Annotated in this window: 48 protein-coding genes and 1 tRNA gene (1 of these 49 running past the window's edge); 20 read left to right on the top strand and 29 right to left on the bottom strand. The window is 54.6% G+C overall.

Translation table 11 applies throughout. The annotated features are described in order from the left end of the window. Positions 1–204: 204 nt before the first annotated feature. Genes M3087_RS11275 through rsfS form a run of 3 tightly spaced genes read right to left on the bottom strand, consistent with a single transcriptional unit; the run spans position 205 to position 3,482 of the window. Positions 205–1,050, bottom strand: coding sequence for a phosphatidate cytidylyltransferase (locus M3087_RS11275; protein WP_249095779.1), 846 nt, complete (start codon positions 1,048–1,050; stop codon positions 205–207). A gap of 16 nt (positions 1,051–1,066) precedes the next feature. After that, entirely contained in the window at positions 1,067–3,124 is a 2,058-nt protein-coding gene (gene ftsH, locus M3087_RS11280) for an ATP-dependent zinc metalloprotease FtsH (protein WP_022384366.1), read from the bottom strand. A 7-nt stretch (positions 3,125–3,131) separates the two neighbouring features. Beyond that, complete coding sequence (rsfS, locus tag M3087_RS11285) at positions 3,132–3,482, bottom strand: ribosome silencing factor (RefSeq protein WP_022384367.1); 351 nt, start codon at positions 3,480–3,482, stop codon at positions 3,132–3,134. A gap of 298 nt (positions 3,483–3,780) precedes the next feature. Here rsfS and M3087_RS11290 point away from each other — a divergent pair. Beyond that, positions 3,781–3,851 (top strand) — tRNA-Gln (locus tag M3087_RS11290). Positions 3,852–4,724: 873 nt separating this feature from the next. Here M3087_RS11290 and M3087_RS11295 read toward each other — a convergent pair. The 7 genes from M3087_RS11295 to dnaN all read right to left on the bottom strand — a co-directional run bounded on the left by M3087_RS11295 (position 4,725) and on the right by dnaN (position 12,773). After that, positions 4,725–5,228 carry a GAF domain-containing protein gene (locus M3087_RS11295; protein ID WP_249095782.1) on the bottom strand — a complete coding sequence of 168 codons (504 nt, stop codon included), beginning with the start codon at positions 5,226–5,228 and terminating at the stop codon, positions 4,725–4,727. A gap of 97 nt (positions 5,229–5,325) precedes the next feature. Then, entirely contained in the window at positions 5,326–7,008 is a 1,683-nt protein-coding gene (locus M3087_RS11300; RefSeq protein WP_249095784.1) for a serine protease, read from the bottom strand. A 25-nt stretch (positions 7,009–7,033) separates the two neighbouring features. Beyond that, on the bottom strand, positions 7,034–7,786 hold the full coding sequence (gene rlmB / locus M3087_RS11305) for a 23S rRNA (guanosine(2251)-2'-O)-methyltransferase RlmB (protein WP_022384044.1): 753 nt from the start codon (positions 7,784–7,786) through the stop codon (positions 7,034–7,036). Between the two features lie 44 nt (positions 7,787–7,830). After that, entirely contained in the window at positions 7,831–9,489 is a 1,659-nt protein-coding gene (gene recN, locus M3087_RS11310) for a DNA repair protein RecN (RefSeq protein WP_249095786.1), read from the bottom strand. A gap of 11 nt (positions 9,490–9,500) precedes the next feature. After that, positions 9,501–10,700 (bottom strand): bifunctional phosphopantothenoylcysteine decarboxylase/phosphopantothenate--cysteine ligase CoaBC, encoded by a 1,200-nt coding sequence (gene coaBC / locus M3087_RS11315; protein ID WP_262918964.1) that lies wholly within the window; start codon positions 10,698–10,700, stop codon positions 9,501–9,503. A gap of 8 nt (positions 10,701–10,708) precedes the next feature. Then, complete coding sequence (locus tag M3087_RS11320; RefSeq protein WP_022384041.1) at positions 10,709–11,479, bottom strand: 3'-5' exonuclease; 771 nt, start codon at positions 11,477–11,479, stop codon at positions 10,709–10,711. 169 nt (positions 11,480–11,648) lie between these two features. Continuing rightward, positions 11,649–12,773 (bottom strand): DNA polymerase III subunit beta, encoded by a 1,125-nt coding sequence (gene dnaN, locus M3087_RS11325; RefSeq protein ID WP_022384040.1) that lies wholly within the window; start codon positions 12,771–12,773, stop codon positions 11,649–11,651. 144 nt (positions 12,774–12,917) lie between these two features. Here dnaN and M3087_RS11330 point away from each other — a divergent pair, with 144 nt between their 5' ends. Further along, positions 12,918–13,301 carry a DUF3127 domain-containing protein gene (locus M3087_RS11330; RefSeq protein ID WP_022384039.1) on the top strand — a complete coding sequence of 128 codons (384 nt, stop codon included), beginning with the start codon at positions 12,918–12,920 and terminating at the stop codon, positions 13,299–13,301. A gap of 140 nt (positions 13,302–13,441) precedes the next feature. Here the strand turns inward: M3087_RS11330 and M3087_RS11335 are convergent, their stop codons facing one another. The 3 genes from M3087_RS11335 to M3087_RS11345 form a co-directional block, all read right to left on the bottom strand. Beyond that, on the bottom strand, positions 13,442–15,562 hold the full coding sequence (locus M3087_RS11335) for an alpha/beta hydrolase family protein (protein ID WP_022384038.1): 2,121 nt from the start codon (positions 15,560–15,562) through the stop codon (positions 13,442–13,444). 160 nt (positions 15,563–15,722) lie between these two features. Continuing rightward, positions 15,723–17,114 carry a DUF4270 domain-containing protein gene (locus M3087_RS11340; protein ID WP_249095788.1) on the bottom strand — a complete coding sequence of 464 codons (1,392 nt, stop codon included), beginning with the start codon at positions 17,112–17,114 and terminating at the stop codon, positions 15,723–15,725. 40 nt (positions 17,115–17,154) lie between these two features. Beyond that, positions 17,155–17,979 carry a glycogen/starch synthase gene (locus M3087_RS11345; RefSeq protein WP_022384035.1) on the bottom strand — a complete coding sequence of 275 codons (825 nt, stop codon included), beginning with the start codon at positions 17,977–17,979 and terminating at the stop codon, positions 17,155–17,157. 409 nt (positions 17,980–18,388) lie between these two features. Between M3087_RS11345 and panC the strand changes: the two genes are divergently transcribed. Continuing rightward, positions 18,389–19,243 (top strand): pantoate--beta-alanine ligase, encoded by an 855-nt coding sequence (panC, locus tag M3087_RS11350; RefSeq protein ID WP_249095791.1) that lies wholly within the window; start codon positions 18,389–18,391, stop codon positions 19,241–19,243. Between the two features lie 5 nt (positions 19,244–19,248). After that, positions 19,249–19,599: an aspartate 1-decarboxylase gene (gene panD, locus M3087_RS11355; RefSeq protein ID WP_249095793.1), complete on the top strand. Its 351-nt coding sequence runs from the start codon at positions 19,249–19,251 to the stop codon at positions 19,597–19,599. A 139-nt stretch (positions 19,600–19,738) separates the two neighbouring features. Here panD and M3087_RS11360 read toward each other — a convergent pair whose 3' ends face one another. From M3087_RS11360 to M3087_RS11390, 7 genes are all read right to left on the bottom strand, one after another. After that, entirely contained in the window at positions 19,739–20,902 is a 1,164-nt protein-coding gene (locus tag M3087_RS11360; RefSeq protein WP_022384031.1) for a sodium ion-translocating decarboxylase subunit beta, read from the bottom strand. A 19-nt stretch (positions 20,903–20,921) separates the two neighbouring features. Next, positions 20,922–21,365 carry a biotin/lipoyl-containing protein gene (locus tag M3087_RS11365; RefSeq protein ID WP_022384030.1) on the bottom strand — a complete coding sequence of 148 codons (444 nt, stop codon included), beginning with the start codon at positions 21,363–21,365 and terminating at the stop codon, positions 20,922–20,924. 44 nt (positions 21,366–21,409) lie between these two features. Beyond that, a complete protein-coding gene (locus M3087_RS11370; RefSeq protein ID WP_106625514.1) occupies positions 21,410–22,312 on the bottom strand; it encodes an OadG family transporter subunit in 903 nt (300 codons plus the stop codon). A 38-nt stretch (positions 22,313–22,350) separates the two neighbouring features. Beyond that, the gene (locus M3087_RS11375) at positions 22,351–23,904 is read right to left on the bottom strand and encodes an acyl-CoA carboxylase subunit beta (protein ID WP_106625513.1); all 1,554 of its coding nucleotides are present in this window, start codon (positions 23,902–23,904) and stop codon (positions 22,351–22,353) included. A gap of 118 nt (positions 23,905–24,022) precedes the next feature. Further along, positions 24,023–24,427, bottom strand: coding sequence for a methylmalonyl-CoA epimerase (gene mce / locus M3087_RS11380; protein WP_022384027.1), 405 nt, complete (start codon positions 24,425–24,427; stop codon positions 24,023–24,025). Between the two features lie 984 nt (positions 24,428–25,411). Continuing rightward, a complete protein-coding gene (locus M3087_RS11385; protein WP_249095796.1) occupies positions 25,412–26,392 on the bottom strand; it encodes a GNAT family N-acetyltransferase in 981 nt (326 codons plus the stop codon). 79 nt (positions 26,393–26,471) lie between these two features. Beyond that, a complete protein-coding gene (locus M3087_RS11390) occupies positions 26,472–27,191 on the bottom strand; it encodes a hypothetical protein (protein WP_022384025.1) in 720 nt (239 codons plus the stop codon). A 237-nt stretch (positions 27,192–27,428) separates the two neighbouring features. Here M3087_RS11390 and M3087_RS11395 point away from each other — a divergent pair, with 237 nt between their 5' ends. Genes M3087_RS11395 through M3087_RS11425 form a run of 7 tightly spaced genes read left to right on the top strand, consistent with a single transcriptional unit; the run spans position 27,429 to position 30,937 of the window. Then, a complete protein-coding gene (locus M3087_RS11395) occupies positions 27,429–27,866 on the top strand; it encodes an HI0074 family nucleotidyltransferase substrate-binding subunit (RefSeq protein ID WP_022384024.1) in 438 nt (145 codons plus the stop codon). Between the two features lie 3 nt (positions 27,867–27,869). After that, positions 27,870–28,184 (top strand): nucleotidyltransferase domain-containing protein, encoded by a 315-nt coding sequence (locus tag M3087_RS11400; RefSeq protein ID WP_022384023.1) that lies wholly within the window; start codon positions 27,870–27,872, stop codon positions 28,182–28,184. Positions 28,185–28,199: 15 nt separating this feature from the next. Continuing rightward, complete coding sequence (locus M3087_RS11405) at positions 28,200–28,736, top strand: nitroreductase family protein (protein ID WP_022384022.1); 537 nt, start codon at positions 28,200–28,202, stop codon at positions 28,734–28,736. After that, complete coding sequence (locus tag M3087_RS11410; protein WP_199881966.1) at positions 28,733–29,065, top strand: hypothetical protein; 333 nt, start codon at positions 28,733–28,735, stop codon at positions 29,063–29,065. The genes M3087_RS11405 and M3087_RS11410 overlap by 4 nt, the downstream gene beginning before the upstream one ends. After that, positions 29,062–29,847, top strand: coding sequence for a Rossmann-like and DUF2520 domain-containing protein (locus tag M3087_RS11415; RefSeq protein ID WP_022384020.1), 786 nt, complete (start codon positions 29,062–29,064; stop codon positions 29,845–29,847). Before M3087_RS11410 ends, M3087_RS11415 begins: the two co-directional genes overlap by 4 nt. Then, positions 29,819–30,337: a KdsC family phosphatase gene (locus tag M3087_RS11420; RefSeq protein WP_022384019.1), complete on the top strand. Its 519-nt coding sequence runs from the start codon at positions 29,819–29,821 to the stop codon at positions 30,335–30,337. Before M3087_RS11415 ends, M3087_RS11420 begins: the two co-directional genes overlap by 29 nt. 18 nt (positions 30,338–30,355) lie before the next feature. Further along, positions 30,356–30,937 carry a Maf-like protein gene (locus M3087_RS11425; RefSeq protein ID WP_022384018.1) on the top strand — a complete coding sequence of 194 codons (582 nt, stop codon included), beginning with the start codon at positions 30,356–30,358 and terminating at the stop codon, positions 30,935–30,937. Positions 30,938–31,040: 103 nt separating this feature from the next. Here M3087_RS11425 and M3087_RS11430 read toward each other — a convergent pair whose 3' ends face one another. The 5 genes from M3087_RS11430 to M3087_RS11450 form a co-directional block, all read right to left on the bottom strand. Continuing rightward, on the bottom strand, positions 31,041–32,747 hold the full coding sequence (locus M3087_RS11430; protein WP_249095798.1) for an acyl-CoA dehydrogenase family protein: 1,707 nt from the start codon (positions 32,745–32,747) through the stop codon (positions 31,041–31,043). A 34-nt stretch (positions 32,748–32,781) separates the two neighbouring features. Beyond that, a complete protein-coding gene (locus tag M3087_RS11435) occupies positions 32,782–33,801 on the bottom strand; it encodes an electron transfer flavoprotein subunit alpha/FixB family protein (RefSeq protein WP_249095801.1) in 1,020 nt (339 codons plus the stop codon). Between the two features lie 11 nt (positions 33,802–33,812). Then, positions 33,813–34,691, bottom strand: coding sequence for an electron transfer flavoprotein subunit beta/FixA family protein (locus M3087_RS11440; RefSeq protein WP_106625507.1), 879 nt, complete (start codon positions 34,689–34,691; stop codon positions 33,813–33,815). A gap of 194 nt (positions 34,692–34,885) precedes the next feature. Continuing rightward, on the bottom strand, positions 34,886–36,760 hold the full coding sequence (locus tag M3087_RS11445) for an AAA domain-containing protein (RefSeq protein WP_022384014.1): 1,875 nt from the start codon (positions 36,758–36,760) through the stop codon (positions 34,886–34,888). A 47-nt stretch (positions 36,761–36,807) separates the two neighbouring features. Continuing rightward, a complete protein-coding gene (locus tag M3087_RS11450) occupies positions 36,808–37,734 on the bottom strand; it encodes a DMT family transporter (protein ID WP_022384013.1) in 927 nt (308 codons plus the stop codon). Between the two features lie 185 nt (positions 37,735–37,919). Between M3087_RS11450 and M3087_RS11455 the strand changes: the two genes are divergently transcribed. From M3087_RS11455 to M3087_RS11465, 3 genes are read left to right on the top strand one after another with little or no spacing between them, the layout of a single operon-like run. Further along, a complete protein-coding gene (locus tag M3087_RS11455) occupies positions 37,920–38,747 on the top strand; it encodes an AAA family ATPase (RefSeq protein ID WP_022384012.1) in 828 nt (275 codons plus the stop codon). A 33-nt stretch (positions 38,748–38,780) separates the two neighbouring features. Further along, positions 38,781–39,782: a DUF4435 domain-containing protein gene (locus M3087_RS11460; protein WP_022384011.1), complete on the top strand. Its 1,002-nt coding sequence runs from the start codon at positions 38,781–38,783 to the stop codon at positions 39,780–39,782. 30 nt (positions 39,783–39,812) lie between these two features. Then, the gene (locus M3087_RS11465; protein ID WP_249095804.1) at positions 39,813–40,691 is read left to right on the top strand and encodes a helix-turn-helix domain-containing protein; all 879 of its coding nucleotides are present in this window, start codon (positions 39,813–39,815) and stop codon (positions 40,689–40,691) included. A 781-nt stretch (positions 40,692–41,472) separates the two neighbouring features. Here the strand turns inward: M3087_RS11465 and M3087_RS11470 are convergent. Together M3087_RS11470 and M3087_RS11475 are read right to left on the bottom strand one after the other, a co-directional pair. Continuing rightward, a complete protein-coding gene (locus M3087_RS11470; protein WP_106625504.1) occupies positions 41,473–42,657 on the bottom strand; it encodes a FecR family protein in 1,185 nt (394 codons plus the stop codon). A 190-nt stretch (positions 42,658–42,847) separates the two neighbouring features. Continuing rightward, the gene (locus M3087_RS11475) at positions 42,848–43,474 is read right to left on the bottom strand and encodes a DUF4923 family protein (RefSeq protein ID WP_249095805.1); all 627 of its coding nucleotides are present in this window, start codon (positions 43,472–43,474) and stop codon (positions 42,848–42,850) included. 143 nt (positions 43,475–43,617) lie between these two features. Between M3087_RS11475 and M3087_RS11480 the strand changes: the two genes are divergently transcribed. From M3087_RS11480 to M3087_RS11495, 4 genes are all read left to right on the top strand, one after another. Further along, on the top strand, positions 43,618–45,303 hold the full coding sequence (locus M3087_RS11480; protein WP_249095808.1) for a polysaccharide lyase: 1,686 nt from the start codon (positions 43,618–43,620) through the stop codon (positions 45,301–45,303). 46 nt (positions 45,304–45,349) lie between these two features. After that, positions 45,350–48,439, top strand: a complete 3,090-nt coding sequence (locus tag M3087_RS11485) for a DUF6298 domain-containing protein (protein ID WP_249095809.1) — start codon at positions 45,350–45,352, stop codon at positions 48,437–48,439. A 292-nt stretch (positions 48,440–48,731) separates the two neighbouring features. After that, positions 48,732–51,935 (top strand): SusC/RagA family TonB-linked outer membrane protein, encoded by a 3,204-nt coding sequence (locus M3087_RS11490; RefSeq protein ID WP_249095811.1) that lies wholly within the window; start codon positions 48,732–48,734, stop codon positions 51,933–51,935. A 122-nt stretch (positions 51,936–52,057) separates the two neighbouring features. Then, on the top strand, positions 52,058–54,007 hold the full coding sequence (locus M3087_RS11495) for a RagB/SusD family nutrient uptake outer membrane protein (RefSeq protein WP_249095813.1): 1,950 nt from the start codon (positions 52,058–52,060) through the stop codon (positions 54,005–54,007). Positions 54,008–54,184: 177 nt separating this feature from the next. Here M3087_RS11495 and M3087_RS11500 read toward each other — a convergent pair whose 3' ends face one another. Further along, a complete protein-coding gene (locus M3087_RS11500; RefSeq protein ID WP_022384003.1) occupies positions 54,185–55,195 on the bottom strand; it encodes a GGGtGRT protein in 1,011 nt (336 codons plus the stop codon). A gap of 15 nt (positions 55,196–55,210) precedes the next feature. Then, on the bottom strand, positions 55,211–55,912 hold the full coding sequence (locus M3087_RS11505) for an iron-sulfur cluster assembly scaffold protein (RefSeq protein WP_022384002.1): 702 nt from the start codon (positions 55,910–55,912) through the stop codon (positions 55,211–55,213). A 295-nt stretch (positions 55,913–56,207) separates the two neighbouring features. Here M3087_RS11505 and M3087_RS11510 point away from each other — a divergent pair, with 295 nt between their 5' ends. Both M3087_RS11510 and zupT read left to right on the top strand, forming a co-directional pair. After that, positions 56,208–57,170, top strand: a complete 963-nt coding sequence (locus tag M3087_RS11510; protein ID WP_106625498.1) for a bile acid:sodium symporter family protein — start codon at positions 56,208–56,210, stop codon at positions 57,168–57,170. A gap of 132 nt (positions 57,171–57,302) precedes the next feature. Then, positions 57,303–57,671 carry the 5' portion of a zinc transporter ZupT gene (gene zupT / locus M3087_RS11515; protein WP_022384000.1) on the top strand. Its footprint extends 420 nt past the window's final position, so 369 of the gene's 789 nt are visible here — the first part of the coding sequence; it begins with the start codon at positions 57,303–57,305; its stop codon lies off the right edge, out of view.

Genomic DNA, 57,671 nt, shown 5'->3' on the forward strand with positions numbered 1-57,671 from the left:
AACTATGGTTGCCAGACAGTTATGAGATTTGTGTTTTTTGAGTGACGAAGTCAGGAAATAGGAGCGATTGATAAAAGTCTTGACATCTCCTTTCGGAAACAGCGGACGCGGACGATGCAGGTCGCGTTGTCTCTTGTTGCGTCAAGAAAGACGGAGCCTGTATCGTCCGCGTCGGAAAGATGAATCTATGGAGATGGAATGGGGTCAGGAGAGGCTGATTGCCTGCAGGTAGAGCACTACCGCAGGAACCGCCAGCAGGGTGCTGTCGAAACGGTCGAGCATGCCGCCGTGACCCGGAAGGATGTTGCCCGAGTCCTTGATGCCCAGCTGACGTTTCATGAGCGACTCCACCAGGTCGCCCCATGTGCCGAAGACCACGACGGTCAGTGCAAAGCCTACCCATTGTGCCGCCGTGAGGAAGGGGAAGAAGTGTGCCATGACCAGTGAGACAAGGATGGAGATGACCCCTCCGCCAATCGAACCTTCCCACGACTTCTTGGGCGAGATGCGTGCAAAGAGACGGTGCTTGCCGAACAGCATGCCCGTGCAGTAGGCTCCCGTGTCGTTGCTCCAGTTGAAGATGAAGACGGACAGCGGAAGGATGGCATTGAAGCTGACGGGCGAGCTCTCCGACAGGTCGGTGTTACGCTGGAACGCCAGCACACAAAGCAAGGCAAAGGGCAAGGCCACGTAAATCTGACTCAGGAACGAGTACGCCCAGTTGTTGAGGGGACTACTCTGTTTGCGGTAAAGTTCGCTCACAAACAGGTAAATCAGAATCAGCAGGTAGGGGATGAAGATGCGGGCGTCCGATGCCTCGGTGCAGTAGCAGAAGAAGGCAAGGAACAGCAGCACACCGCCCATGGTGGTGATGAACGGGTTGACCGATACGTCTTCCTTGCTGTTCACCAGCCGGGCAAACTCCCACAGAGAGAGACCCGTGATGAGGGCGAACAGCAGTCCGAATGTAAACGGGCTGTAGAGGATGCCGCCGATGAGGAGGACGACAAACAGTATGCCCGTGATGCTTCTTTGTATGAGATTGTTCACAGCGTTTGTGTTTTGGTTATTCTTTCACTTCCGTAGCTTCGCCCTCGGCTATCTTCCGGTCGATGGCTGTGTCTTCGGGCTTCTTTTCAGCCGACGGTTCCGGTTGGGCGGACTTGTCGTCCGTCTGTGCGGGAGTCTCTGTCTCTTCCGGTTGCGGCTCAGAGTCGGCAAGGATTTCTTCCGAACGCGAAGCCCACGGACGTTTGCCGAAGATGTGCTCGACGTCTTCCGCGAAGATGACTTCACGTTCCATCAGCAGGTCTGCCAACCGGTTGTGGCCTTCCTTGTGTTCGGAGAGGATAGCCTTGGCACGTTCGTATTGCTCTTCCACCATCTTCTTCACTTCCTCGTCGATGAGTTGCGCCGTGTTTTCACTGTAAGGCTTGTTGAACGCATACTCGTCGTTGTTGTAGTAGCAGAGGTTCGGCAGACGGTCGCTCATGCCGGCATAGGCAATCATGCCGTAGGCCTGTTTGGTCACACGTTCCAGGTCGTTCATGGCTCCGGTGGAGATATGGCCGACGAAGAGCTGCTCGGCAGCACGTCCGCCCAGGAGGGCACACATCTCGTCGAGCATCTGCTCCTTGGTGGTAATCTGACGTTCTTCCGGCAGGTACCAGGCTGCACCCAGGGCACGTCCGCGGGGCACGATGGTGACCTTGATGAGCGGGTTGGCATGTTCGAGGAACCACGAGAGGGTGGCATGTCCTGCCTCATGCAGGGCGATGGTGCGTTTCTCGTTCTGTGTCATCACTTTGGTCTTTTTTTCCAGACCGCCGATGATGCGGTCGACGGCAGAGAGGAAGTCATCCTTGCTGACCGTCTTCTTGTTATGGCGGGCAGCGATCAGGGCTGCTTCGTTGCAGACGTTGGCGATGTCGGCACCCGAGAAGCCCGGGGTCTGACGTGCCAGCAGGTCTACGTCCACCGTGCTGTCAATCTTGATGGGACGGAGGTGGACACCGAAGACCTCCTTACGTTCGTTCAGGTCCGGCAGGTCGACGTGTATCTGACGGTCGAAGCGGCCGGCACGCAGCAGTGCCTTGTCGAGGATGTCTACCCGGTTGGTCGCTGCCAGGATGATGACACCGCTGTTTGACCCGAAGCCGTCCATTTCGGTCAGCAACTGGTTCAGCGTGTTCTCGCGTTCATCGTTTCCACCCATCGACGGGTTCTTGCCACGGGCACGACCCACGGCGTCGATTTCGTCGATGAAGATGATGCACGGCGACTTCTCTTTCGCCTGACGGAAAAGGTCACGCACGCGTGATGCACCTACGCCGACAAACATCTCCACGAAGTCCGAACCGGAGATGGAGAAGAACGGAACGTCGGCTTCACCCGCCACAGCCTTGGCGAGCAGGGTCTTACCTGTTCCCGGAGGACCTACCAGCAAGGCACCCTTGGGAATTTTACCTCCCAGCTCGGTGTATTTCTGGGGCTTCTTCAGGAAGTCCACGATTTCCTGCACCTCCTGCTTGGCTTCCGCCTGCCCGGCAACATCCTTGAAGGTCACGCGGTTGGCGCTTCCCTTCTCAAAGAGCTGTGCTTTTGACTTGCCGACGTTGAACACGCCGGACCCACCGCCTGAACCGGTGCCCATGCGTCGCATGAAGAACATCCAGATGGCAATGATGAGGATGAAGGGGAGCAGGTTGATGAGGATGGACATCATGTAGTTGCTCTTCTCCTGATAGTCGATGGTGATGTCTGCCCGGTCGGGGTGGTTGGCCTTTTCCTCTTTCAGGAACTCTTCCAGGCTGTCGGTCGAGCCGATGCGTGTATTGACCATCGGGCTTCTGCCGATTTTCTCAACCGGGATTTTCAGCACTTCGGGTGCATGTTCGGGTTTGATGTATACGTCGAGCGAGTTGTCGTTGTAGGCGACAATCTTGTTGACGTATCCTTTTTCTACATAGTTCTGGAACTCGGTGTACGTGATGCTCTTCTTGATTCCTCCATCCTGGTTGGTGAGGTAGAGGATACCGAGAATCACGATGATGAGGGCGTAGAACCAATTCAAGTTGAATTTGGGGCCCCCGTTGTTGGCTTTCGGATTCGTATTGTTGCTCATAGTTGTCTTAGTCAATGTCCGGAATAGTGATTAGTTGGGCATCTTCCCAGAGATGTTCCAAGTCATAGAATGCGCGTGGGGCAGGCAGGAAGATGTGTACCATGACGTTGGCATAGTCGAGTGCCACCCATTGGCAGTTCTCCAGTCCGCAGACGTTGAGCGGCTTTTCATGGGTCGCCTGTCTGACGGTTTCATAGATGGATTCGGTGATGGCTTGTATCTGACTGGGGGAGTTTCCTTGGCAAATCACGAAATAATCACAGATGGAATCTTCGATATCGGTGAGGTTGGCAATGACGATGCCTTTTCCTTTTTTTTCTTGAATACCTTTGGTTATGTTCTCTAGCAGTTCGTTCATTCTAAAAAATGGTTACTATTTAATATTTTAATCCGTGCTGAAATACGGATTACAAAGATACATGGATTTGTGAAATAGCTAAAGATGCAACCCATAAATGTGCCTTGTTTTTTGTATTTTTTGAGAATGAATCTTGTCATTTTGTCCATCTTCTCCGGAAGGCTGCCGGATTGCCTCCCGCTTATACACCTTATTATATGGAAATGGGGATGGACAAAAATTTTTTTGAAAAAAATATCCCCAGAGTATTTGCATGTATCAAAAATGTTGTATCTTTGCAGCGTCAAAACAAAAACAATGGGCTATGGTGTAATGGTAACACTACAGATTCTGGTCCTGTCATTCTTGGTTCGAATCCAGGTAGCCCAGCGATAAAAAAGGAATACATCAACAGATGTGTTCCTTTTTTGGTTAATGGGTGCTTTCAAACAGGGGCGCGCCAAGGTGGCTCAGTTTGTTTTCTGGCTCAGTTTGTTTTCTTGGGGCTTTAACGGTGGCTCAGCTTGTGCTATTTCTGTAAGTCGACTCCAATTGCGGGTCAATCCGAAATCGATGGCCATGCGGCGTGGGGTTCGGGCGACCAGACCGGTCGCCCCTACATCAGGGACGATGAGGCGTCTACTGTCGGTGTTCGTTTACAGGTTGGATTACGATTTGACAAAATGTCAAACGAAGGCTCTGAGAGTGCCGTTCCTCGCACCAAAATACAGTCTGGTGGATTTCGTGGCATTCTCAGGTGATTTGCAAAATACACATTGTTGCTGTATAGGAAACTTTTCTTCCTTTTTGCGAAGGTTTCCTGCAGAGGCAACGCTCCTTGTCACTCCTCCTCCTGAATACCCCTCTTTTTATTACCTTCTGATTTGTTGACAGGGCACACCTTCTGGAGAGTGAAACTCACTTCTTTTTACTTCCATCTTCCAAAGATTTGACTTCCGGGCACGAAACAATCGTGTTTGGGAGGTGAAACTATATTGTTTGGCGCGGCAAACTATATTGTTTGGCTCGCGAAACAATATTGTTCCGGGCACGTTTTGTCTGTTTTTCGAAAATGAAATGTATAGTTTTCTAAAATGAAGGGCTTTTTTCGGGCGTTCCGTTTGCAATCATTCACGTTTCGTCTCCAGATTATCGGATTTTCGAAAAGGGTGAGTTAGCCGGAAACGGGATATTTGCCAACTATGTCAAGCAAAAGCCGGGAAGTGCTTTCTTTTTGATTTCCCGGCAGGCTGCTTCCGTCGGTTATGCCCACAGGTGGGAGAGGTGAGAGGAGAGGATTTCCAGGTAGTGACGGTCGGTCTCGTCGAAGGTGGAAAGTTCGCGGCTGTCGATGTCGAGCACGGCAACCACTTCATCGGTGACGGGATGGAAGACCGGAACAACAATCTCCGAGCGTGACAGGGAGCTGCACGCGATATGTCCCGGGAAGCGGTCAACGTCCGGTACAACCAGGGTGTGTCTTTCTGCCCAGGCGGTGCCACATACTCCCCGTCCGTAGTGGATGCGGGTGCATGCCAGCGGACCTTGAAAAGGTGCCAGCACCAGTTGGGGAACTTCGCCTTCGCGGCTTTTCACTTCATAGAAGCCCACCCAGAAGAAGTCGAACGCCTCTTTCAGGATGGCGGCGGTGTTGGCAAGGTTGGCGGTGCGGTCAGTCTCGCCTTCGAGGACGGATACAAGTTGGGGCAGCACTTCTTCGTACCGTCCTTTTTTATCGGAAGCTGTCAACAGGAGTTCTTCTGCCATGTGGAGTCGGATTGTCCCGTAGCGGGGGAAAGTGGGCACAGAGGCGCCGTGTCAGGTGTCAACAACCGGTGCCCCTGTGCGGGATAAGTTGAATGATTTATTTGGCGTATTTGTCCAGCAGGGTCTGGGCATTCGGGTCACCCAGTTCTTTGGCCTTCAGCAGGTTCTTTTTACCTTCCTCCTTCTGCTTCAGCTGGATTTGTCCGAAGCCTAGCATGCGGTAGAGGTCGGCGTTGTCCGGTGCGAGTGCGATGCCTTTCCGGGCGGCTTCGACGGCTTTGTCGAATTGGCTGAAACGGGTATAGAGAGCCACCTGCTCCACGACATAGAGCACCTGTTTCGGGTCCATCTCCACTGCTTTTTCGATGTCGTCGAGTGCCTGCTGGTAGAGTCTGCATTGCATCTCTGCCTGTTCGCGGACGTAGAAGAACTCGGCACTGGCTTTTCCCAGCACGAGTTTCTCGTATTCGTTGTAGTCAGCCACTGCCTCACGGAATTTGCCTGCCTCCACTTTCATCTGGGCACGTTGGAAGACGTAGGGGGCTGCCTTTTCCGTCAGCAGGTCGCCGAAGAAGGCAACGGTGCTGTCCATCAGTGCCAGCGCCTCGTCCTGAGAGCCCATCAGCTGCTTGGTGCGTGCGGCGCTGAACAGGCTTTCAGCGGAACGGAGCTCGGAGTGGTTGACGCGGTCGTAGCAGGCGTAGGCGTGTTCATAGTCCTGCTTGCCGAAGTAGATGTCTCCCTGGGTCTGTACATAGAGCGGCATCGGGTTGAGCTTGATGGCCTCCTCGATGTATTGCAACGCTTTGTCCAGGGTCCATTCCGGATAGGTGATGCCGTTGGCAACGATCTGGAGCAGCATTTTGGCGGCACTGTAGTAGGCGTCGTCCTTCTGTTCCGATACTTCCAGCGCCTGCCGGATGTCTTCGTCCGCCCGCTTGTAGTTGTCTTCCCCTTTCCGGTCGAGGTAGAAGGTGGCACGGCGCAGGTAGCCTTCGTGGCTGGCGGGGAACTGGCGGATGTAGTCGTTGATGAGTGCCAGGTAGTCGTCGGCAGGCAGGCTGCTCGACATCATGAGGTAGACCTGTGCCTCGTCCTGCTTTTCGGGGAGTCCCTTGCGGATGCCGATGTTGTTGAGGGCATAGTCCATGCGAGAGAGGGCGTTGAGGCTCAGTTCGGCGGCAAAGGCGGCATCCACGGCATAGCTGTCGGCGGACTGGCTGTCAGCGGATTTCTGAATCATGCCCAGCACCTCGCCTTCGGCATTGGTGATGGGGCAGCTCACCGACTTGTCGCCAGTCTGCAGGTGGAGTGTGTAGTAGGAATATTTGCTCTCCACCTGGGTGACGGCGTCCACCGTTCCGCGTCCGAGGGTGTTCTCCTTCTGCGAGGCATACGGCAGCAGGAAGACGGTGCTGCCAACGGCTGCCGGTGTCTTTGCCAGTGTGACGGCGTCCACTTCCTTGTCGGTCTGTACGCGGAACTTCACGAGGTCGTACATCGAGTTGGCGCCGAGGATGCAGTCCACGGGGAACTCTTTGCCGTCGGAGTTGATGATGACGGCACGTTGGGCACCTTCGAACAGGCTGTAGTCGGCTACGGCTGTTCCGTCGCTCTTCACGAAAAAGCCGTTGCCGGTGTTCATGATTTTATTGTCTTTGTCGTAGGTTACGATGGAGATGATTGCCTTGCGGGCCTTGCCGACCCATTTGGGAGTCTGCGCGGACACGGTTGTCCAGGACGTCAGCAGGGCAAGGATGAGGTATAAGAATCTTTTCATGGATAGGAAGAATTTGAGTTATCAATCAGGATTGTCCGAGTCCCCGTTGTCTGACGGCTTCATACATCAGGATGCCTGCTGCCACAGACACGTTGAGCGAGCCGATGTGTCCGAAGAGAGGGATTTTCACCCATTCGTCGCACAGTGCCAGGTGTTCGTAGGGGATGCCGGTGTCCTCGGCTCCCATGATGATGCAAACGGGGTCGGTATAGTTGGCATGGGTATAGTCATAGTCGCCCTTCTCGGTGGCTGCGATGATTCTGAAGCCACAGTCCTTCAGTTGCTTGATGGTGGCGGTCAGGCTTTGTTCGCGGCAGACGGGCAGGGTGTGCAGGGCGCCTGCGGAGGTTTTTACGGCGTCAGCGTTGACGCTCACACTGTTTTTGGCAGGGATGATGATGGCATCCACTCCGGCACATTCACACGTACGGGCGATGGCGCCGAAGTTGCGTACGTCGGTCACGCCGTCGAGCATGACGAACAGGGGTACCTTCCCTTCTTCAAAGAGGGTGGGCACGAGGTCTTCACTCTTCTGGTAGGTCACCGCCGCGATGAATGCCACCACGCCCTGGTGGTTCTTGCGGGTGATGCGGTTGAGTTTCTCCACGGGGACGCGCTGTACGGGGATGAACCGGTCCTTGAGTGCGGCGAACAGCTCCTTGGACAGGTCGCTCTGTATGTCCCGTTTCACGAGTATCTTGTCAATCTCTTTTCCGGCTTCTATGGCTTCGATGACGGCTCTTACGCCGAATATCATTTCGCTTCTTTCTTCGTTCATTGTCTTTTTCAAATCGGTAATGTCAATGGAATAGGGGTAGGGTTTCAGTGCTTCAGCAGTGCCTTGGCATTGTTGATGGCAGCTTCGGTCAGGGTGGCTCCGCTCAGCATGTGGGCAATCTCCTCCACACGTTCGTCGGGTGTCAGCTGACGGATGTGGCTGGTCGTGCCCTGCTCGTCGTCCTGCTTGTAGACCTTGTAGTGGTTGCTTCCCAAGGCTGCGATTTGCGGCAGGTGGGTGATGCTGATGACCTGCCGTTCGCGGTTGCCCATCTCCTGCATGATGTGTGCCATGCGTTCGGCGATTTGTCCCGAGACACCGGTATCAATCTCGTCGAAGATGATGGTCGGCAGCTTGACGGCTCCGGCAATCATGGCCTTGATGGAGAGCATGACGCGGGCAATCTCTCCACCGGATGCGACGGATGCTACATTTTGCAGGACTCCGTTCTTGTTGGCGGAGAAGAGGAAGTTGACGCAATCCGCTCCGTAAGCATCCGGTTCCTTGCGCGGAGTCAGCTCCACGACGAACTGCACGTTGGGGATTCCCAGGGGCACCAGGTACTCCTTCATGCCCTTCTCAATCCTTCGGGCAGCCTCGGTGCGTACGTTCGTGAGCCTGCCTGCCACCTCCATGACGCGGGCATAGTCTTTCTCTTTCTGTGCGGTCAGTTCCGCTATCCGGTCGTCGGCGGAAGTGATGGCATGGAGCTTTTCCTGGAACGACTGCTCGATGCTCATCAGTTCGGCAACGGTGTCGACATGATGTTTCTGTTGCAGGGTATAGAGTTGGTTGAGGCGTTCGTTGACATAGTCCAGCCGTTGCGGATTGAACTCCACCTCTTCGCTCTGGTTGCTGATTTCGTGTTCGATGTCTTTCAGCTCGATGTAGCAGCTCTCCAGGCGTTCGGACAGTTCTTCTGTCGGGGGATAGATGGAGTTCAGGTCGTGTAGGCGGTTCTGCGCTTCCTTCAGGTTGGCGAGGATGCCGCCTTCATCACCGGCCAGCAGGGCGTCGACGTGGTACAGTCCCGACTTGATGTCCTCTGCATGGCTCAGTGTCTCGGCCTCCTGTTCCAGTTCCTCCTGTTCGCCTTCCTTCAGCCCGATTTCCGCAAACTGTTCCAGTTGGAAACGGATGTAGTCTTCGTCTGCCCGGTTCTTCTCCGCCGTGGCAATGGCTTCCGCTAAAGCCTTGCTGCTGGACCGGTATTGGGCAAAGCACTTGCCGTACTCCGTCAGCAAGGCTGCATCCTGCGCGATGATGTCGACCACATTCAGCTGGAAGCCTTCGGTGTTGAGCAGCAGGTTCTGGTGCTGTGAATGCACGTCGATGAGCATCTCGCCCAGTTCTTTCATCAGGCTGAGCGGCGCAGGGGTGTCATTGATGAACGCACGGCTCTTGCCCGACGCCATCACTTCCCGGCGTAAGATGCATTCCGGGTCATAGGTCAGGTCGTTGCGCTCGAAGAAGTCCTCCATGTGGTAGTTGCCAATCTGGAAATGTGCCTCGATGGTGCATCGTGAAGCTCCTTTCTTGATGGCTTTGGTGTCCGCACGCTGTCCGAGCAACAGGCCGATGGCTCCCAGGATGATGGACTTTCCCGCACCGGTCTCGCCGGTAATTACGGAGAATCCGGTGTCGAAGCGGATGTCGAGCGTGTCAATCAGTGCGTAGTTCTGTATGAATAGAGATTGTAGCATATCTTCTACGGTTATGAAACAAATTCCCGGCACAGGCGGTCGACGATGTCGGCTGCCACTTCCTTCTTGCTTTTCAGCGGATAGGCGGTACTCCCTTCGGCATCGAGGATGGTTATCTTGTTGGTGTCGTGGCGGAAGCCTGCCCCTGCATCCCGCAAGGAGTTCAGTACGATGAAGTTGAGGTTCTTGCGCCGGAGCTTGTCCTGTGCATGTTCCGCCTCGTGGTCAGTCTCCAGGGCAAATCCGACCAGGCATTGGTGTGCCTGCTTCCGTTGTCCGAGGGCGGCAGCAATGTCGTGCGTCGGCTTCAGACGTAACACCAGGTCGTCGTGCTCGCGCTTGATTTTATGGTCAGCCACCTCTTCCGGTGTAAAGTCTGCCACGGCAGCACAGAGGATGGCAGCATCGGCGTCGGCAAACTCGCGGAGCGTGGCTTCGTGCATTTCCGCAGCACTCTCCACATCGATACGGCGTATGCCGGGGTGTGACGTCGTCAGCTGTACCGGTCCGCTTACCAGGATGACTTCGGCTCCTCTCACGGCACATTCTTCAGCCAGTGCATATCCCATCTTCCCGGAGGAGTAGTTGCCGATGAAGCGGACGGGGTCAATCTTCTCGTAGGTCGGTCCTGCCGTGATGACTACTTTTTTTTTTGCCAGCTCTGCACCCTTGGCGAAGTAGTCTTCCAGTATCCGGACGATGTTGTCCGGCTCTTCCATGCGTCCCTTGCCCACGAGATGGCTTGCCAGCTCTCCTTCTCCCGGTTCGATGATGTGGTTGCCGTAGGAGCGGAGGATGTCAAGGTTGTGCTGGGTCGCAGGATGAGCGAACATGTCCAGGTCCATGGCCGGTGCGATGAAGACCGGAGCCTTCATGGACAGATAAGTTGTGATGAGCATGTTGTCGGCAATGCCGTGTGCCATCTTGCCGATGGTAGAGGCGGTAGCCGGAGCTACAATCATGGCGTCGGCCCACAGTCCCAGGTCCACATGGCTGTGCCACGTGCCGTCACGTTGCGAGAAAAACTCGCTGATGACGGGCTTGCTGGTCAATGCCGAGAGGGTGATGGGGGTGATGAACTCCTTGCCGGCAGGAGTAATGACGACCTGCACTTCGGCTCCCTTCTTGATCAAGGCACGGATGAGATAAGCTGCCTTGTAAGCGGCGATGCTTCCCGTGATGCCTAGTACGAACTTCTTTCCTTCAAGCATGATTCTGTTTATTTCGAGGCTTCGCGGATTCTGATTCTGGTCAACATCTGCTTGGTGTTGAGCGTGAAGTCGCCCTGCAGGATCCAGCTGTAGTAGCCCGGGTCCTTGCGCAACACCTCTGCTACGGGTACTCCCTTGTACTTGCCGAAGTTGAATACTTCCACTCCTTTGTCGTCGTAGACCATCCGTCCGGCAAAGTCCACGTTGCGGTTGAAGCTTGAGTAGTCTGCCAGGAAGGAAATGTCGTTTTTCAGTACATCGGGATAGCGGTCGAGCTGTGCTTGCAACACCTCGTAGGTCGCACGGGTATCGGCTTCAGCCGTGTGTGCATCTTCCAGGTTCTTGTGGCAATAGAACTTGTAGGCGGCAGACAGGGTACGCTGTTCCAGCTTGTGGTAGATGACCTGTACGTCGACAAACTTGCGGCGGTTCAGGTCGATGTCTACCCCTGCACGCAGGAACTCTTCCGCCAGCACGGGAATATCAAATCGGTTGGAATTGAAGCCGCCGAGGTCGCAGCCCTCGATGTCGCGGGCGATGGACGCAGCCACATCCTTGAAGCGCGGACAGTCTGCCACGTCTTCATCATGGATGCCATGTACGGCGGTGGAAGCTTCGGGGATGTGCATCTCCGGGTTGATACGCATGGTCTTGCTTTCTTCGTTTCCGTTGGGGTACACCTTCAGGTAGCAGATTTCGACGATGCGGTCGGAGTTTATGTTGGTTCCCGTCGTTTCCAAGTCAAAGAACACGATGGGATTCTTTAAGTTCAGTTTCATAAGTCGGTATTTCAAATGTCGCAAGCATCCGGTCGCTGCCTCACCTCCTGATTGGGTTGACGGTGGTCAGACAGACTTCCGTTCCAGACCGTAACGGGACGCCGGCCCATTGAGGGAGCGGTAGAGTGCCGGAGCTTGTAAAAGTCAGTCAGAATAAAAACAGGATGCATCAATCGTTGAGCATCATGGGCATGAGCAGCATGAGCAGGTCGCAGTTCTCTTCCTGTTCAGCAGGGACGATTACGCCGGCACGCGACGGGTCAGCCAGTTCGATGATGACATCCTGTCCCGGGAGGTTGTTCAGGATGTCGATGAGGAACGGAGCCTTGAAGCCGATGCTCATCGGGTTGCCCTCGTATTGGCAGACCAGCGTCTCTTCTGCCGAAGTGGAGAAGTCGAGGTCCTGTGTGGAGATGACCAGCTTGTTGTCACCCATGCGGAGCTTCACAAGGCTGCTCGATTGCGAGGAGAAGACCGACACGCGGCGCAAGGCGCTCAGGAGCACGGCGCGGTCAATGGTAATCTTATAGGGGTTGTTTTGAGGAATGACGGAGTTGTAGTTCGGATAGCGTCCTTCAATCAGTCGGCATACCATGCGGTATTTCTCCAGCGTGATGACAGCGTTGCGGTCGTCAAAGTCGATGCTTACCGAGTTCTCCTCTTTGGTCAACACGTTTTTCAGCAGGTTCGCCGGTTTCTTGGGGAGGATAAAGGCTGCCTTCTCACTGCCTTTGACCGAGAGATTCTTGTTGCGTACCAGCTTGTGTCCGTCGGAAGCAACCATGGTGATGTCGTCGGGAGTAATGTCGAAATAGATACCGTTCATCACCGGACGCAACTCGTCGTCAGCTGTGGCAAAGAGTGCGCGGTTGATGCCGTTCAGCAGTACGTCAGCGGGGATGTTGGCATGTACGGCATTGTCGCCCAGGGTGGCAGGTTGCGGATATTCATCGGCGTTCTGTCCCATGACGGTGTATTGTCCGTTCATGTACTGCACGGTAATTTCGAGGGTATTGGGGTTGAGATTGAAAGTCAGGGGTTGTTCCGGTATTTCCTTCATCGCGTCCAGCAACGTGCGGGCCACAATGGCAAAGCGTCCGTCACTGTCGCTCTCGGTCACCTCGATGGAGGTTACCATGGTGGTCTCGGTGTCGGATGCAGTGATGGAGAGTGTTCCGTCTTGCAGATTGAAGAGGAAACAGTCCATGATGGGGAGAGTATTTTTGGAGTTGATAACGCGGCTAATCGCTTGCAAATGACTTAAAAGAGAAGTGCTGGAAACGATAAATTTCATACGTCTTTCTATTTATGTTTATTGGTTATTATGCGTGCACAAAACTACTAATTTTATATGTAATGCCCCTAAAAAAAGTGTCGAAAATTCGTTTAATTACCAAGAATGGTGTACATTCGCAGCTGAATTAATACACTTAAACAAATGGAATTTACAGGAAAAGTCATTGCTATACTTCCCCCAAGAGGTGGTGTTTCCAAGTCAACGGGCAACGAATGGAAGGCCCAAGAGTATGTCATCGAGAATCATGACCAATATCCCCGCAAGATGTGTTTCGATGTGTTCGGAGCAGACAAGATTGCGCAATTCAATATCCAGATGGGTGAAGAGTTGACCGTTTCGTTCGATATTGACGCTCGTCAGTGGCAAGACCGCTGGTTCAACAGTATCCGTGCATGGAAGGTTGAACGTGTGGCTGCCCCGCAGATGGGTGCTCCGGAACCGGCTCCTGAAGCTCCGTTCCCGCCTGCATCGGCTGCTCCGGCAGACTTTGCTGCAACCGACGAGAAGGACGACCTGCCTTTCTGACCCTTTTCAATTTCTGAGACTGTTCGCAACAGGCTTTCCGGCCTGGATAAACAGATAACGCGGACGACACGGCTGTCATTCAGCTCGGTGTCGTCCGCGTCATTTTTACAGGGCAGGTCTTGACGTGTGACGAAGGTTCATCATTGGGCAGGTTTCAGCCATTTGTCAAGCCATTCGAAGAAGGTGCGTTGCCAGAGGATGCCGTTTTGAGGTTTGAGCACCCAGTGGTTCTCGTCCGGATAAATGAGCAATTCAGCCGGGATACCGCGCAGTACGGCTGCATTGAAGGCGGACATGCCTTGTGAAGCCAGGATGCGGTAATCCTTTTCACCATGTATGCACAGGATGGGGGTGTCCCATTTGTCTACGAACTTGTGCGGTGAGTTGGCAAAGGTGCGTTGGGCTGTGGCGTTGTTTCGGTCCCAGTAAGCACCGCCCATGTCCCAATTGGCAAACCACATCTCTTCTGTTTCCAGGTATTGCTGTTCCATGTTGAAGATGCCGTCGTGGGCGATGAACGCCTTGAAGCGTTTGTTGTGATGTCCTGCCAACCAGTATACGGAGAATCCGCCGAAGCTGGCTCCCACACAGCCCAGGTGGTCTGTGTCTACAAACGGCTCTTTGGAGAAGGTGTCGATGGCTGTCAGGTAGTCTTTCATGCACTGGCCTCCGTAATCGCCGCTGATTGCTTCCAGCCATTCGCTGCCGAAGCCCGGCAGTCCACGTCGGTTGGGAGCTACGATGATGTAGTCATTGGCAGCCATAATCTGGAAATTCCAGCGGAAGGACCAGAACTGGCTGACGGGGCTTTGCGGTCCGCCTTCGCAATAAAGCAGGGTGGGGTATTTCTTTGCCGGGTCGAAGTGGGGCGGGTAAATGATCCAGACGAGCATGTCTTTGCCGTCGGTGGTCTTCATCCAACGTTCTTCCACCTTGCCCATTTCAATCTGGTCGAGGATATGTTTGTTCTCCGTGGTGAGCTGTGCCACTTGTCCGTCTGCCGGATTGAGGGCGTACAGCTCGTCGGGACTGCTCATGGAGTGTCGTTTGCAGATGACACGGTCGCCCAGCAGGTCTACGCCGTCATAGTCGAACACACCGTCGGTGAGCTTCTCCACATTCCCTTCCAGAGTGGTGCGGTAGACCATTTTCGTGGCATGCCATACGCCGGTGAAGTAGAGCGATTGTGAGTCGTGGTTCCAGCAGTAGGAGTCTACTCCGGAGTCGAAGCTCTCAGTGACATAAGTCTTGCTCTTGTCTGTCAGGTTATACACACAGAGGCGGTTGCGGTCGCTCTCATAGCCGTCGCGGGCCATGCTTTGCCAGGCTACATAATGTCCGTCGGGTGAGAACTGCGGGTTGGTGTCATATCCCATGTTCTGGTCGGCATCACCTTCCTGCTTGCATAGGTTGGTAGTTTGTTTGCTAGCCACTTCGTAGAGATAGATGTCCGAGTCAGTCGACAGGGCATACGCCTTGCCTGTCTTCTTCCGGCTGGTGTAGGCGATGTATTTGGAGTCGGGGCTCCATGCCAACTGTTCCATGCCGCCAAAAGGTTTCATGGGCGATTCGTAAGGCTCGCCTTCCAGCAGATCGGTCACATTGCTGATGGATTTGCCGTCGAAGTCAGCCACAAACGGATGGGGTACGGAGGTTACCCACTCATCCCAGTGCTTGTACATCAGGTCGGTGATGACACGGCCTGAAGCTTTCGGCAGGTCCGGATAGCGGTCGGCGGTTGTCTCGCCATATTTTACCTGAGCGATGAAGAGCAGTTTCTTGCCGTCAGGTGAAAATGAGAATCCCTCGATGTCCTTGTCATAAGAGGCAATCATCGTACGTCCGCTGCCGTCGGGATTCATTTCCCAAACCTCATTCTTTCCGTTGGCTGCACTCAGATAGGCCAGCTTGGTACCCCCTTTGATCCAGCGCGGTTCACCTTCATTGCCGGCTCCCTGGGTGAGGAGCGTGTTTCCTGTGCCGTCGGCATTCATCAAGTAGATGACGTTGTGGCTCTTGTTTTCCGGTACGCTGTAGTATGCGACCGTATAGGCCACTTTCTGTGCGTCGGGTGAGACGGACATGCTTCCGATACGTCCCATTGCCCAAAGTGCCTCGGGGCTGAGACGTCCGTCTTTGACTGTGATTTCCTGACGGCCGATGACGGGACCGTCGTCGGTGGTTTCCGGATTGCCACCGGGTGTTGCGCACGAAGCCAATAGCATCGCGGCAGACATCATTGCAACGTGAGTCTTGTTCATGATACGGATGTATGTTTTTGTTGATGTGCAAATGTAAGAAAAGCCTTTGGGATAGCAGGTATGAGGACCGGCATTTCTTACGCTTTGATAAAAAGACCATGCGGACACAACGGTACAGTGCCCGTTATGCCCGCATGGCGCATGTAGAGGGTTGAAAAGCCTATTTTGAATCTTGGTATTTGCTGTAGATGATGCTGAGCTTGATGTCCTCTTTCTTCAGCTTGGCAAAGTTGAGGCTCAGGTCATGCAGCACACGGACGGTGATGACCGTGTTGCTGCTGGTCGTCTGTGTCACGCGCGTGATGGGGACAAGCACGACCTTGTTCCAGTCGGGATCCTTGTCATAGTCCGGGTTGTCGCGACGCTGACGGCGTAATGTATTCACCAGGTTGGTGATGTTGGAATAGGTGTACTGGTTGTTGGAGAGCGTCGTGTAGTACGAAGTAATGTTGTCAGGCACCTTTTGCTCTTCAAAGAACGAACCTAATTCCGACTTCGGTATCATCAGCAGTTCCTGCGGGGTTCCCATCTGGTACTTGGAAGCATTGAGGTTGTTCTTGCGGTAGATGGTCAGCGAGGCGGCATTGATGGTGTCATTGAGAGAAATCTCATCAATCGGCAGTTCCACTTCGGGGAACACGCCTGCCGGCGTCATGACGTATGCCACATCATTGTTCTGTGCAATCAGCTGGTCTATGTTCTTCATGGAGAAGCGGTTCTCCTGTACGATTTCCGGTGTTGCACGGAACTGGGAGAAGGCCGTTACCAATGAATCGACCTGACCGGTGGAGCTTTTCACCTTGTAGTCGAAGTAGACATCGAGGTAGACATAGTTGATGTTCAACACGGAACCGTCGCCCTGTGTATGCTTCAGATAGAATCCCTTGAACACATTGCGGATGAACTCCTCGGAGTTCTTATAATATTCGGGGTGTTCGTAGTAAGTCTTGAACAGGCGGTTGCCGAAGCTCTTGGGCAGAGGGATGGTGAGCATGTGCACTCCATTGCTTGCGAACAGCGAGTCGCCATGTATCATGTCGATGGCGGTATAGGCCTGTTCCTGGATAGGAGCCTGGTTGACGTCGTAATACTGGGTCGGATCCAGGTTGGTGTAGTAGCTTTCATCCGCTTCAAGCACCCTTGTCAGCTCATGGACCGCCAACTTCTGTGCTGCCAGCGAATCGCCGAAGTAAGAAGAGTAGTACAGGTTGAGCTCCACGGAGCGTGCTTCCGGGTTTTCCGGGTCTGCGAGCAGGCTCTTGTCGGGGAACTTGAAGTCTTCGGGGCAATAGAACTCCGTCAGGAAGTCCGATTCAAACACGGTGTTCGTATACGGGTCCGTGAACTTGCCCAAGTAGGCTGTCGTTGTGCGGGCGAGTATGCTGTCTACCGCAAACGATGTTATGTTCACGGGGTAGTCAGTCTGTGTGCTGATGGTGAAGTCGCCATCGGGCATTACTTCCACACCCAGGTTTGAAGTGTTGTCGTCGCATGCGGCGAACACAAGCAGGGAGGAAACCAATGCCCCGCGCAGGATGCTACAGATTCTCATCGTCGTTATTCTCCAGCAGTTTTTGTTAGGATTCTTGTTCTTATTCTTTGCCTGCACTCCAGACTTCGTCGTAGAAGTCGCTGCATGCCTCCTTGAATGCGGCATCGTCAGCCTGGAAAGGCAGGATGGGAATGTTCAGTTCTTTGGCATATTCGGCAAGCTCGGGTTTGCAGTTCTCGCTGTTCAAAATCAGGCCGTCGGAGTAGGCAACAGCCATTTTCTCCATGTCAAGGCATGACTTGATGCCATTGAGCACATCGAGGTCTTTCTGTTCAAGCCCCTTCAGCATGGCGCGTGCGCCCAGTCCCGGTTCGATGGGGTGTTGGAAGTCGTCTCCGTAGGTGGAGTAAACCACTTTGGAGTCGCGGAAGGAGGGTTCGTCGTTGTATGCCTTTTTGATGTACATGCCGGCAAATGCGCTCATCCAGCCGTGGCAATGTATGATTTCAGGACACCAGCGAAGCTTCTTCACTGTCTCCAGCACACCGCGGGCATAGAAAATGGCACGTTCGTCATTGTCGGCATATTCGTTCCCTTCCTCATCGGCTACCATTTGGCGGTGAAGGAAATAGTCATCGTTGTCGATGAAGTACACCTGCATGCGTGCCGATTGGATGGAAGCGACTTTGATAATCAACGGATGATCGGTGTCATCGATGATCAGATTCATGCCCGAAAGGCGGATAACTTCGTGAAGCTGGTTTCTTCGCTCATTGATATTTCCCCACTTGGGCATAAAGGTGCGAATCTCACGGCCTTTTTCCTGAATGTACTGTGGAAGTTCTCTGCCCATGACGGACAACGGTGATTCGGATACATAGGGGGTAATTTCTTGAGTGATAAATAAAACTTTTTTAGCCTTCATTGTTATTTCTCTTTGTCATAAATCATTTCGCAAAGGTAGTAAAAATATGGCTTAAAGAGCCCGGAGCGTGGCTATTATTATTCTTTTTTAAGTCAAAAAGCTGACATTTCTGTAGTTGTCGGCGGCAGATTGTGTGCATTATGCTGTTGGAGAAACAGACGGAAAGTAGTCTCCGGACGAGGAAAACGGGAAGTTTTTGTCAAGAGTTATTCGTGGCAGGAAACGGGAATGGCAGGGTGCCTTGCGCGAGGATATGGAGGTGGATGCTGCTTCTATCGGGTTGGCGGATAGGACGCTTCTTTGTGAGATTCTTGAAAATAGAAATCATTTTTTATTGTCAGTTAATCAAATCCGTGTAATTTTGCACCGACTTTCAAACGTGAAGGCCTATAAAGTTAATTGTATAGAAATGAAACTGATACAAACAATTAAAGAACTACAGGCTGCGCTCGGTGAATGCCGTGCACAGGGCAAAACGATTGGTCTGGTCCCGACAATGGGTGCATTGCATGCGGGACATGCCTCATTGGTGAAACGTTGCGTGACTGAGAATGATGTGGCTGTGGTGAGTGTCTTTGTGAACCCGACCCAGTTTAATGATAAGAATGATTTGCTGAAGTACCCCCGTACGTTGGAGGCTGACTGCAAACTGTTGGAGGGCATCGGTGCGACGTATGTTTTTGCGCCGTCGGTCGATGAGATGTATCCTGAGCCGGATACCCGTCACTTCAGCTATGCTCCGCTGGATACGGTGATGGAAGGTGTCCATCGTCCGGGACATTTCAACGGAGTCTGCCAGATTGTGAGCAAGCTGTTTGAAGCGGTAAAGCCGGACCGTGCTTATTTTGGCGAGAAGGATTTCCAGCAGCTGGCAATCATCCGCGAGATGGTGCGGCAGATGCACTATCCGTTGCAAATCGTGGGATGCCCCATCGTGCGTGAAGCGGACGGTCTGGCGTTGAGCAGCCGGAATGCGCGGTTGTCCGCTACCGAACGGGAGACAGCGCTGAATATCTCCCGCACGCTGTTCAGCAGTGTGGAGTATGCGAAGACGCATACTCTGGCAGAGACCAAACGTTTTGTGGAGGATGCCATTGCTGCCGTAGAAGGGCTGGAACTGGAATATTTCGAGATTGTGGACGGCAACACTTTGCAGACGGTTCGTGCCTGGGAGGATACCGACTACATCGTAGGCTGCATCACGGTCTATTGTGGTGAAGTCCGTCTGATTGATAACATCAAATATAAAGAGGAAACCAAGTAAGAGTTATGATGATAGAAGTATTGAAGTCAAAACTTCACTGTGTGCATGTCACCGAGGCGAACCTGAACTATATGGGCAGCATCACCATCGACGAGGACCTGATGGATGAAGTCAACCTCATTGCTGGTGAGAAGGTGGCTATTGTGGACAACAACAACGGCGAACGTTTTGAGACCTATGTCATCAAGGGCGAACGCGGTTCGGGCTGCATCTGTCTGAATGGCGCCGCTGCCCGCAAGGTGCAGGTGGGGGATGTGGTCATCATCATGTCGTATGCCCTGATGGATTTCGAGGAAGCAAAGACCTTCAAGCCGAAGGTGGCTTTCCCGGATGCAGACAACCGCATCGTGAAATGATTCCGGAGCAGGAAACGGACCGGTAGGTCCGCGGCATGCAATCCTCGTGACCTGTTCCTGACAATAATAAAACAGACGCTCCATCCGTGACGGGATAACCGTTCGGATGGAGCGTCTGTTTTATTCAGGGTGCTATCCGTTACATGGAGAGGAATCCAAGCAGGATACCGGCAGCAACTGCCGAACCGATGACACCTGCCACATTCGGACCCATGGCATGCATCAGCAGGTAGTTCGTCGGGTCATATTCCAGACCGACAACTTGTGAGATGCGTGCAGAGTCAGGCACTGCAGATACACCGGCATTGCCGATGAGCGGATTGATGCGTTTGTGCTTCGGCAGGATGAGGTTGAAGATTTTCACAAACAACACGCCGGATGCAGTGGCGATGATGAACGACAGGGCTCCCAACAGGAAGATTTTGATGGAATCCCACGTAAGGAATTCAGATGCCTGTGTGGATGCACCGACGGTCAGACCCAGCAGAATGGTGATGGTGTCGATCAGCGGACCGCGGGCAGTCTCCGCCAAGCGGCGGGTGACACCACTTTCCTTCAGCAGGTTACCGAAGAAGAGCATACCTAGCAAGGGAAGACCGGACGGCACGAGGAAGCAGGTGAGCAACAGACCGATGATGGGGAACATCACCTTCTCGGTATGGGAAACCTTGCGGGGAGGAGCCATACGCATCACCCGTTCCTTTTTCGTGGTGAGCAGACGCATGATGGGAGGTTGTATGACAGGCACCAATGCCATGTATGAGTAGGCAGAGACAGCAATGGCTCCCATCAGATTTGGGGCTAACTTGGATGACAGGAAGATGGCGGTCGGTCCGTCTGCACCGCCGATGATGCCGATGGCGCCGGCCTGCATCGGGTTGAAACCCATCTCCAGTGCGATCATGTAGGCACCGAAGATACCAAATTGTGCAGCAGCTCCGATGAGCAGCAACTTCGGGTTGGATATCAGTGCCGAGAAGTCGGTCATGGCACCGATGCCCAGGAAGATGAGCGGCGGATACCAGCCGGAGGTCACACCCTGGTAAAGGATGTTCAGCACCGAGCCTTCTTCATAAATACCCACCTTCAGACCTGCCTCGATGTTGAAGGGGATGTTTCCGATGAGGATACCGAAACCGATTGGAATCAGCAACATCGGTTCAAACTCCTTCGCGATGGCGAGGTAGATGAAGAAGAGTCCTACCAGAATCATGACCAGATGTCCCGGCGTGGCGTTGCAGAAGCCGGTGTAGGTCCAGAAGTCTGCCAGGTTGTTAGCGATAAATGTAGCAAATTCTCCCATAATGCTCTTTTTTTCTTGATTAGCCAATCATGACGAGGTCAGTACCTTCGAGGACTGAGTCGCCTTGTTTGACATTGATTGCTGTGATTGTACCGTCTTGGTCGGCGTTGATGTTGTTCTCCATCTTCATGGCTTCGAGGATGACGACTGTCTGTCCTTTCTTCACGGCGTCCCCCACTTTAACCTTCACGTCGAGGATGACACCGGGAAGCGGAGACTTCACGCCTCTGCCGCTTCCACCGGCTGCGGGTGCAGGCTGTGCGGCAGGCTGTGCTGCGGGTTTGGCTGCCGGAGCTGCCGGTTTGACTACCGGACGTACCACGGGTTTGGGTTCTTCGGCTTTCTTCTCCATTTCCACTTTATAGGACTGGCCGTTTACTTCCACGTTGGCAATATTGCCTTCGATTTCGCCAATGGTTACTTTGTACTCTTTGCCATTGATGGTATATTTATATTCTTTCATATCGGATCGTTTCTTTGAAAAAGGTTGATTACAGTGTTCGTTGGTTATTTCTTTCTCGGGATGACACGGAGAGCGTCATACTTGGCACTCCAGGGTGAGTGGACACGGTGGATGGTCAGGACATTCGATTCGATGTCGTGCACACCTCCCAGTTCCTCGTGAAGGGCCATGGCGATGGCTGCATAAACTTCGTCAGGACAGTTGGCAGCCTTGTTGGCAGTGTCTTCTTGCTTCATATCTACAGATGGTTTTGCTGTTTGTTTTTCTTTAAAGATCGCTTTCCCAAGAGTGCGGAAAATGACATAAAGAAGGATCAGTCCTACAAACACGACCAGCATGGCTGTGAGCGACATTCCGACTCCGGCACTGTCATGCAGCTCGAACTTCTCCATTTTCTCGTTTTTCTCAATGGTCTGATTATTGGTGCTCGGGGTGACGTATTTGTCAGGGCTTCCGCCTTTCACTTCCCACTGCTTCGAGGCGTCCTGTACACGGGCGTAGGATTGGTCGGCACCCAGTACGGGGACGACAATCTCGTCGAGCAACTTCTCGCCGGAGTCATAGAGACCAATCCAGTTGGGACGTTCCGCGTGGAGGATGAAGTTGGTATGGAAAGTTCCACGGTTAGGTTTGGCGTCAGCCCAGAAAAGGGCGTGCTGACGGGGTTTGACAACAGTCAGCACGTCGCCTTTCGGGATGGTATAGGTGAGTGTGTCACCCGGACTGTTGCTCACTTTCAGGTAGCAACCTGCCAGGTCCACACTGCCATACGACTTGTTAAATACCTCAATCCATGCACTATGAATACCATAATCGTCTTGGAAGTTGGCTTCGTTGTCTGTCAGCACTTCGTTGATGAGCAGTTTGGAAGTACCGTCATAGTGGTTGCATGAAACCAGTCCGACGGTCAGCAATAATCCCCAAAGGATTCCTTTCAATTTATTCATAATCTGCATGTTCTTAAGAATTAGCGAGTAAGGTTAGGTTACAAAGGTATGTTGCCGTGCTTCTTGGCAGGGTTCACTACCTTCTTGGTCTGCAACTGTGCCAGGGCACGGATGATGCGGAAGCGGGTGTTGCGCGGCTCGATGACATCGTCGATGTAGCCGTACTTCGCTGCATTATACGGGTTGGCAAACAGTTTGGTGTATTCTGCCTCTTTCTCTGCCATGAAGGCTTTCGGGTCGGCAGCTTCTTTGGCTTCCTTGGCGTAGAGCACTTCCACGGCACCGGCACCACCCATAACGGCGATTTCAGCCGACGGCCATGCGTAGTTCATGTCGCCACGGAGTTGCTTGCAGCTCATCACGATGTGCGAACCACCGTAAGACTTGCGCAGGGTGACGGTCACCTTGGGGACGGTTGCCTCGCCGTAGGCATACAGCAACTTGGCACCGTGGAGGATGACGGCGTTGTACTCCTGACCTGTACCCGGCAGGAAGCCCGGTACGTCGACCAGTGAAACGATGGGAATATTGAAGGCGTCGCAGAAACGGACGAAACGTGCGCCCTTTCGCGAAGCGTTGCAGTCGAGCACACCGGCATAGCGGCAGGGCTGGTTGGCAACGATACCTACCGATTGTCCGTTGAAGCGGGCAAAACCGATGATGATGTTGGTGGCATAGTTCTTCTGTACTTCGAGGAATTCGCCGTTGTCGACAATGGCGCTGATGACCTCGTACATGTCGTATGCCTTGTTGGGGTTGTCAGGGATGATTTCGTTGAGGGAGTCCTCCATGCGGTCGATGGGGTCGGTGCATTCCACGTAGGGAGCCTCTTCCATGTTGTTCTGCGGCATGTAGCTGAGCAGTTTGCGGATGAGGGCAAGACCTTCCTCTTCGGTTGAGGCTGTGAAGTGGGTTACACCCGACTTGGTGGAGTGTACGCTGGCTCCGCCGAGGTCTTCCTGTGAAACGTCTTCACCCGTCACGGTCTTCACCACTTTCGGTCCGGTGAGGAACATGTAGGAAGTGCCTTCCATCATCAGGGTGAAGTCGGTCAATGCCGGAGAATAAACGGCACCGCCGGCGCAGGGACCGAAGATACCGGAAATCTGCGGGATGACACCCGAAGCCAGGATGTTGCGTTGGAAAATCTCCGCATATCCTGCCAGTGCATTGATACCTTCCTGGATACGTGCACCACCCGAGTCGTTGATACCGATGACAGGCGCACCCATTTTCATGGCCAAATCCATCACTTTGCAAATCTTCTGTGCCATGGTTTCAGACAATGAACCACCGAAAACGGTGAAGTCTTGTGCAAACACATAGACCAGACGTCCGTCGATTGTTCCGTAGCCGGTTACCACACCGTCGCCCGGGAATGACTTCTTCTCTTGTCCGAAGTTCGTACATCTGTGGCGCACGAACATATCCAGTTCTTCGAAACTGCCTTCATCCAGCAGCATGGCAATGCGTTCACGCGCCGTGTACTTTCCTTTGTCGTGTTGTTTGCCGATGGCTTTTTCACCGCCACCCATACGGGCTTGTGCACGGAGTTCCACAAGCTCCTTGATTCTGTCCAATTGTTTAGTCATAACAGTATAGATTCTGTCCGGATTATATGAATAATAAGGTCTTTATTGTTTCGCACCCCTCCGGCTTGTCAGCTGCTGTGCGTCCGGTCGGTGCGAAACGGAAATGAGTTATTTTTGATTAGTTCTCACAAAGTTCGGTCAGTACGCCCAAGGTTGATTTCGGGTGGAGGAATGCGATGTGCAGGCCTTCAGCACCCTTACGCGGGGCTTTGTCGATGAGGCGGATGCCTTTGCCTTCCGCTTCAGCCAGTGCGTTGGCGACGCCATCCTCGATGGCAAAAGCCACGTGGTGCACACCCATGCCGCGGTTTTCGATGAACTTGGCAATGGTGCTGTCGGGACCCGTCGGTTCCAACAATTCTATTTTCGTGTTGCCCACCATCAGGAAGGCAGTTCTCACCTTTTGGTCTTCTACGGTTTCAATGTTATAGCATTTCAGACCCAATACATTTTCATAGTACGGAAGGGCTTCTTCAATGCTTTTCACGGCAATTCCTAAGTGCTCGATGTGTGAGATTTTCATGATTTTTCTTTTTAGTTAAATACTAGAGGTTCATAAATTGGCATAAAAGTAGTGCTTTTGAACTTAATGAGGAAATTTTTCCGCAATTATTTTGCAAACAAGTCGCCCTTGTTTGTTGCCAACTCTGCGGATTTGCCTGCAAAATGATACTTTTTATACATATTTATTACTGCTTATTGGGGCTTTTCTCTTTCTATTTGTCTATCGGAGGATGCCCTGTGGGGCGGTGCTCCCTGTTGCGGAAGGGACGGACGGGGACTTTCTATTTGTACGGATGTCTTTGTATGCTCTGTCCGTGTTTAAGTCCCGTCGGATGAAAAGGAAGGGGAAGAGAAGGAAGCATCAAGGAGAATTCCCCGAGTCGGAAGTAACAAAATGACATTCTGTCAAACGAATCGCTCCACAGTGCCCGTCTTTGCGCCAAAATGCGAGGCGATGCCCGGGAAGAGCCTTCTCGGGCAATTTGCCAAATCCACTTTGATGCCGTTCGGACGGAATGTGTTTCCTTTTGGACACCGAATTGCCCGGTAGAGTGTTGTTGCGTATGTTGCCTGACCGGATGACTGTGCAGAATAATACTGTTGCAATTGTTGCCTTCCGCGATAAACTGGAGGTGAATGAATGCAAATTAATGTATCGGATAGCTAACTGTAACGTTTCACTGCGCCAACAAGGTTGTTTGCCGGACGAAACAATATTGTTTCACGTCTCAAACAATATTGTTTGGCGAGTCAAACACAAGTGTTTCATGCATCAAACAATATTGTTTGAGTAGCATAAATATTCATTTTGTTCCTTGGATGGAAAGTTTATGCAGCTTCGTCTGCATGAATATTCTTAAAATAACCTGCTTTGAGTGATTTTGTAAAAAGTGGCGTTAGTCGGAATGTGGAATTTTGTTGTTTTTGTCAAGCAAAGCGGGCGATTGGATTGCAAACTGTCATCCTGTTCCCTCACGTCCGGATAGGGAATTGGTGAAGCGGGTCAGATGTAGAGCTTGGTCAGCAGACGGTTGAGCCAGTTCCAGCGGAAGCGGAACCAGCGCCGGGTGCCGTATTGGATGCCGCCGAAGCGGAGGATGAAGTTGCGGTAGCCGTAATGTTTGAAGGGAAGCCCCACGTCCATGAACTCAATGTGTTCGTATCCCTGCTGCCGGGCGTCGTCGATGGCTGCCCAGACGGCGAGTACGCCGGGATACTGCCGGGAGTAGCTCTTGCGCAGTCCGGCGGAGAACCACAGGTAGGCGGTCCCGTCGGAGAAGACGGAAACGGAGCCGCCGATGATGCGCTCTTTATACCTTATTATATAAATGCGCCCGATTTCCTTGTCAGGGTATGCCTGGACTAGTTTCAGGAAGAAGTCCATGCCGGGGAAATGTTGGCGTATCTTGGAGGCGTAGTATTTCTTCAGCATCCGGAAGAAGGCACGTATCTCGTCGGTTGTCCGGGCGATGTGGATGGATGCACCGTTGTTCAGTCCGCGCCTGATTTGCCGGCGACGTGAGGCACTCATGCGTTTCAGGGGCGACTTCCCGTGCAGGGAGTTGTGGATGCGCAGCCAGTTGACCGGGAAGTAGCGGTTCTTGCGGAAGTGCCCGTAGGCAAAGAGCGGGTTGGAGAGGTTACGGAATTCGATGAGGAAGCATTGGCTGAGAGCCGTCTGCGTCAGTGTGTCAAGCAGGAGGCGGAAGATGCCTTCCTCAGACTCCCCCTTGGCATATTCGCCTGTGCCGTAGACCTCTCCGCGCCGGATAAACGAGGGTGGGAAGAGCCGGTCGCTCTTGCGGATGATGCACAACAGTTTGCCCACAGGCTTCTCACCTCTCCAGGCGACAAAGAGGAGAGGGGTATAGCCGGGGGTACGCTCGCAGATGGTGAAGAGCTCCCGCGAGTGAAAGAGGTTGTTCCCTTTCACCTGTTCGGGTATGTCCTGGCTGTTGCGATAGATGCGGACTGTTGGTTTCATGGTTTTCCGTATGCGGGCAAGGTGGATGCCCTGTCCTGCAAATTTACATCATACGTTTGAATATAGGCTACAATATGGGTCAGTAATTCGTCTTTCTGTCGGGTTGGAGTTCGTTGGCGGGCAGCCTATCCAGTTGCTCCAGCTGTGCTTTCGCAGCTTCGTGATAGAGCAGGGGACCGTCGATGTCGCAGTGGAAAAGGTTGGAGTAGCTCGATGAGTTGTTCAGGTCGAACGGGTCCGGGGTGACCACTTCGGCAGCTTCCAGCAGTCCGGTCCGCTGTGCACAGGCAAAACGTAAGGCCTTCAGCAGGACCTCGATGCGTCCGTGAGAGAACATCCGGTCGAGCTCTTCGCGGACGGGACCGCCGTCTGCATAGTCCGTCAGCAGACGGGCAGCCGACTCGTAGGGCAGGTATACGCCGCCGCAATAGTTCTCGACGAGCCGGTTGTGGACTGTCTGTGTGAGATACCGTTCGGGGACGAAGTCTGTCCACGGGCGGCAGTAGTTCCTGAAGACCGGGTGCTCGATGAATGAGAGTGCACTGCCCCGTGTGTAGAAATAGTCGCCGAAGAAGCCCTGTACGACAGCGATATAGAATCCATGTGTCTTGTCGAAGGTGTCTTCCGGTCCGGTGGAGCGTGCCACGTCCATTGTCTGTCGGTATTTGGCGGCATAGAACTCCTCCATGCCGCTTCGTCTGATCACTTGCTCGATGCGTTCCGGATTGTCCAGTACGTCGAAATACCATTCCTGCATTTGTTGCTCGGATATGGGGTGATAGCTAATGTCCCATCCCATGGTTAAGGTGTTTGTTAGTAGGTTCTGTGATTTGAAATGATGTTCTGTAGGGACTAAAGATAGGTGAACTCTGCCAAAGGGAGATGCTTTCATGGAGGGAATTTGCTGCGTTTATGTTCTAGAACATAAGAAATGGGAAAAAAGGAAGTGCTGACGCCTGCCGTCTTCCGCCGATAAGGTTTGACGGTTCCGGCATAAAGCTTTATTTTTGCAGAACTGAAAACAAGATAGTAAACCATGGTACAAGACGTTCGTTGGTTGCAGCGATATGACAGCTTTCATCGGGCAAACAAAAGGATTCAGGAGGTGATGGAGACTTTCTCATCTCCGGAAAGCTTATCGGAACTTGAAAGAGAAGGACTGATACAGCGTTTCGAATATACGTATGAGTTGGCTTGGAAGACCCTTCAAGACCTGCTCAAATATAAAGGCTATGAGTTTATGCAAGGTCCCAACGGGACCTTACGTCAAGCATTTGAAGATGGCTTGGTCGTCAATCATGACGGTTGGCGTCGCATGGCTCAGGCTCGGGTGACGACTTCGCATACTTACAATGAAGGGGATGCGATGGATATTGCACGGCAGATTTACGATGAATTTGCCGCTCTTTTGCAACAGCTGGACGTCCGGTTGAATGAAGAGCGGTTGAGGGCAGATATGGACATAATGTTTTGAATGATGTATGGATTAAGTGAGAATGTACTTCGTAGTATTTGTAATGTGTTCCGATGTTTCCCTAATATAACTCAAGTCTTGCTTTTTGGTTCTAGAGCCAAAGGAACTTATCATGAAGGCTCTGACATAGACTTGGCTATAGTGGGGGAGGGGATTACCTTCCGTCAGTTGTTGGACATGGGAGCCCAAATAGAGAACTTGGGCTTACTCTACAAGGTGGACCTGGTTGATTATGGTAAGAATGAAACCAAACCTATCGGTGAACATATACGTCGGGTAGGAATACCTATTTACGAGAAGGAAACAGCTAACAGATAAAAAAGGAAAAGGAATATGGAAAACTTTAGTGAATTGATAAAGAAGCGTCGCAGTACGCGGAAGTTTACGGACGAAGAACTGTCGCAGGACGAAGTGGTGGCATTGCTGAAAGCCGCCCTGATGTCTCCCTCCTCCAAACGGACGAACTGCTGGCAGTTTGTCGTGGTGGATGACAAGGAGATGCTGGAACGTCTGTCCCATTGCAAGGCACACGGGGCAGAGTTCCTGGGAGGTGCGCCGCTCGCCATTGTGGTGCTAGGCGACCCGCTGGTGAGCGACGTGTGGATTGAGGATACGGCCATCGCTTCGCTGATGATTCAGTTGCAGGCGGAAGACTTGGGACTGGGCAGCTGCTGGATTCAGGTACGCGAACGCTATACGGAGGACGAGACTCCAGCTGACGAGGTGGTGCGCGAGTTGCTGGACATCCCCCTGCAGATGCAGGTGCTCTCCATCGTTGCTGTCGGACACAAGGCAGCAGAGCGGAAACCGTTCAATGAAGACAACCTTCTGTGGGAGAAAGTACACATCAACAAATACGGAGCACAATAACGATGGCACAAGCAAATCACAAAGAGACCTATCTCGCATCGTCCATCACCCTGATGGTGGCGGGTGCCCTGTTCATGCTCGACAAGTATTTCCACTTCGCTGCTCACGGATACGGCTGGCTGGTCGACAAAAGCAACCTGTTGCTCTTCGCCGCCATCATTTTCCTGCTGGTCAAAAGTGAAAAGACCGTCGGTCTGCTCCTGCTCTTCATCTGGGCGATTCTCAACCTGGGACTGATTATCAACCTGCTCGGTCACCTGTCCGGCTATCTGCTGCCGCTGGGACTGCTGGTTGTCGGTGTCATCCTGTTCTTCATGTCACGCCGATGAGGATTGTGTTGATAGGAGCCGGGAACCTGGCGACACAGCTGGGTACGGCATTGGTCCGGAGAGGCGAGGACGTGGTGCAGGTGTTCAGTCGGACGGAAGCTTCCGCATCGGCATTGGCCGGGAAGCTGGGGTGTGAGGCGGTCACTGACCTGGACGCGGTCTGCCGGGATGCGGAACTCTACATCGTTGCGCTGAAGGACTCGGCACTCTCTGCCTTGGCAGCCTCCATCGTGAAGGGACGGGAGCAGGCACTGTTCGTCCACACCGCAGGCAGCCTGCCCATGTCCGTGTGGGAAGGCATCGCACCGCGTCACGGGGTGTTCTATCCGATGCAGACGTTCAGCAAGCAGCGCGAGGTGGACTTCAGCCGGATACCCGTGTTCATCGAGGCGAACAATGCCGACGACTGCCGTCGCCTGAAGGTACTCGCCTCCTCCCTGTCGTCGAACGTCCGTGAAGCAGACTCGGCACAACGACGTGCCCTGCACCTGGCGGCAGTCTTTGCCTGCAACTTCACGAACCACATGTATGCGCTCAGCGCCCATCTGCTGGCTGAGGCGGGACTGCCTTTCGACAGCATGCTTCCGCTGATTGACGAGACGGCGGCGAAAGTCCACGTGCTGTCCCCCTCGCAGGCACAGACCGGTCCGGCAATCCGCTACGACGAGAATGTCATCGGCAAGCACCTGGACGCACTGGCATCCCACCCGGAGTGGCAGGACCTATACGAACGAATCAGTAAAAGCATACACAATGATAAACTACGATCTGAAACGAATTAAGGCACTGGTGTTCGACATCGACGGTGTGCTGAGTGCCGAGACCATCCAGGTGGGAGCGGACGGGCTTCCCATGCGTACGGTGAACATCAAGGACGGTTATGCCCTGCAGCTGGCTGTGAAGATGGGGCTTCACGTCGCCATCATCACCGGGGGACACTCGGAAGCCATCCGTCTGCGTTATGAAGGGCTCGGTATCCGGGACATCTACATGCGTGCGGCGGTCAAGACCCGTGAGTTCTCCCTCCTGTTGGAGAAATACGGACTGCAACCCGAGGAGGTGCTCTACATGGGGGACGACATCCCCGACTACGAGGTCATGACCCGGTGCGGACTACCTTGCTGTCCGGCAGATGCCGCGCCTGAAATCAAGTCCATATCGACTTACATCTCCCATCGCAACGGCGGCTACGGCTGCGGACGCGACGTCATTGAACAGGTATTGAAAGCCCAGGGCAAGTGGATGGCACACGAAAAGGCCTTCGGGTGGTAATCGGTTAAACAAAGACACATGTTAGACAATCTGAAGAAATATCACATCATCCTTGCCTCCAACTCTCCGCGTCGGCGTGAGCTGTTGAGCGGGCTGGGAGTGGACTATGAGGTCCGGACTCTTCCCGGAGTGGATGAGTCGTATCCTGACACACTGAGTGGGGAGGACATCCCCGTCTACATATCCCGTGAGAAGGCGGCTGCCTATCTGCCGTCCATCGCTCCCGACGAGCTGATTATCACAGCCGACACCATCGTCTGGCTGGACGGACGGGTACTGGGAAAGCCTGCCGATGAGGCGGATGCCTGCCGGATGCTGCGGGAGCTCTCTGGACGTACACACCAGGTCATTACGGGAGTGACGCTCTCGACCGCTGCCTTCCAGAAGAGCTTTGCCGTGACCTCCGAGGTGGAGTTTGCTCCGCTGACGGAAGAAGAAATCACGTACTATGTCGACCACTACCGTCCGCTGGACAAGGCGGGTGCCTACGGGGTGCAGGAGTGGATTGGTTTCATCGGGGTCCGTCGGTTGTCGGGCTCGTACTTCAACGTGATGGGGCTTCCCATCCAGCGCCTGTACCAGGAGTTGAAGGAACTGTGATGCCGCATTCCTGTCGGCAGGACGGGAGCGGTAGAAAAGAAGCGAGGGTGTATCGGATTCAATGTGTCCGATACACCCTCGCGGTATTTGTATCCTTTGCGTATTACTTGCGGTAGTTGTCGAGGTCTTCCGGCTGGAACTTGCGGATGAAGTTGAAGTGCTTCTCAATCTCAGCTTCTGCATAGCGCACGTAGACGTTGGCAGACTTGGCGAACAGTTCCGGAGCGGTGGTAGCCTCTTGTACCAGCAGGTGTCCCATGATGGTGAAGGCTGCCATTTCCACCAGGCGACGTGCCACGAAGTCCTGGAATTCCTGGTTCTTCAGCTCGTTCACTTCGTTGGTAACGGCGGCGAAGCGGTCTGCCATCTCCTTCAGGCGAGCTTTGAGGCCTTCCAGCTCAGGAGCACAAGGCTGTGCCTCGTAGGCGCGGATCTGGTTCAGGTAAGCGCCGGTAGTCACATAACGGATGGCGGCGACGGTCTGCAGCTGGGTCGTGCCTTCGTAGATGGACGTGATGCGGGCATCGCGGTAGAGCCGTTCGCAGGTATAGTCCTTCATGAAGCCCGAACCTCCGTGAATCTGGATGCAGTCGTAGGCGTTCTGGTTGGCATATTCACTGCCCATGCCTTTGGCGAGGGGCGTGAAGCTGTCGGCGAGCTTGGCGTATTTCTTCTGTTCCTGACGTTCCTCGGGAGTCAGCTTGCGTTCGCGGGCGATGTCGTCGAGAGCCTTGTAGACATCGACGAAGCGTGCCGTCTCATAGAGCAATGCACGGGAGGCGTCGAGCTTGGCCTTCATGACCGACAGCATGTCGTAGACAGCCGGGAACTCGATGATGGCTTTACCGAACTGCTTGCGGTCCTTGGCGTATGCCAGTGCCTCGTTGTAGGCTGCCTGCGAGAGGCCGACGCTCTGTGCGGCGATGCCCAGGCGGGCACCGTTCATCAGCGCCATGACGTATTTGATCAAGCCCAGCTTGCGGTCACCGCAGAGTTCTGCCTTGGCGTTCTTGTAGACCAGTTCACAGGTCGGGGAGCCCTTGATACCCATCTTGTTCTCGATGCGGCGTACGTCGACGCCACCGTTGCGCTTGTCGTAGATGAACATCGACAGTCCGCGACCGTCACGTGTGCCCTCTTCCGAACGTGCCAGGACGAGGTGGATGTCCGAGTCACCGTTGGTGATGAAACGCTTCACGCCGTTCAGCCGCCAGCAGTTCTCCTTCTCGTCGAAGGTAGCCTTCAGCATGACCGATTGCAGGTCGGAGCCGGCATCCGGTTCTGTCAGGTCCATCGACATGGTCTCACCCAGACAGACACGGGTCAGGAAACGCTGGTGCTGGTCTTCGTTGCCGAATTCATAGAGCGTCTCGGCACAGTCCTGCAAGCCCCAGAGATTCTCGAAGCCTGCATCGGCGCGCGACACGATGTCGGCAGCCATGATGTAAGGCACGATGGGGAAGTTCAGTCCGCCAAAACGGCGCGGCATCGACATGCCCATCAGTCCTGCCTTGCGGGCTGCATCGAGATTGATTTGCGTGCCGGCAGCATAGGTCACACGTCCCTTGGCTACGGTCGGACCTTCGTGGTCCACGTCCTCAGCGTTGGGAGCGATGATGTCGCCGCACAGTTCGCCGACGATTTCGAGCACACGGTCGTAGCTGTCCATGGCGTCCTGAAAGTCCATCGGGGCGTAGTCATATTTATCTTTGTCCGCATAGTTTCGCTCTTTGAGTTCCACGATGCGTTGCATCAACGGGTGGTTCAGGTGATGCTTCAGTTCGGGGGTATCGGTATAAAAGTTTGCCATTGTTGCTAACTTGTTGTGTCTGTATCAGACGGGGTTACTTACTGTTTTGCTTGTAGTACTTGATCATCTTCGGGATGACTTCCTCCACCGGACCGACGATGACATAGTCGGCGATGCTGTTGATGGGGGCGTTCGGGTCGTTGTTGACCGAGATGATGATGCCGCTCTCCTGCATGCCGGCGATGTGCTGGATTTGTCCGCTGATGCCGCATGCGATGTAGAGTTTCGGACGGATGGTGACTCCCGTCTGACCGATCTGACGGTCGTGTTCGCAGAAGCCTGCATCCACGGCAGCACGGCTGGCGCCTACCTCAGCATGCAGTTCCTTGGCAAGGTCGAACAGCATGTCGAAGCCTTCCTTCGAGCCCATGCCGTAGCCTCCGGCAACCACGATGGGCGAGCCTTTCAGGTTGTGTTTGGCTTTCTCCACGTGGCGGTCGATGACCTTCACCACGTAGTCGGTCTCAGGCACGAACTTTGCCACGTCGTGGCGGATGACTTCGCCTTGGTAGTTCGGGTCAAGCACCTCTTTCTTCATCACACCTTCGCGCACGGTCGCCATCTGCGGACGGTGTTCGGGGTTGATGATGGTAGCCACAATGTTGCCGCCGAATGCCGGACGAATCTGGTAGAGCAGGTTCTCGTAAGTAACACCGTTCTTCTTGTCCTCGTGGTTGCCGATTTCGAGAGACGTACAGTCGGCTGTCAGACCGCTGGTCAGTGCCGACGACACGCGCGGACCGAGGTCACGTCCGATGACGGTCGCTCCCATCAGGCAGATTTGCGGTTTCTCTGCCTTGAAGAGGTTCACGAGGATGGAGGTGTGGGGGAGGGAAGTATAGGGGAAGAGTCCCGGGGCATCGAACACATGCACTTTGTCGGTCCCGTAGGGGAGGATTTGCTTTTCAACGCCATCAAGGCCGGCACCGGCAACGACGGCTTCCAGTTGGCAACCCAGTTGGTTCGCCAGTTTGCGTCCTTTGGTAAGGAGTTCGAGACTTACGTCGGCAACGGTTGTGCCTTCAAGCTCACAGTATACGAATACGTTGTTCATAGTTCTTTCTTTTACCCGATGGTGTGGTTAGCTAACAGTTCTACAATCAGTCCCTCGACATCTGCGTCCGAGCTGGTGAGCGTCTTGCTCTCTTTGGCCTGGAACACGATGTTCTGGATGGTCTTCACCTTGGTGGGCGAGCCGGACAAGCCACACTGTGCCAGGTCTCCGTCCACATCGGCAACGCTCCATTCCACAAGGTTCAGGTAGGGGCGTTGTTCGTAGAGTTCGGGATAGGCAGGAGCCTGCTGTGCCTTCTCGGTCGGGGTGAGGGCATGTTTGTATTTCTGCACCAGCTTGGCGTTGCGCGGACGGCAGGGAGCAGCCGAACCGTTGACGGTGATGACAATGGGCAGCGGACCCTCTACGGTCTCCACGCCGCCGTCGATGTGGCGCTTCACGGTGATGGTGCGTGCAGCCTCGTCGACATGCAGGATTTCCTCAGCGTAGGTGATCTGGGTCAGTCCCAGCTTCTCGGCTACTTGCGGTCCTACCTGGGCAGTGTCGCCGTCGATGGCCTGGCGGCCGCCGATGATGATGTCATAGTCTTTGATTTTGCGGATTGCCATGGAGAGGGCGTATGACGTAGCCAGTGTGTCTGCTCCGGCAAAAGCCCTGTCGGTCAGCAGATAGCCATTGTCAGCACCGCGGAAGAGCCCTTCGCGGATGATGGAGGCAGCGCGTCCCGGTCCCATGGTGAGGAGGGTGACGGTGGAACCCGGATGTTGGTCTTTCAGACGCAATGCCTGTTCCAGTGCGTTCAAGTCTTCAGGGTTGAAGATGGCAGGCAAGGCGCTGCGGTTCACTGTGCCTTCTGCGGTCATGGCATCTTTGCCGACGTTACGTGTGTCGGGTACTTGTTTTGCCAGTACAACGATTCTTAAACTCATGTTCGTTTATTTTTGGTATTAGTGAATTAATAGCTTGTTCACGGAGCTCCGCCGGCAATGCCAGCCCGACGGCCGGTCTGCGGTGTGGAGGTCCGGAGGATGTTCCTTCTTAGTTTTGGGTGCCTTATTACACTTATAGACAGCGGCAAAAATAGCGAATTGAATCGCGTCTCCCAAAGAAACGTTGTAAAATCTTACGCTTCCAATGTTGAAATATACTCATAAAGCCGCTTGTAGAACGGATGTCGTGTCAGTGTGTCGGCGTTGCCCAGGATGATGAGCTTCATCCGTGCGCGGGTGATGGCAACGTTCATGCGACGCAGGTCGTTCAGGAAGCCTATCTCGCCTTTCTCGTTGGCGCGCACCAGGCTGATGACAATCACGTCGCGCTCCTGTCCCTGGAAGCCGTCAACGGTGTTCACCGTGATGAGATGCTTGTAGGGGGCGAAGAAGGCACGCTTCTTCAGCAGTTGCCGCAGGTAGTGTACCTGTGCCTGGTAGGGCGAGATGACGCCGATGTCGATGCGTTCGTCGAGGATGCGCTGCTTGCCGATTTTCGTGAGGTAGGCTTCCAGGGAGCTGAGGGTCAGTTCGGCTTCCGCCTTGTTGATGCGTCCGAAGCTGCGTTCCACGAACTCCTCCGCCGCATCCTCCATCTCGGTGTTGACCCACACCATCGGCGTGTCGTAGTCGAGGATGCCGCGGTACTTCACTTCAGGGGCGGAACGCACCTCGCCGTGGTAGAACCAGTCGGAAGAGAAGCGCATGATGGCGTCGTTCATCCGGTATTGCACCTTCAGCAGGGAGACACAGTCGGGCTTGTTGCGCACAATCTTCTGCATCAGCGTCTGTGCCAGTCCTCCCTTCATGGCTTCGTAGCAGGTCACTACGGGCGGAAGCTGGCAGTGGTCTCCTGCAAGGATGACGCGGTTGGCTTTGCGGATGGCAATCCAGCAGGCGGCTTCCAGTGCTTGTGCCGCTTCGTCGATGAAGAGGGTGGCAAAACGGTGGCGGAAGAGCAGCTTGCTGGCAGCCCCCGTCAGCGTACAGGCTATGACGCGTGCCTCGTTGAAGAGTGATTCCTGGATGCGCACTTCCAGTTCGTCGGCACGGTCGCGCAGGGAGTTGATTTTCTGGCGGACGCTCTCCGACCGTCCCTTGCGCGAGGTGTCGTAAAGCTGACGGATGGCGCGGCGGATGCTGTGCAGCAGGGGGTAGTCGGGATGTGCCTCGAAGCGTCGTTCGTAGGTGAACGACAGCATCTTGTCATTCACGCGGACAGGATTGCCGATGCGGAGCACGGGGATGCCGCGGTCGACCAGCTTCTCCGAAATCCAGTCGACAGCCATGTTGCTTTGGGCGCACACGAGCACCTGATTCTCGCGGTGGAGGGTCTCGTAGATGGCTTCGACCAGGGTCGTGGTCTTTCCTGTTCCGGGAGGACCGTGGACGATGGCAACGTCCTTGGCACGGAGCACCTTGTTCACCGCACTCTCCTGTGTGCTGTTCAGCCAGGGGAAGCGCAGGGGAGTGAACGTCAGCTCACCCGCCGGACGTGTCCCGTGGAAGATGTCGCGCAGTTCGGCGAGCCGTCCGTTCTTGTCATTCATCACGGCACGCAGCGAGGCGAACATCAGCTTGAAGATGTTCTCGTCGAAGCTGAGCTGTACGCCGAGGCGGAGGGCGCCTTGCAGGGAAGCCAGCGCCTCGGGACCCGGCAGGATGACGACCATGCGGTCTTCATCGACATAGTTTACCGTGCCGGTGAAGGGGAGGTTGCGGGTCTGTCCGTTGACGGTGTCGGCGTCAAAGAACATCACGGGACGCCCGAACTCGAAGTGGTGGTCGACGTCGGTGTTCTCCGTGCGGAACACCTCGACGACATATTGGTTGAGCGAGTTGTAGTAGCTCCTTCCCACCGACAGGGGGAACCAGCAGATGCCGCGGCGTACCTTCTTGTCGAGGTCCGTGCGGTCGGCTTGCTGGAGAAAGAGCTCTTTCTCGTGGTTGTATTCCATTTCCAGCAGTTCATACTGCCGTTGCAGTTCCAGAATGGGGGAGGAGGGCATAAGGCTTCAAGGTGTTAAGTTGACAGGCAGGAGGGAGCGGACGGGGCTCAGGAGCCCTTTTCCTCCATCTCTTTCAGCATCTGTGCGCGGGACTTGCTCTGGGTCACCAGGTATACGCCGGCAAAGACCAGCACCACAGCCACGCCTTTGGTCCAGCCGAAGGTGCCGATGCCGATGAGGACGGACACGATGGATGCCACAATGGGCTGTGTGTAGTTGTACATGCTGAGTACCGTCGGGCGCAACACCTTCTGTGCGTTCATCAGCAGCAGGAAGGTCATGAACGTGGCACCCACGACGACGAAGGCGGTCTCACCCCACGTCCGGGCGGAAATCTCGGTAAAGGGGATTGCCGACACCTCGCTGTAGGAGAAGGGGATGAAGCAGATGGCGGCATAGGTGAACATCCACTTCATGCACGTGATGGGGTGATATTTCGAGGCGAGCCCCTTGAAGAAGGTCAGGTAGGCGGCAAAGCTCACCTGGGCAATGAAGCAGAGGAAGTCGCCCAACGCGTTGCTGTTGTGAGTGCCGTCGGTGGAGTTGCTTCCGATAATCATGATGAGCGCACCGATGGCACCGAGGAACACGCCGCCCAGCTTCTTGCCGGTGATGGGCTCGTGCAGGAAGATGGCGGCAAGAATCAGCGTGGCGATGGGTGCCGTGGTGGTGATGATGGAAGCGTCGATGGGCGAGGTGAGCGACAGTCCGAAGATGTACATGCCCTGGTTGAACACGATGGCGAACAAGGCGGCAAAGAATAGCAGCATCAGGTCGTGCGGCTTCACTTCCTCGCGCTTCGTGAAGAGGGAAGCAATCCAGAAGCAGAGCGCCGCGCCCACCATGCGGAAGGTGGCAAGCGACAAGGCTGTGATTTCAGTGCTCATGACGTCTTTCCCGATGGGCGACATCAGTCCCCAGGCTGTACTGGCAATCAGCATGCAGATATGTCCGGTGTAGTTTTTACTTTTCATACGATGAATCAGATATTGGTTTGACGTGCAAAGGTACGGTTAATCCCCGTTCGGGCAGGCAGGATTGCCGCTCTTTTTTTCTCGTCTGTTTTCTTGAAAAATAATAAAGCGACAGGCAACCGCTTTAGTGAGATTTCCTTATCTTTGCTTTGACAACAAACTTTATCATTCGAAAGGAGCATACCATGAGCAAACAAGCCGATTACATCAAGCGTATTGAAATCAAGGGCATCTGGGGATGGAAGAACATTGCCTGGGACTTGCGTCCCGACGTGAATATCCTGAGCGGCATCAACGGCATCGGGAAGAGCACCATCGTCAACCAGGCTGTCCATGTGCTTCACCTGCTTTCCGGCGGAGAACTTGACAAACAGATTCTGCCGGAGAACGTCCGTTTCGTCTTTTCCCCCGAAGACGCGTCCTACATCCGTTTCGATGTCATCCGTAGTTTTGACCGTCCGCTGCTCAATGCCGGGCTGATGCAGAAGGTGACGGACGTGAATGTGCGCACGGAGCTTGACTGGCAGCTCTACCGGCTGCAACGCCGCTACCTCGACTATCAGGTGAACATCGGCAACCGCATCATCGAGCTGTTGACCGAGGGGACGCCCGAGAGCCAGCGGAAGGCAACGGAGGCGTCCGTCCCCAAACGGAAGTTCCAGGACATGATTGACTCCCTCTTCAGCGAGACCGGCAAGAAAATCAACCGCAAGAGCAACGAGATACTCATCGAGCAAGACGGCGACGAGCTGCATCCCTACCAGCTCTCGTCGGGAGAGAAACAGATTCTGGTCATTCTGCTGACGGTGCTCGTACAGGACGGGCAGCCCTTCGCACTCTTCATGGACGAGCCGGAAATCTCCCTCCACATCGAATGGCAGCAGCAGCTCATCAAGCTCATCCGCGAGCTGAACCCGAACGTGCAGATTATCCTGACCACCCATTCGCCTGCCGTCATCATGGACGGATGGATGGATGCCGTGACCGAGGTGAGCGACATCACCCAACAGTGACACTTTATCCCTATACCTTATTATATATGTACCATGAGTAAACGTCTTGCCCAAAATCTCAACTCTCTCTACGTGGAGGCTGCCAACCGTCTGCGCCCGAAACAGGCACGGCGGAAGATTGTCGCCTACGTGGAGAGTTACGACGATGTGTTCTTCTGGCGTACGTTGCTCAATGAGTTTGAGAACGACCGCCTCTATTTCCAAGTGATGCTCCCCTCATCCACCTCCCTGGCGAAAGGCAAGAAGTCGGTGCTGATGAACAACCTGGGCGAGCAACTGGGACAGAACATGATAGCCTGCGTCGACAGCGACTACGACTACCTGTTGCAGGGAGCTACCTCCACGTCGCGCATGATAAACCAGAACCGCTTCGTCTTCCAGACCTATACCTACGCCATCGAGAACTACCTCTGCTATGCCGGTGCACTGCATGAGGTGTGTGTCATGGCGACGCTCAACGACCGCGAGATTATTGACCTCGAAGAGTTCATGCGGATGTACTCGCGCATCGCCTATCCGCTCTTCGTGTGGTCCGTGTGGTTCTATCGCAAACACCGTCCCGGCGTGTTCTCCCTGCTGGACTTCTGCGAGGTAGTGCGCCTCGACAAGGTGAGTGTCTACCACCTGGAAGTTGCCCTGCAACGGATGGAGCGTCGGGTGAACCAGAAGCTGCACCGGCTGGAACACGACTACCCGAAGGCGCTGCGCGAAATCGAAGCCCTGAAGAAGGAGATGCGCGGACTGGGAGTGACCCCCGACAACACCTACCTCTTCATCCAGGGACACCACATCATGGACAATGTGGTGCTGAAGATACTCGCCCCGCTCTGCGTCATCCTGAGACGGGAGCGTGAGAATGAAATCAGGGACCTTGCCGAACACGACATCCAGTTCCAGAACGAGCTGACCTGCTACCAGCGCAGCCAGAGCGGGGTGGACCAGGTGATTCGGAAGCATACCTACTACAAAGACTCCCCGTTCTACGACCGGATACGCCGACGGATTGCCACTTTTCTGGAACACATGGAACGCTGAGCCGTCGTTGTTGACCTTAACCGATGTATCATGAAACTGAACTCACAAGTTGACACCCAACTCTCGGCGGAAGACTGTTTCTACATCTCCGACCGCTACAACAAGCTCCTTCCGTACCCCATCCACTGCCATGCCGACTACGAACTGAACTTCACGGAGCACGGTGCCGGTGCGCGGCGCATCGTGGGCGACTCGATGGAGACCCTGGGCGACTATGACCTGGTGCTCATCACCGGACAGGACCTGGAGCATGTCTGGGAACGCTATCAGTGCACGTCGACCGATGTGCGCGAGATAACCATCCATTTCTCCTCCGACCTCTTTGACGGTGCGTTCACGCGCAAGACCCATTTCCGCTCCATCCTTTCCATGCTCGAACGTGCCCGGTGCGGCCTGTCGTTCTCGGCGGACATCATTGCCAAAGTGCGTCCCATGCTCTATGAGCTTGCGGCTGCGACCCCGGGTTTTTATGCCGTCGTACGTTTCATGGTCATCCTCTACGAACTGTCACAGGACCATCAGGCGAAAGTTTTGTCGAGCGAATCGTTCGCCCGCATCCGTCACGTGGTCGACTCGGTGCGCATCAATAAAGTACAAGACTATGTGGAAGAACATTATAAGGACGAAATCCGTCTGTCGACGCTGGCGGACATGGTGGGCATGACCGAAGTCTCCTTCAGCCGCTTCTTCCGCCAGATTACCGGACAGACCTTTTCTGACTATTTGATTACGTTGCGCCTGGATCATGCCTCCCGTCTGCTGGTCGACTCGCGACTTCCTGTCGCCGAAGTCTGCTTTCAATGCGGATTTAACAATCTGTCAAACTTCAACCGCATCTTCAAGAAGAACAAACATTGCTCGCCCAAGGAATACCGGGAGAACTACCGCAAGCAGAAAGTGATCGTCTAGACGTCTCCAGAAGGACCGTTCGGAACAGTCTTCTTGCCCCACCAATGTTTAAACTTTGATAAGAAAGTATTAGAATTGGATAAGATTGTATTATTATTTCCCGGGAAACACGCCTACCTTTGCAGCTGTAGAAAGGGAAAGATGATATATATATAATGAACAGATATGATAGTTTGATACCAATGCCTTAGAGTTTTTCGATAGGTTTTATTTAGTTTTAGGGTTGTTTTTCTAGAGAGAGGGAAGTCAGGCGTGATTGCCCTCTTCCATTTTTCCAAAGCACAGCTTGACAGTTAAGGAATATGTAGAAGAGGCGAAAAAGGTGAATGTATAGAGAGCGAGAATGCGATTTCGAATCTCCCTCGAAGAGATGTTGAAAGGGACTTTGTGTTAATAATAGCTTAAAAAGGAAAGGGTTCATGTCCTGTTCATGAAGAAGGGAAGCCATCACTCCGGGAGGAGATGTTGGTTTCCCTTCTTTCTTTTGTCTCCGTGCGGATGCGCTGCCGCTGACCGCTCCCTGCTTATCTCGTTTTTGCCTGACGGGCAAGACGCTCTGAGTTCCACGGCGTGGAACTCACATTCCCACGGCGTGGAACTGACAGTCCCAGGCTCTGGAACTCGGAGTTCCAGGCTTTGGAACTCGAAGTCCCAAGCCGTGGAACTCGAAGTCCCAAGCGCATGGAACCAACAGTCCCGCAGGAGGGTACTGTCAGTCTTGTCTGCAAGTCCCTGAGTCGGATAGGGTTGGACGATGCAACTGTCGGATGAAAGTCGGTTTTTACAGGGAGTCTTCCGCGTGCTCCACGACGATGGTCTTGCCTTCGACGCGGAAGGTGATGCCGCCGCTCTTTTCCAGTATCGACAGCACTTCCGCCAGTTCAGCGTAGCGGGGGGCGCTCCCCTTGAACACGGTGGAGGCGAGCCGTTCGTCGGCAAACCGGAAGTCGAAGTTGTACCAGCGGGAGAGGGTCGTCATGATTTGCTGCAAGGTGAGTTCCTCGAAGGAGAACCGTCCGTCATGCCAGCTCGTCACGGCACGTGTGTCGACCGGACGGACGCGGGTGGAGCGGTCGCTCTTCAGGAATACCGCCTGATGTCCGGGTGTGAGCACCAGCTCGGCGTGGGTGTCGTTGAGGGGACGCAGCGCAATGCTGCCCGACACGAGGGTGGTGTAGATGCAGTTCTCCTCGTTGTAGGCGTTGATGTTGAACTCCGTTCCGTAGACGCGCACCTGCATGTTGTCCGACTCCACGTAGAACGGACGCAGGCTGTCCTTTGCCACCTTGAAGTAGGCTTCCCCCTTCACGGTGACCCGACGTTCAGAGCCGGTGAAGTTCTCGGGGTAGATGAGCTGCGACTCGGCGTTGAGCCACACCTCGGTGCTGTCTTCCAGGATAATCTTGAACTCTCCTCCGCGGGGAGTGGTCAGCTTGTTGATGCGTGCCTTGCGGGAAGCCTCCGGTTCGTCGGTCCGCTGACGGGCGATGAGGCGGGAGTTGCGTGCCGAGTCTTCGCCCAGGGAGATTTCCGACCCGTCGGCGAGGGTCAGCATCGCCTGCGTCTTCCCGTGTCGGATTTGTGCCTGCTCCAGCTGCCGGGCGATGGGGGTGAGTTCATCGTTCACGGGGGAGTGGCCGAAGTAGCTGATGCAAATCACGGCAGCCAGTGAGGCGGCAGCCACCAGTGACACTGCCCAGCGTCTGCGCAACCGCGACGGGCGCGATTCCCGGCGGATGCGTGCTTTCATGTCCTCCAGCGGACGGCGGGCATCGATGTGTTTCGCCCGTCGGTACTCACGCTCCAGGAAGTGGGTGTCGAGCAGACGCCGGTAGGTCGCTTCGTTGCGCGGGTCTGCCTTGCGCCATGCCTCCAGTTCGTCGGTCTCTTCCGGGGTGATGGTGCCGATGATGCGTTTATAGATGAGTCGGGCGATGTGCCGCTCGTGCATGGGAGTCGGTGTCATAAGGATATGTCGTTTAACAAACTGTGTTTTATATGTAATACGCGATAGGGATGGAAACGGACACCTTGCAGCCTCTTTTTTAGGATATTTTTAGAAACAGAGACGCGGATGAACGCTTCCTCCGTCGTCTGCCGAAGAAAACCGTCCATCCGCGTCGTGTCGTTGCGTGGAGGGTCAGTCCCGTCCGTGCTTACTTCTGCAGCTCGAAGCCCAGCTGCATGCCCTCATAGCTGTCAGACACCGAGTTGAAGATGGTCAGCATGTTGCTGTTCATGAACTTTCCAGCGACGTTGGCGAGGCCCTTGCCCAGTTCCCACACACGGTCGGCATCATAGACCAGGGTCATCTTGTCTTTCTGGAACTTGACGTGTGCCGTGGTGCTGAATCCCAGCGTGCCCGTCATGACGACGGTCATCTTGTCGCGGTCGAACGTGTAGGTGCCGCTGGTTGACTTGCCGGCGATGGTCTGGGTGTACGTCTTGTCGCTCTTGAAGGTGAACGAGGTGTTGCTGTTGGTTATCTTCAGCTTCTTGCAGGCGCTTGCCAGTTCGCTCTCCACCTTGGTCGAGGCAACCGCTCCGCCTGCCTGTGCCAGCAGGTTGTCACTCTTGAATTTGCAGGAAGGTTTCACGTAGTGCCATGTGCCGACGATGGTGCTGTCGTTGACCGTCACCTTGTTGACTACCTTGTCCACCCCTTCCTTCACTCCTTCCTTGAGGCTGCCGAACAGGTCTTTCAAGCTTTGTGCTTGCGTCGGAAGCGTGAGGCTGAACAGGAGCAGCAGGCATACGCACTTCCATAAGTTACTTCTTTTCATAGTCATTGGCTGTTTTATGGTTTATCGCCGCAAAGATACGACACAGAGCGGTAGAAGGCAATGTAATTTAACACTTCTCCTATTAAACTTTCTGTATATTTGCCGTCTAAAGTTACAAACCAATCTGTAAAGTACAAGAGTCTATGAAAAACTTCGAGAAACTCATGTCGGCACTCCTCCTGTCGGCATGCGTACTGCCTGCGGCAGCACAGTATCCCACTATCCCCGACTCCATCAAGGCACGCATCGAGCGTCAGCAGGCAGAAATCGACCGGCTGTCCGACGCGGCTTGGAACAAGGCATTACCCATTGTCGAACAAGAGGCCATCAACGGCCGTCCCTATAAACCCTGGGCTTCCCGTCCCGGAGACCTGCTCAAGGCAGAGATTCCCGCCTTCCCGGGAGCTGAAGGGGGAGGAGCCTATACGCCCGGCGGACGTGGCGGCAAGGTGCTGGTGGTGACCAACCTCAACGACCGCGGTCCCGGCTCCTTCCGTGAAGCCTGCGAGACGGGAGGTGCACGCATCATCGTGTTCAATGTCTCCGGCGTCATCGAGCTGAAGAGCCCCATCAACGTGCGCGCTCCCTATGTGACCATTGCCGGACAGACCGCACCGGGCGACGGCATCTGCGTCACCGGAGCTTCCTTCCTGATTGATACGCACGACGTGGTCATCCGCCACATGCGCTTCCGTCGCGGACAGACCGACGTCGGCTTCCGTGACGACGCGGTGGGCGGCAACGGTGTGGGCAACATCATGATCGACCACGTGTCGGCATCGTGGGGACTCGACGAGAACATGTCCATGTACCGCCACGTGTACAACCGCGACCCAAAGACCAAGAAGGGTGAGAAACTGCCCACGGTGAACATCACCATCCAGAATTCCATCTTCTCGGAGGCTCTTGACATGTACAACCACGCCTTCGGCGCTACCATCGGCGGACACAACTGCATGTTCGCCCGCAACCTCTTCGCCTCGAACATCAGCCGCAACTGCTCCATCGGCATGAACGAGGACTTCAACTTTGTCAACAACGTCACCTTCAACTGGTGGAACCGCTCCGTCGATGGAGGCGACCACACCAGCCGACTGAATCTCATCAACAACAACTTCAAGCCGGGTCCCATCACTCCCGAAGGCAAGCCCATCAGCTACCGCATCGTGAAGCTGGACTCCGGACGTTCCCCTGAATCCAAGAACACCTTCGGCAAAGCCTACGTGAGCGGCAACGTCGTGTGGGGCAACGAGCAGGTCACCAAGGACAACTGGGCAGGAGGCGTACAGATAGGCAATGGTCCCGTGCCGGCGGAACGCATCCCCGAGGTACGTGTGGACAAGCCCTTCCCCATGCCCCACGTGACCATTATGCCAGCCAGGGAGGCGTATGACTTCGTACTCTCCAACGTGGGAGCTACCTTCCCCAAGCGCGATGCCGTCGACGCCCGTGTCGTGGAGAGCGTGAAGACCGGCAAGGCCATCTATGCCCCCGATGCCAAGGAGTTCACAAGTCCCTACGTCAAACGCCGTCTGCCTGCCGACTCCTACAAGCTGGGCATCATCACCCATCCGAGCCAGGTCGGCGGTCTGCCTGAATATAAAGGTACGCCCGTGGTCGACAGCGACAACGACGGTATGCCCGATGCCTGGGAAATCAAGTACGGACTGGACCCGAACGACCCGACCGATGCCGTGAAAGACTGCAACGGGGACGGCTACACCAACATCGAGAAATACATCAACGGCATCGACCCGACAAAGAAGGTCGACTGGACCGATGTAAAGAACAATCATGATACCCTGGCAGGACGCAAGAGCCTGCTCTAAGAAGTGAAGGCATCTGCCTCCACCAGTCAACTCAATCAGAACAATTATGCATGCCATTCATTTAAAGATTCTAGCCTTGGGACTGCTCGCCGCGGGGATAACGGCTCCGATGCAGGCACAGGACTTCACCGTGCAGACTGACGGCACACACCTGACGTATGTGGCGGATGCACGGGGCAACCGCCTGCTGGACTATTCCACCTGCGGCTACCGCAATTCCAATGTTGACATTCCCAATGCGGACAATGTCGTGTTTGTTTCCTGTCAGCCCAGCGACAACAGCGAGCGCATCCAGCGCGCCCTGGACTATGTGGCTACGCTGGCTCCCGGTGCCAACGGACTGCGTGGTGCCGTCCTGCTCGGCAAGGGAACCTTCGAACTGTCCGCGCCCTTGCGTATCTCCGCTTCCGGAGTCGTGCTGAGAGGACAGTCGAAAGAGGAGACTGTTCTCCTCAAGAAAGGCGTGGACCGCTGTGCCCTGCTCTACATCGAGGGGCAGAACGACTACCGCGAGACCTCCTCGACCGACGTTACGTCCGACTACGTCCCGGTGAATGCCCTCACCTTTGAAGTCGCTTCGGCAGACGGGCTGAAGGCGGGAGACCGCGTGATGCTCTACCGTCCGTGTACCCAGGAGTGGATTGCCTCGCTCGGGTGCAGCATCTTCGGCGGAGGCATCAGCGCACTGGGCTGGAAACCCGGTGACGTGGACCTCTACTGGGACCGTACGGTCACTTCCGTTGAAGGAAACCGCGTCACCATCGATGCACCTGTGTCGATGGCACTTGACAAGAGCTACGGACAGTGCCGCCTGATGACCTACGCCTGGACGCAACGTGTGGCAGACTCCGGTGTGGAGAACCTCACGCTGATGTCCGACTACAACCGCAAGTACCCCTTGGACGAAGACCACTGCTGGAGCGGCATCTCCATCGAGAACGCCGAGAACTGCTGGGTGCGTCGGGTGGACTTCAGGCATTTTGCAGGCAGTGCCGTCGTCGTGCAGCGCACCGGGGCACGTGTCACCGTGGAGGACTGCCGCTCGCTCGAGCCCGTGTCCGAACTGGCAGGCATGCGTCGCCGTGCCTTCTTCACCCTCGGACAGCAGGTGCTCTTCCAACGCTGCTACTCCGAGCATGCCATGAACGACTTTGTCGCCGGTTACAGCGCTGCCGGTCCGAACGCCTTCGTGCAGTGTGACTCCTGGGAGTCGAACAGCTTCAGCGGCTCCATCGGTTCGTGGGCGGCAGGCTTGCTCTTCGATGTGGTCAACATCGACGGACACGACCTGAAGTTCGAGAACCTGGGACAGGACAAGGTCGGTGCCGGCTGGAACACCGGCAACAGCCTCTTCTGGCAATGTACCGCCAACGAACTCTTCTGCTATACTCCCGTGAAGGACGCTCCCAATCGTGCCTTCGGGTGCTGGGGCTCTTTCTCCGGCGACGGCGAATGGGCACAGTCGAACAACCATGTCAATCCGCGCAGCTGTTTCTATGCCCAGCTTGCTGACCGCCTGAAGACGGACGTGAGTGCACGTGCCCGCCTCCTGCCACGATGGACCGACGCCACGAGCAGCCCTACCGTTGAACAGGCTGCCGAGATGGCGAAGCAGAGCCTGGAACCCCGCCTGACCCTGGAAGACTGGATCAGCCAGGGCACCTTTGCCGCGTCCGTGGACCCCACGGGGCTGAAGTCGGTCGATGACCTCAAGGCAACCCCGCGGAAGGCACCTGCCAAGATGCAGTTCGCCCTGCTCAACGGACACCTCGTGGCTGACGGCAAGCTGCTCGAAGGCAACCGTCAGGAGGTCGTGTGGTGGAACGGACGGACGAAGTACAACTTCATCAAGACCGCCAAGCCTCACGTCACCCGTTTCGTCCCCGACCAGGAAGGGCTGGGACTGACCGACCGCATCGACTCCGCACTGGTCATGATGAAGCGTCGTGGCAACGTGGTGTTCGACCATAACTACGGACTCTGGTACGACCTGCGCCGCACCGACCACGAACGCATCCGCCGTCGCGACGGCGATGTGTGGGCGCCCCTCTATGAACAACCTTTCGGCCGTTCGGGCGAGGGGAAGGCTTGGGACGGACTGACGAAGTACGACCTGACGCGTCCCAACGCCTGGTACTGGTTCCGCCTGAAGTCGTTTGCCGACAAGGCGGAAGCGGCGGGCATGTTGCTCTTCCACCAGAACTATTTCCAGCACAATATCCTCGAAGCCGGCGCCCACTGGGTGGACTGCCCCTGGCGCGATGCCAACAACATCAACCACACCGACATGGGCGAACCGGTCAACTTTGCCGGAGACAAGCGCATCTTCGTCGCCGACAAGTTCTATGACACGACTCACCCCGTGCGCCGCGAGCTTCACCGGCAGTACATCCGTCGGTGCCTCGACAACTTCGCGGACAACCGGAACGTCGTGCAGCTGATCAGTGCCGAGTACACCGGACCGCTCCACTTCATGGAGTTCTGGCTCGACTGCATTGCCGAGTGGGAGCAGGAGACGGGCAAGCACGCCACTGTCGCCCTGAGTGCGACCAAGGATGTGCAGGATGCCATCCTGAGCGACCCCAAACGTGCTGCCGTGGTCGACATCATCGACATCCGCTACTGGCACTACCGCATTGACGGCACGGTCTATGCTCCCGAGGGTGGCAAGAACCTTGCACCCCGTCAGCATGCCCGCAAGATGAAGGTCGGCAAGATGGGATACCGCGAGGCATACAAGGCAGTGAGCGAATACCGTACGAAGTATCCCGACAAGGCTGTCGTGCTCTATGCCCAGAACTATCCCGACCACGGTTGGGCCGTGCTGATGGGCGGCGGCTCGTGTCCCGTGCTTCAGGTAGCCGATGAGGCCTTTCTGGCTGCCGTCCCCCTGATGGACGTGGTGCCGGTTGACACGGAAGACTATGAGATGATAGCCGGGAAGAAGCAGGGTGCCGTGCTCAATGTGCACCGTCTGACGGACATCACCGTCCCCCTCTCATCCGGCAAATACGCCGTGAAGTACATTGACCCGCAGACGTACGAAGTCTCCGTCCTCGTGGACAACGTGAAGGTGAAGGATTCCTTCCGTCTCACTGTCAAGAAGGAGGGCGTCTACTGGGTGCAGAGAAAGTAAAGGGCGGACCACGGTCCGTTCATAAGGGACGAGTGAACAGAAGCTCAAGGAGAATCATTCTCTTTGTTGTGCAGGCTCCTGTTCACTCGTCTTTTTTGTTGCCTGCCGGCAGGGTGGACGGCAGACGGACGGCAGCTCGTTGAAAAGAACATACGTCCGCTGTGCCCTAGTATGTTAAAAACGCTCCCGGAAGTAAATAAATTTCTTTCAGATAGCATGCGATATCAGGGAGAAACATTATCTTTGCCGTTTGGAAAAACTAACCAATTATTCATCCGTTAACCTTGTAAAAATGGAAAACAAGAAAAGATCTGTGCATCCGTCGGGTGCCACACAGGCCTTTTGTGGCCGTTCACTTTTTGTGTGGGGATTGTCCGCAGCATTGTTCTCTCTGCCTTTGTCCGCAAAAGCGTCGTGGGGAGGGGTAGAAGGCACTAATCCTCAGGAAGTTTTGCAAACAAAGACCGTCACCGGTCAAGTCATTGACGAGAATGGCGAGCCGATGATTGGTGTTTCCGTACTGGTAAAAGGTACGCAGGCGGGTGCCATCACCGACTTCGATGGCAATTTCAAAATCAGCGCTCCTGCCGGAGCCACCGAACTCCAACTGACTTACATGGGCTACAAGTCACAGACCGTGAAGATTACTTCCGGACCGATGCGTGTGACGATGGAGCCTGACAACCAACTGCTTGACGAAGTGGTGGTCATCGGTTACGGTACGATGAAGAAACGCGACCTGACCGGTTCCATCGTCTCTGTCAAGAGCGAAGACATTACCCTCAATCCGGGTTCGAACCCGATGGAGGCCTTGCAGGGAAAGGTGGCAGGTCTGGACATCACCCGTACGTCGGGTCAGGCCGGTGAAGGCGTCAACATGCAGTTGCGTGGTACGCGTTCGTTCACTGCGAGCGGTAACCCGACGTTCATCATCGACGGTATGCCCGGTGACTACGCTACGTTGAACCCGAACGACATCGAATCCATCGAAGTCCTGAAGGATGCTTCCTCGACAGCCGTTTATGGTGCGAGCGGTGCCAACGGTGTGGTATTGATTACGACCAAGAGCGGCAAGGAAGGCAAAATCAATGTAGACTTCAATGCTTACGTCGGTGTGAACGGATGGTCCCAGGTGCCTGAGATGCGTACGGGAGAGACCTACCTCCAGGGCATCCGCGATGCCAACCGCGCAACCGGCAACTGGACCAGTACCGCCGATGACGAACGTGTGTTGGACGCTGTGCTCGGTACAGGCTCCTACGCGCTGCACCAGCAGGGCAAGTATATCGACTGGGCGGACGAACTGCTCAAGACCGGTATCACACAGAACTACAGTGTCGCCGTGTCGGGCGGAACGGAGAAGACCAAGGCTTACTTCTCCCTGAACTTCTCCAACGAGAACGGCCAGTACCGCGACGATGAATATAAGGTGTACTCCTCCAACATGCGTATCGACCACAAGGTAAGGGAGTGGATGAGCGTCGGTGTGAACGCACAGATGTCCTACGTACACCGCAACCGGGCATACGCCAGCCTCGACCGTGCGTTGAGAAGTGAGCCGCTCGGTGAGCTGTATAACGAGGACGGCAGCTACAAAGTCAACCCGTCCGCTGGAACGCTGACCAACCTGTTGCTGAACAACAAGAGCAACTACCGCAACCAGAACCAGAACTACAAGCTCTATTTCAACCCCTATATCGAGCTGCGTCCGGTCAAGGGACTGACCATCCTCTCGCGTATCGGTGCCAACCTGAACTATTCGCGCACGAACTACTTCCAGGGCATCGGTTCTTACCAATATTATAATACGAGCGGTGCCGATGCCGTGGGCACGAATGCCAACGTCTACGCCCGCATCACGCAGTCGCGCGACTACGACTACAAGTGGGAGAACGTCATCACCTACAACTTCCAGATCAAGAACGACCACGACTTCACGCTGACTGCCGTTACCTCCTGGAACCACAACCAGCACGATGAGACGTGGCAGCAGGAGACCAACATCTCCGACAACGCCTACCTGTGGCACAACATGGGTCTCAACAACGACTACGTCACAGCCGCTTCGGACTACACCATGTCGAAGGGCTTCGGTCTGGTAGGACGTATCAACTACTCTTACAAGGGCAAGTACCTCTTCTCGGCTTCCGTCCGTCACGACGGTTCTTCGCGCCTGGCTCCGGGTAACCGCTGGGATACCTTCCCCGCCGTATCTGCCGGATGGCGTATGTCTGACGAGAAATTCATGGAGGGCACACGCAGCTGGCTCGACAACCTGAAGTGGCGTGTCGGCTGGGGTATTACCGGTACTGCCTCCATCGACCCCTATTCGTCGGCTTCCAACCTGGAAGAGTCTACCCTGAGCTTCAGTGGCGCCAACCATACCATCTACCGCTTCTCGGAGATGTACACCAACCGTGCACTGGGCTGGGAGAAGTCCTACAACACCAACATCGGTCTTGATGCTGCCTTCCTGAACAACCGCATCGACGTGTCGATGGATTACTATTTCACCAAGACCAAGGGCGTCATCTGGGAACGTCAGCTGCCCATCACCAACGGTGGTTACAACTCGTCGACCCGTTACAAGATGAACATGAACATCTGTGAGACCGAGAACCGCGGTTTCGAGATGGCATTGAACACCCGAAACATCGAGACGAAAGACTTCTCATGGAACTCCACCGTGACTTTCAACTACAACAAGGAGGAAATCAAGTCGCTCATTGACGGCGCTGCCAACAACATCACCAACGGCGACTACTCCCTCACCATCGGCGAGCCGGTGAACTCGTTCTATAACTACAAGATCGACGGCATGTGGCAGAAGGGTGAAGAGGCGGACGCCGCTGTCTTCAACTGCGCTCCCGGTGACATCAAGATCAACGTGCCCGGCCTGTACAAGGAGTCCGATGGTGTGTTCTACAAAATCGACGAAGAGACCGGTGACCGCATCTACTACAACTCCGAGAACAAGTACGCCTACAGTGATGCCGACTACCAGGTGCTGGGACACAATTCGCCCGACTGGACACTGGGCTTCCAGAATACCTTCAAATACAAGAACTTTGATCTGAGTATCTTCATGTACATGCGCTGGGGACAGATGATCAAGTACGGCATGCTCAGCTCCTATGACCCGAGAGGTATCGAGAACTTCCCGACTTACTTCAACTACTGGACGGAGGACAATCCCTCGAACGACTTCCCGGCAATCAACGCCAACAGGGAGCGTGTTTCCTACGTAGGCTATTCAGCGCTGGAGTATGTCGACGGTTCGTTCTTCAAGATCCGCAACATCACCCTGGGTTATACCCTTCCCGAGAATCTCTTGAAGAAGGCAGGCATCGGCAAGTGCCGTTTCTACGCCACCATCACCAACCCGCTGGTGGTAGCCAAGAGCCACTTGCTTGAAGACTATGACCCGGAAATGAACGGAGGCTTGAACTACCCGCTGACCAAGCAGATGGTCTTCGGTGTGAACCTCTCCTTCTAACCTCATCCATAAACATCACTAACTTAAGTTCCGTACATGCTCAAGGGGTGACGTTGACAAGGGGATAAGTTCAATTTGTCCACTTGGGCTTGCGGAAGTTGAATACACTAACATCTAAAACAATGAAACGAAACATATTTTCCAACGCATTGACTGTGGCGTTCGCAGCCTTTGCACTCGGCGCTTGCAGTCTGGATGAATACAATCCCGGTGCCGGAAGCGGCGGTGACGAGACCCGCAACTTCACAAAGTGGCAGGGCATGGTGACCTATTGCTACGAACCTCTCTATGGACAGCTCTTCTCGGCCTTCGACTACTTTGCCGTTGCCGAGGGCGGAACGGACCTCTGGCTGACTTCCAACAATCGTACGTGGGGACAGCAGGTGTTCTACTACGAGGGTCTGACCACGAATACCAACTACACGAACAAGCTGTTCAACCAGGCTTATTCGCTCATCAATACCTGTAACACTGCCATCGAGGTGGCTCCCGAAGTGGTGGGCGGTGACGAACATGCCATCCGGGTGCTCGAAGGCGAAGCCCGCTGTCTGCGTGCCTACTACTATTATATCCTCGTCTCCAACTACGGCAATGTGACGCTGAAGCTGAACAGCTCGCAGGACGGTGCCGAGATGCGTCCGCAGCGCAACACCTACGAGGAACTGTACGGACAGATGGTTGCAGACCTGAAGCTGGCAGCCGAATACCTTGACGTGGAACCGCTGAACGGTGACTATGCCCGTTGCACTAAGAAAACGGCTCTCGGCCTTCTGGCCCGTGTCTATGCACAGGGAGCAGGCGAGGGGTTGAGCGAAGACGGCGTGTCCTACTGGCAACGTGCCAAGGAGGTAGCGGAAGACCTGATTGCCAACGCCTCCACTTATGGTGCCCGTCTCTATGACGATGTAGCCGAGGTTTGGGCAGCAGCCAACAACAAGTCCAACGATGAGGCACTCTTCATCGCTTCCGCTCCGAGTACGAAGGTGGCTACTTCTGCCAACTATGCGCAGTCGAACATCTTCTCCTACATGTATCCCAAGCCCAACAACCTCAACGATATCTACCTGGTGAAGGACAATGCGAACTACTACCTGGGCCGTGTGAACAACAACATCCTCGCTCCGTCCAAGTATCTTATCGACCTGTTCGACGCCGACTATGACAAGCGTTGGGAGGTGACCTTCATGACTGCCTACGGTAACCCGACACTGAAGCAGACAACCTGGTATCCGTCCGATTATGAGGACAAGACCGTAACCCTGGACGAGGAACTGTGCGAGAAGTACGGCATCGACCAACGTCATGTGGGCAAGAAGATTTATCCGTATGCCGACGGCAACATGACTACCGGCACCTGGAACCAATGGCCGCACAAGATCTGGCCGCGTGGCGACCACTCCGGTGACATCACCGTGCTGCAGGATGTAGACAACGTGTACTATACGCCCTATCCGTTGGATGTGGACGAAGACCGCTTCGTGATTTACCTGTCGAAAGACCCGCTGATAGCCGAAGAGAAGGCTGAACGTGCCTACGTCTGTGTGAATATCGACGACCTGTTCGATGAGGAAGGCAAATACGTGGAGGTTGCGTTTGATGGGACCAATACGTACCAGCTCTATCCGGGCTTCAACAAGCTCAACTGGTGCTTTGACGGTGCCTACACGAGCAACCTGCAACGTAAGGTGGGTGATACCTTCATCATGCGTCTGGCTGAGGTTTACCTCATTGCCGCCGAGGCAAATGCCATGTTGGGTGACGGTGCCCGTGCAGCCCAGTACCTGAATCCGCTCCGTCAGCGTGCCTGTCGCAATGCCGAAGACTTCGAGGCACACATGCGTCTGACGACCGCAACCGAGCAGGATGTGCTCGACGAGTATGCCCGTGAGTTGTGCGGTGAGTTCAACCGTTGGGCATTGCTCAAGCGTCACCACGCCTTTGAGTCCCAGCTTGCCAAAGGCAATCCCCGTGCCGCCCGTTCGTTCACCGAGAAGAACTACTTGCGTCCCATCTCTTACGACTTCTTGAACCAGATCGAGAACTCTGCCGAGTATGGCAACAACGGCTATTGATTGAACTGACCGGCTATCCGCTTTCCGGTTAGCTGCTACAGATACATGAAAAGGTCAGGACTGTATGATGCGGTCCTGACCTTTTCAGTTGTATCTGCCCCGAAGAGGCATAAAAAAGGACGCCCCTGTTCTTTTGCGGGAACAGGAGCGTCCGGATATGGTGAATGTGTGCAGGGATTACTTGTTCAAAGCCAGAGCCACGTTTACGGCACAAGCTACAGTACATCCTACCATCGGGTTGTTGCCGATGCCGAGGAAGCCCATCATTTCTACGTGGGCAGGAACGGATGAAGAACCTGCGAACTGAGCGTCGGAGTGCATACGGCCGAGTGTATCGGTCATACCGTAAGAAGCAGGACCGGCAGCCATGTTGTCCGGGTGCAAGGTACGTCCCGTACCACCACCGGAAGCTACAGAGAAGTAGGGTTTGCCGGCGAGGACACGCTCTTTCTTGTAGGTACCGGCAACCGGGTGCTGGAAGCGGGTCGGGTTGGTAGAGTTACCGGTGATGGAAACGTCTACGTTCTCCTTCCACATGATGGCAACACCTTCGCGCACGTCGTCAGCGCCATAGCATTTCACCTTGGCACGCGGACCGTCGGAGTAAGCGATTTCGTTTACCACCTTCAGTTCGCCGGTATAGTAGTCGAATTGAGTCTGAACATAGGTGAAGCCGTTGATGCGTGAGATAATCATGGCAGCATCCTTACCCAAACCGTTCAAGATGCAGCGCAAGGGGTTCTTGCGAACCTTGTTTGCCATTTCGGCAATCTTGATGGCACCTTCGGCAGCAGCGAATGACTCGTGGCCTGCGAGGAACGCAAAGCATTGGGTCTCTTCGCGAAGCAGACGGGCAGCCAGGTTTCCGTGACCCAGACCAACCTTACGGTCGTCGGCAACAGAACCGGGGATGCAGAATGCCTGCAGACCGATACCGATGGCTTCAGCAGCGTCGGCAGCGTTCTTGCAGCCTTTCTTCAGGGCGATGGCACAACCTACCACGTAAGCCCATTTTGCGTTTTCGAAGCAGATACCTTGTGTCTCTTGGCAAGTCAGGTACGGGTCGAGACCGGCAGCGTCACAGATTGCGTTAGCTTCTTCGATGTCTTTGATGCCGTTTTCGTTCAAAGCAGCCAGAATTTGCTTCATACGGCGATCTTGGCTTTCAAATTGTACTGGTCTAATCATAATCTGTGTCCTCCTTTATTCTTTACGTGGGTCAATATATTTAACTGCGCCTTGTTCGGGCTTGAAGCGTCCGTAAGTGCCTGTCACAGCTTTCAGTGCTTCGTTGGCGTCAACGCCTTTCTTCACTTGTTCCATGAATTTGCCCATGTGTACAAATTCATAGCCGATCACCTGGTCGTCCTTGTCGAGCGCCATACGGGTGATATAGCCTTCGGTCAGTTCCAGGTAACGGGTTCCTTTCACTTTCGTACCATAGAGCGTACCTACCTGGCTGCGGAGACCTTTACCGAGGTCTTCCAGACCGGCACCAATCATCAGACCGCCTTCAGAGAAAGCTGACTGGGTACGTCCATAAACGATTTGGAGGAACAATTCACGCATAGCTGTATTGATGGCATCGCATACGAGGTCGGTGTTCAAGGCTTCGAGGATGGTTTTGCCCGGCAGGATTTCAGAAGCCATGGCAGCCGAGTGGGTCATACCGGAGCAGCCGATGGTCTCTACCAGACACTCTTCGATAACGCCGTTCTTAACATTCAGAGTCAGTTTACATGCACCTTGCTGGGGAGCGCACCAACCCACACCGTGTGTCAAACCGGAAATATCAACGATTTCTTTCGCTTTTACCCATTTTCCTTCTTCAGGAATAGGAGCCGGTCCGTGGTTGGGACCTTTCTTTACAACACACATGTGTTCTACTTCGTGTGAATAAGTCATATCAATTACGTTTTATAGAATAGAAAATAGTTGTAACCACAATTCTTTGTCGAAAGGCTGCTGAACCTCCCATTTTTTTCCGTCTGCAAAATTACGGTTTATATTCATCTCCTGCAATAAGGAACGTCGTTGTTTTCACGAATTTTATTAGGATTTGTCCGGCGGAAGGGGCAATCTGAGAACAAGTTGATTTCCGGTTGGGGCAGGAGGGTGTCACGACCGAACTTATCGCTTCGGAATGGAGCCGTGTTTGGAAGAAACAGCCTATCTTTGCAAGCTGAAAAACGATAGGACTATGCTTCAATTTCTCAAGAACTGGACTTTGCCTGTGGCTATGCTGGCAGGTGTCCTGTGTTATTTCTTTTTTGCGAATGTCCCCCTGGTGGCTCCGCTCAAGCCTTTCATTCTGGTCTCGGTCGACGTGCTTACGCCGCTGCTTATTTTCGCCCAGCTGTTGCTGACGTTCTGTAAGATTGACCTGCGCGACCTGATGCCTGTGAAGTGGCACCTGTGGCTGTTGCTGTTCCAGCTGTTTGCCTGTCTGGGGCTTGCTGCCATCCTGTTGTTCTGTTCCATGAGTGAGACCTACCGGGAGGTGTTCGAGGGAGCCATGGTGTGCTTTATTTGTCCGACGGCTACGGCAGCGGCTGTCATCACCGGCAAGCTGGGTGGTAATGCGGCGAGTCTGACGACCTATACACTGCTGTCCAATCTGCTTGCCGCCATCGTGGTCCCGTTGGTCTTTCCGTTGGTGGAACCCCACGAGGGGTTGTCGTTCTTTGTGGCTTTCCTGAAGATTCTGAGCAAGGTATTCCCCTTGTTGCTTTGTCCGTTCATCCTGGCAGTGCTGCTTCGCTGGTGGCTGCCGAGGGTACATCACTGGCTTGCCACGGTCAGCAATGCGGCTTTCTATATCTGGGGCATCTCGTTGGCCATCGTCTGTGGACAGACCGCACGCTCACTGGTCAACAGCGACGCACCGGTCTTTGTCGAGTGGCTGGTGGCTCTGGCTGCGTTGGTCGCCTGCTGCCTGCAGTTTTTCCTGGGCAAGCGTATCGGAGCCTGTTACGGCGAACGCATCAGTGGCGGTCAGGCACTCGGGCAGAAGAACACCGTGCTTGCCATCTGGATGGCATATACCTACCTGAATCCGCTCTCTTCGGTTGCCCCCGGCGGATATGTGCTGTGGCAGAACATCATCAACTCCTGGCAGTTGTGGAAGAAGCGCCGGCGCGATGAGGCTGCCCGGCTCCGTTAGTCGGGAGAAAAGCTGCCGGCGGACGGCCTGCTGCAAATACATGGATGTGGGTATTGGTTCATATGTCACCTTTCTGTACTTTTGCGCCCATGATATTTACCGAGTAATAACCTGACCGAAAATACTGACAAAATGAACGATAATGTTGCACTCGCACTGGGAATGACCCTGATTGCAGGCCTTTCCACCGGCATAGGCAGCCTGATAGCCTTCTTTGCCAAACGGACCAATACCCGATTTCTTTCAGCCGCACTGGGACTTTCAGCCGGTGTGATGATTTATGTTTCCTTCATGGAGCTGATGCCGCAGTCGGTGCTCGCATTGAGCGGCATCTATCCCGGGAGGCTGCCGCAGGTCTACATGTTGCTGGCTTTCTTTGCCGGCATCGGGCTGATTGCCCTCATCGACCGTCTGGTACCTGCCGACGAGAACCCCCACGAGATACACACGGACTCCGATTACGGGCAGACCCGCCGCTTGAAACGTACGGGCATCCTGATG

Origin of the sequence: Mediterranea sp. ET5 (assembly GCF_023337025.1) — a bacterium.
In the GTDB taxonomy this organism is placed as follows: Bacteria; Bacteroidota; Bacteroidia; order Bacteroidales; family Bacteroidaceae; genus Phocaeicola_A.

What these genes read in the sequence shown, in the direction of transcription:
- M3087_RS11430 (WP_249095798.1), bottom strand. Translation starts at nt 32,747, where the DNA reads ATGGCAAACTTTTATACCGATACCCCCGAACTGAAGCATCACCTGAAC.
- M3087_RS11335 (WP_022384038.1), bottom strand. Translation starts at nt 15,562, where the DNA reads ATGAACAAGACTCACGTTGCAATGATGTCTGCCGCGATGCTATTGGCT.
- M3087_RS11420 (WP_022384019.1), top strand. Translation starts at nt 29,819, where the DNA reads ATGATAAACTACGATCTGAAACGAATTAAGGCACTGGTGTTCGACATC.
- recN (WP_249095786.1), bottom strand. Translation starts at nt 9,489, where the DNA reads ATGCTACAATCTCTATTCATACAGAACTACGCACTGATTGACACGCTC.
- M3087_RS11470 (WP_106625504.1), bottom strand. Translation starts at nt 42,657, where the DNA reads ATGACACCGACTCCCATGCACGAGCGGCACATCGCCCGACTCATCTAT.
- panD (WP_249095793.1), top strand. Translation starts at nt 19,249, where the DNA reads ATGATGATAGAAGTATTGAAGTCAAAACTTCACTGTGTGCATGTCACC.
- M3087_RS11375 (WP_106625513.1), bottom strand. Translation starts at nt 23,904, where the DNA reads ATGACTAAACAATTGGACAGAATCAAGGAGCTTGTGGAACTCCGTGCA.
- M3087_RS11485 (WP_249095809.1), top strand. Translation starts at nt 45,350, where the DNA reads ATGCATGCCATTCATTTAAAGATTCTAGCCTTGGGACTGCTCGCCGCG.
- rsfS (WP_022384367.1), bottom strand. Translation starts at nt 3,482, where the DNA reads ATGAACGAACTGCTAGAGAACATAACCAAAGGTATTCAAGAAAAAAAA.
- M3087_RS11435 (WP_249095801.1), bottom strand. Translation starts at nt 33,801, where the DNA reads ATGAACAACGTATTCGTATACTGTGAGCTTGAAGGCACAACCGTTGCC.
- M3087_RS11330 (WP_022384039.1), top strand. Translation starts at nt 12,918, where the DNA reads ATGGAATTTACAGGAAAAGTCATTGCTATACTTCCCCCAAGAGGTGGT.
- M3087_RS11385 (WP_249095796.1), bottom strand. Translation starts at nt 26,392, where the DNA reads ATGAAACCAACAGTCCGCATCTATCGCAACAGCCAGGACATACCCGAA.
- M3087_RS11475 (WP_249095805.1), bottom strand. Translation starts at nt 43,474, where the DNA reads ATGAAAAGAAGTAACTTATGGAAGTGCGTATGCCTGCTGCTCCTGTTC.
- M3087_RS11505 (WP_022384002.1), bottom strand. Translation starts at nt 55,912, where the DNA reads ATGACTTATTCACACGAAGTAGAACACATGTGTGTTGTAAAGAAAGGT.
- M3087_RS11405 (WP_022384022.1), top strand. Translation starts at nt 28,200, where the DNA reads ATGGAAAACTTTAGTGAATTGATAAAGAAGCGTCGCAGTACGCGGAAG.
- rlmB (WP_022384044.1), bottom strand. Translation starts at nt 7,786, where the DNA reads ATGAACGAAGAAAGAAGCGAAATGATATTCGGCGTAAGAGCCGTCATC.
- M3087_RS11455 (WP_022384012.1), top strand. Translation starts at nt 37,920, where the DNA reads ATGAGCAAACAAGCCGATTACATCAAGCGTATTGAAATCAAGGGCATC.
- M3087_RS11460 (WP_022384011.1), top strand. Translation starts at nt 38,781, where the DNA reads ATGAGTAAACGTCTTGCCCAAAATCTCAACTCTCTCTACGTGGAGGCT.
- M3087_RS11370 (WP_106625514.1), bottom strand. Translation starts at nt 22,312, where the DNA reads ATGAATAAATTGAAAGGAATCCTTTGGGGATTATTGCTGACCGTCGGA.
- M3087_RS11425 (WP_022384018.1), top strand. Translation starts at nt 30,356, where the DNA reads ATGTTAGACAATCTGAAGAAATATCACATCATCCTTGCCTCCAACTCT.
- M3087_RS11345 (WP_022384035.1), bottom strand. Translation starts at nt 17,979, where the DNA reads ATGAAGGCTAAAAAAGTTTTATTTATCACTCAAGAAATTACCCCCTAT.
- M3087_RS11510 (WP_106625498.1), top strand. Translation starts at nt 56,208, where the DNA reads ATGCTTCAATTTCTCAAGAACTGGACTTTGCCTGTGGCTATGCTGGCA.
- panC (WP_249095791.1), top strand. Translation starts at nt 18,389, where the DNA reads ATGAAACTGATACAAACAATTAAAGAACTACAGGCTGCGCTCGGTGAA.
- M3087_RS11415 (WP_022384020.1), top strand. Translation starts at nt 29,062, where the DNA reads ATGAGGATTGTGTTGATAGGAGCCGGGAACCTGGCGACACAGCTGGGT.
- M3087_RS11295 (WP_249095782.1), bottom strand. Translation starts at nt 5,228, where the DNA reads ATGGCAGAAGAACTCCTGTTGACAGCTTCCGATAAAAAAGGACGGTAC.
- M3087_RS11360 (WP_022384031.1), bottom strand. Translation starts at nt 20,902, where the DNA reads ATGGGAGAATTTGCTACATTTATCGCTAACAACCTGGCAGACTTCTGG.
- ftsH (WP_022384366.1), bottom strand. Translation starts at nt 3,124, where the DNA reads ATGAGCAACAATACGAATCCGAAAGCCAACAACGGGGGCCCCAAATTC.
- M3087_RS11480 (WP_249095808.1), top strand. Translation starts at nt 43,618, where the DNA reads ATGAAAAACTTCGAGAAACTCATGTCGGCACTCCTCCTGTCGGCATGC.
- M3087_RS11340 (WP_249095788.1), bottom strand. Translation starts at nt 17,114, where the DNA reads ATGAGAATCTGTAGCATCCTGCGCGGGGCATTGGTTTCCTCCCTGCTT.
- coaBC (WP_262918964.1), bottom strand. Translation starts at nt 10,700, where the DNA reads ATGCTTGAAGGAAAGAAGTTCGTACTAGGCATCACGGGAAGCATCGCC.
- M3087_RS11490 (WP_249095811.1), top strand. Translation starts at nt 48,732, where the DNA reads ATGGAAAACAAGAAAAGATCTGTGCATCCGTCGGGTGCCACACAGGCC.
- M3087_RS11465 (WP_249095804.1), top strand. Translation starts at nt 39,813, where the DNA reads ATGAAACTGAACTCACAAGTTGACACCCAACTCTCGGCGGAAGACTGT.
- M3087_RS11445 (WP_022384014.1), bottom strand. Translation starts at nt 36,760, where the DNA reads ATGCCCTCCTCCCCCATTCTGGAACTGCAACGGCAGTATGAACTGCTG.
- M3087_RS11395 (WP_022384024.1), top strand. Translation starts at nt 27,429, where the DNA reads ATGGTACAAGACGTTCGTTGGTTGCAGCGATATGACAGCTTTCATCGG.
- M3087_RS11450 (WP_022384013.1), bottom strand. Translation starts at nt 37,734, where the DNA reads ATGAAAAGTAAAAACTACACCGGACATATCTGCATGCTGATTGCCAGT.
- M3087_RS11300 (WP_249095784.1), bottom strand. Translation starts at nt 7,008, where the DNA reads ATGAAAAGATTCTTATACCTCATCCTTGCCCTGCTGACGTCCTGGACA.
- mce (WP_022384027.1), bottom strand. Translation starts at nt 24,427, where the DNA reads ATGAAAATCTCACACATCGAGCACTTAGGAATTGCCGTGAAAAGCATT.
- M3087_RS11500 (WP_022384003.1), bottom strand. Translation starts at nt 55,195, where the DNA reads ATGATTAGACCAGTACAATTTGAAAGCCAAGATCGCCGTATGAAGCAA.
- dnaN (WP_022384040.1), bottom strand. Translation starts at nt 12,773, where the DNA reads ATGAAATTTATCGTTTCCAGCACTTCTCTTTTAAGTCATTTGCAAGCG.
- M3087_RS11440 (WP_106625507.1), bottom strand. Translation starts at nt 34,691, where the DNA reads ATGAGTTTAAGAATCGTTGTACTGGCAAAACAAGTACCCGACACACGT.
- M3087_RS11320 (WP_022384041.1), bottom strand. Translation starts at nt 11,479, where the DNA reads ATGAAACTGAACTTAAAGAATCCCATCGTGTTCTTTGACTTGGAAACG.
- M3087_RS11390 (WP_022384025.1), bottom strand. Translation starts at nt 27,191, where the DNA reads ATGGGATGGGACATTAGCTATCACCCCATATCCGAGCAACAAATGCAG.
- M3087_RS11400 (WP_022384023.1), top strand. Translation starts at nt 27,870, where the DNA reads ATGTATGGATTAAGTGAGAATGTACTTCGTAGTATTTGTAATGTGTTC.
- M3087_RS11495 (WP_249095813.1), top strand. Translation starts at nt 52,058, where the DNA reads ATGAAACGAAACATATTTTCCAACGCATTGACTGTGGCGTTCGCAGCC.
- M3087_RS11365 (WP_022384030.1), bottom strand. Translation starts at nt 21,365, where the DNA reads ATGAAAGAATATAAATATACCATCAATGGCAAAGAGTACAAAGTAACC.